This window comes from Vreelandella nigrificans, assembly GCF_002374315.1.
In the GTDB taxonomy this organism is placed as follows: domain Bacteria; phylum Pseudomonadota; class Gammaproteobacteria; order Pseudomonadales; family Halomonadaceae; genus Vreelandella; species Vreelandella nigrificans.
This window is the reverse complement of sequence record NZ_NWUX01000017.1, coordinates 57327-101001: the sequence shown is the minus strand read 5'-3', so window position 1 is coordinate 101001 and position 43675 is coordinate 57327. Positions and strand designations below refer to the sequence as shown.

The window sequence follows — 43675 nt, the reverse complement described above, 5'->3', positions numbered from 1 at the left end:
GCCCAAGCGACCCACTAGGTGAATAGGCGCGAAGTAGTCGGGGTAGTCTTGCACTAACAGCTGCCAGATGGTTTCTGGGGCTAGCTGTTCGTCGTCACCTTCTACGCCTTCTCGTGCTACTGCATAGCCTTGCTGGGTAAAGGCTTCGCTAAGGCTGTCGAGTAGGGGGGCTACTTCTTGGGCATAACGCTGGCCGGTACCGGAGGCATAGGCACTACTTAGCCCTGCCAAGCGGCTTAGCGCCTCGGCAGGTAGCGTCATGGTGGCAGCATTAAGCGGTGCGGGGGTTAGTTCCACATCCAAATAGCTGAAGTGCTGGTGGTGTGCACGGTTCAGGCGAATAGCCTTAAAGCGCGTTTCACTGAGCACTGCCACGGCGTTACCGGCGGCGTCGAATAGCTCGAAATCAGCGGTGAACGAGTGGGGCGCACGCTTGCCCATTACGGCACGCGCAAGCACGGGAGCTACTGCTTCAGTATTGACCTGAATACGGCCAACACGCACCGGCACAAAGGCTAGCTGGGCAGAAAAGTCGCTTTGCTTGGCCAGCAGCGGGATAAACAGCTGGAAAGCGCTATCTAGAATACCTGGGTGGACGTGGAGTGTGCTCAGTTGGGCTTGCACATCGTCAGACAGGCATATCTCACCAACGATACTGTCGCCTTCAATCCAGCCACGGCTAATGGCTTGGAACGCCGGCCCGTAATGCAGCCCAATGCGCTCTGCCATTTGCAGGTGCTCAGCCAGCGTGTAGTCAGGGGCACGGCTGGGCAGCACAGGGGCTTGGCGGTTGAGTAGGAATCCTCGGCTTTCGCGCATGCGGCGAGCCACGGTGTTTAGCTGCCACTCGCTGCCGCTGGCTGGCTCCCTGGAGAGAATAGTCAGGCGGCCATCATCCGGGCTTAGCGTAAGGCGCATGGTACGGCCATTGGGGCCATCAAGCAGCAGTGGGGCACGAATCTCTAGTTCTTCAATATCCAGCAGCGGTGTATCTTTTTGCTGCAGCGCGGCGGCTAGGGCGAGCTCTACAAACCCTGCGCCAGGAAAGACGGCGCCTTCGCCAACAACGTGGTCGGCAAGCCATGGCTGGCGTTTGGTATCTAGCTGGCTTTCCCAGGTGTTGTCTTGTTGCGCTATTGGATAGCCAAGCAGCGGGTGCTGGTAATTGCGCGATAGCAAGCCTTGGCCATCGTTAGTGCCTTGAACCCAGTGATGGGCGCGCTGCCACGCGTAGCGGGGTAGTAGCACGCGCTGTCCTTCCACCGGAAAGAAGCGACGGCTATCCATACTGAGACCGCTAAGCAGCAGTTGGCTTAGGCAGCGGTTAAGCCCTTCGCTACCGGGTTTGTGGCGCTCGATAGTACCTAATACTAACCCAGTACGCTCTTGCTGGCGTAGGGACTCATTTAGGTAGCGACGCAAAATAGGATGGGCGCCTACTTCCACAAAGACATTGAAGCCTTGCTCGATCAGCGCGGTTGCCGCGTTATCGAATAGCACCGGCTCGCGGATGTTGAGCCACCAGTAGTGGGCGCCTAGTGTGGTGCCTTCGCTGACTGCTCCGGTTACAGTAGATACATAGGGTATCTGAGTGGCCTGGGGAGTAATGTCCGCCAAAACAGCCACTATGTCAGCTTGGATGCTGTCCATGGCAGGGCTATGGAAAGCGTAATCCAGCGGTAGCCGCTTAGCGAAAATATCTTGGGTGCTGAGCGCAGCTTCAAGCTTGCCTAGCTGATCCCGGTCGCCCGCTAGGGTGATGCCCTTCGGGCTATTGATGCCAGCGAGACTCACCTTGTTGAATTCGGGTTTTTCAAGCCATGGTGCAACGTCTTCCGCGCTCATGGCAACTGCGCTCATTTCGCCCAGGCCACGGGTTTTACCCTGGTAGAAACTGCGGTAGTAGATGACTTTGACGGCATCTTCCAGGCTAAGGGCGCCAGACGCCCAGGCCGCTGCGACTTCACCGACACTGTGACCGAAAACCGCAGCAGGGGTGATACCTTGGGCTTTCAGCCACTCCGTTAGCGCAACCTGCAAGGCGAATAGCGTAGGCTGGGCGATTTCGGTGCGTACAAAACGCCCCTCAGCACCCTCTTGCTGATTTCGGCCTGCTAGCTCGGCGCGCAGGGAGAAATCACCGTATTGCTGGAAAAGAGCATCGACACGCTCAATTGCGTCGCTAAAAACAGCATCGCTCTCAAGCAGGTCGTGGCCCATTGTTTCCCATTGGCAACCATTGCCATCGTAAACAAAGACTGGCCCACGCGGGCTAGCTAACCGCTCAAGTGCTGTTACCTGACTCTCTTCGCCCTCTGCAAATTGGCTTAAGGCCTCTGCTGCTTCCGCTTGTGTTTTAGCAAAGCAGAGTGCGCCGTATGCATGTTGCTCCCGGTGATGAAACAGGGTGTGAGCGATGTCGTAAAAAGATTGCCCGCTGTCACGCAGGTGGGCAGCAAGCGCACGGGCATTTTCGGCCAGCGCTTCTTGGCTGCGGGCGCTAAACCGAATAGGTAGGGCTTCGGCAGGCGTATGGCTCGGTACTGCTGGTTTTTCTGGGGCGCTTTCTAAAATGACATGGGCGTTTGCGCCGCCAAAGCCAAAGGAGTTAACACCGATCACCAAACGACCCTGCGGCTTAAGCGCATGGGCTTTCGTCACAACGCTGATGTTCCACTCATCAAACTTGATGCGTGAGTTGAGCTTGCGGATGCCGATGGTGGCTGGCACTTCGCGGTGTTGCAGGCTATATAGCGCCTTGGCGAGCCCAGCGACGCCTGAGGCGGTCTCTAGGTGGCCTAGGTTGCTTTTTACCGAGCCAATGAGTAACGGTGTTTTGCGGTGCTTGCCGAGTGCTTCACCAATGGCGTGGGTCTCGATTGGGTCGCCAACCGCGGTGCCGGTGCCATGGGCTTCCAGGTAGTCAATTTCATCCGGTGAGATACCTGCCTGCTCGTAGGCCCGGCGCATTAAATCAACTTGAGCGCTGGGGTTGGGCACCGTTAAGCCAGATTTATGGCCGTCGGTATTGACGGCTGAGCCTGCTACCACCGCAAGGATATTGTCTCCATCGGCAACAGCTAGGTCGTAATCTTTGAGCAGAAATAACCCAGCACCTTCTGAGCGTACGTAGCCATTGCCAGCTTCATCAAATACCTGGCATCGCCCAGTGGGCGAAAGCATGCTGGCTTTGGAGAAAATAATAAAGCCGTAAGGGTGCAGGTGCAGGCTAATGCCTCCTGCCAGCGCCATGGTGGTTTCGCCGCTACGAATGGATTGGCAGGCTTGGTGAAACGCCACCATTGAGGACGAACAGGCGGTGTCCAGCGACATGCTGGGGCCGTGGAAATCGAATACGTAAGAGAGGCGGTTTGAGGCAATACTTGAGGTATTACCTGTGGCAGTGGAGGCGTCAATTGCCCCCATGTCGTCAGCTATGCGGTAGGAGTAATCAAGGCTGGCGATGCCCACAAAAACACCGCACTGGCTGCCGCGTAGGGTGCTGGGCACAATGCCCGCGCTTTCCATCGCTTCCCAGGCAAGCTCCAGCAACATACGTTGTTGCGGGTCCATATTGGCCGCTTCGCGGGGCGAAATCCCGAAAAACGCTGCGTCAAACCCGCTAATATCACCCAAGCTGCCAGCGGCAAAGGTTACGCTGGTACCTGGATGGCGTTTGTCAGGATGCAAGAATGCATCGTGACTCCAACGGTCAGGAGCCACTTGGGTGACGAGGTCTTTTTCGGCTTGCAGGTCCTGCCAGAACGTTTCAGGGGTGGTGCCGGGGAAACGATGGGCGGCGCCGATAATGGCAACGCGTTTAGTCATTCTTGCTCCTGAGGTTCTGGTTCTGCCTTGATCATATCGTTACTTATATCGCGTCCAAACACTTGTTTAAATAGCTGAACGCCAAGTTCGTTTGCTGCTAATCCTTGCGGCTTACGCTCGCTAGGCAATCGTTCAGTTGATCGCGTTTGCACGTCGGTTGACCATATCATGTACGGAGTGCTGCCAGCAGGGGGCGAATAATGCCTGTAGGCGTCGGGTAATATCGGCACATGGTCACCGTACCAACCTAAAAGCCCTTGCCTAGTTGCTGAGTTTAGCGCTGTTTTAACGCTGGCTAGCATTTGATCAGCCTCACCTAAATGGCGTAGGTAGACGGCTAGATCACGTAAATGTTCAGATAGCGGCCAAGTTGCGTTAGGCAGTGTAGCGGCTAAATGCCTCTGATCCGGGGTTTCCAGATGCAGTGGGCCGTGATTTTCCATGGTGATAACAAATACAAACAGTGGCCTATTATCTCCATCTTCAAGCAGGCGTCCAACCTTTCGTGCAACGGCGAGGTCACTAATGTATTGCCCATGCTTATCTTGATTGTCGAATTCGCTAATATCAATGAATAGATCAAAGCCAAGTTTTGGAATAACTCGGTCGCGTAAATAAAATGTAGCGGGGTAAGGGTGAATGCACACGGTGCGATAGCCTTGTGCTTTAAAAGCGCTGGCAACATTTGGCAACGGATGGTGCACAAGGGTGCGATAAGGATTGAATTGACGCGCTCCCCAGGCGGTTGGTGAAACCCCAGTGAGTACAGCACACTCGGTGCGTACCGTGTTAGCGCCCCAGGCGGGAACGTCTAAATCGCCGTATTGAATGGCCTCATCACGAGTGGCGTCAAAGTGGTGCAGCAGCGTTGGGGCGACCTCAGGGCACCATGGGCGCGGGTCGAAAAAGGATTCGCTCTGAACCAGGACAACGTTAGGCAGGGCAGTATTAGGCTGGGCATCATTAGACTGTTCAACTGCTGCCTCATGCGTCGTTTGCTTCTCCATCATGCCGTAAAAAGGGGAGTCGGTCGGTGCTGGAGGTGAAGAGCGCATCAGCGCAACACCGTACGCCCATAGGCTGGTAAACAGCCCTAAGTGATGTAAGTCGGCAGCCGGAATTAGGCTAACTGGCGGCGATTGGTGTAACCCAGCCCATATTAGCAGGGCACCTAGCGCTGCTATGGTCAGCGTTTTTAACAAAAACGTATGCCCTTCCCACAGGCTAAGAAGAGAGGCCTCGAAATAAACAAAGCTGCCAATCGCAATAGCACCGGCTGTGCTGGCGGCAATGGCCAGCCCGACACCAAAAAATGGCACGTAGAGACGTGGATGCAAAATAGCGTCCCAGAAGTACTCGAAGTCGTGGCAAATAAAAGGTTCGTTTAAAGTGCGCGACTTGGTATTACTGGACTGCACGACGACCAACTGCAGCGAAAGAATAAAGACAATGGCAAACCAGGGGCGCTGCAATAGCAGGGTGAACACGCCAAACAGTAGCAGCCAACTACCCAAGTGAATGGCGTTGGCAGCCATTGGCCGTTGCCAGAAAGGTTGTGGGCGCGGACTGAGCAGCGCTTCACAGAGCAAGCTGCCCAGCAGGCCTACCGTTAGAGGGGCCATTAGGGCAAGCGTAAGAGAAGCCTGCATGCTAGCCACCCCCTGACGGGTGAAAGCCCAAGCGCTTTACTAGCCATTGGGAAATACCTGCCGGCAAGACGGCAAGCCACCATGTGCCAAAATTCAGCGGGAACGGAAAGCTTACCCTGGCGCGATTCGCGCTGATGCCGCGGGCAATGGCTTTGGCAGCACGCTCTGGTGGCCACTCCCAGGGTTTGGGGCCTGGCATGGCATTGCACATGGGTGAGCTAACATAGCCCGGCATGACGACCGTGACGCCGATGTCATGGGGGGCCAGTAATCCGCGTAGCCCTTCGCCATAGGCTTTGATGCCGGCTTTGCTGGCGCTATAGCTTGGCGTGGCAGGCAAACCGTACCAGCCTGCTAAAGAGCTAATAAATACCAGTTGGCCGCTGCCCCGTACCTGCATGGCGGGCACCAGATGCTGAGCCATCGCGATAGGGGTTTTTAGATTGATATCCAACAGTGCTTGAACGTCATCCCATGGTTCTAGCACGGTATCGCTTGTGGGGTGTGCGTTTTTGCCAGCGTTAGCGATGACGATATCCGGCACTTGGTCGGCACAGAGCGTGGTTAGCCACTTTTTGAGTTCTACATCGTTAGTCAAATCGATGGACGATGGCGTAACCTGCGCGCCCCTAGCTCGGCACTCAGTGGCAATATTTTCCAGTGCTTGCGGTTGGCGGCCATGCAGTACAAGGTGTGTGTCCGGCGTGGCGTAAACCTTTGCCAGTGCGCCGCCAATAGCCCCCGTGGCGCCGGTAATCAATACGCAGCGCCGTTGGCTCGCACGGGCGGCGGCATGCGTAGCTGACGTGTTTGATGGTGTACCAGCGCTCAAAGCAGTTTCTCCAAGGGGGAGGGGCAGGCTTCAAGTATACGCGCTGCGTTGTCTACTGCTAAATCGATGCCAAGCTGGCAGTAGAAACCACCATTAATTTGTGCCGTATGCATGACGGTGTTGCGAAAATAGCCAAACAACGTTTGATTTGGTGGTGGGGGTTGCTGCCAAAACTCTTCCAGGGGCCCTTCATACGTCAGGCCTGCCAAATTATAGATTGGGTCGCTAAGTGCGTAAGTGGGGCACAGTTTCTCCAATGAGACAATGCCCACGGTACTGTTAACCGTCACTGTACCGGTTGCATGCTGAATGAGAGGATTCAGGTCGCCCGACTCTAAATATACGATTCGCCCTTCAAGGCCGTAAAAACTGGCCAGCCGCTGGATGATTTTTGGGTAGTTCACTAACCCCATATCCAGTGGGTGGTTTTTAATGCACAGCAGGGCATCGCTTGGGGCGTGTTGTGCAAAGGAGCCCATCACGTGATCCATCACTTCTTCCATATTGTCATAGGGAGAGTGGTCACGAATTTGTGCATCGGTATTGAGCTGTAGCGGCAGCATAAAATAGGATTTGCCACTCTCAATTAAGGACTGTATGCGCTTGGCATCACGCCTTTTCCACTGTTTGAGCAGCGTAAAGCGTTTGATGTAACCCGCGTACTCAGTGGGTGCGGTAATGGGGGCATGGTTACGGTAGTGGGGGCTCACCAGAGGGTTGGCGAGCCCCGCTAAATGATAGGCGACATCATGCATGGCGCGGATTTTAAACGATGACCTAAAGCGCACCGGCGGCGGAAGTTCAGGCAGATTTTTGCCAGTTTCATAAAACCAACTGGGGTCGCGGGGCAGCAGCGAGTGACCGTTAACGCCTTCGCGTTCTAGCGTTACCCAAAAGGGGCGAAAGTACCCTTCTTCAAAAACATGCGTGCGGATACCTGCGTTAGGCGCTTGCTCAATCGCTGGGCGATGCACTGGGCGCCGGTCACCAAAAGCGACTTGGTCGGTAATCTCGTAGCGTTGCCATAACGATTGAATATAGTCTGGAAGCTCGCCTAACGTGCCTCGAAATAGGTGGCTATGTCCATGCGTGCGCTGCCAGTAAGCAATATCACCGGTGTTGAAGTGGACCTTAATCACACGGTGACCGTCATCGGTAAGCCTGCGGGCTAAGCGCTGATAAAAGGGCGAACAAACGCCTTGTAGGAATAAAAATGCGCGCTTCTGCTTCAACTCAGTGGCTTCCAATCAATAAATTACGATAGCAGCGATACAGCCGCTGCCTCCATGTAAGTATATGTTTTTGCGACCCAGTTTTATGGGATCCTGGTTTCTGAGATCCTCGTTTCTGAGACTTAGATTGTTGTGATTTGGCCTGTTCCAACAGACTAACTACCGTTTCAGCGTTGCAGAGTTGCCGAGTGCGTGGGTCAACATAGTTTGGGTACAGCAGTAGCGTGCCCGCAATAAGCGCATCCAGCGATAACACACGATGGCGCCTAGGGCAGTGCATAGCATCCTCGGTTAGCCCCCAGCCCGCGTAGAACGGTAGGCCATACGTGCATACATGGCGATTGCGCAGTAGCGCTTCAAAGCCGGTGAGCGAGCTCATGGTATGCACGGCATCGACACGCTCTAAAAGCACCGTAATGTCGATATCGCTGGCGTCCAAATCATACAGACGTTTAGCGCTGTTATCGAGTGCGCCGATACGAGCACCGCTTATCACATCTGGATGTGCCTTATAAACGATGAAAGCGTTCGGGTGCGCTTCCCTTACTGCACTGAGTAACGCTTGGTTGGTGCGTATCAGGGGTGAGCCTGTTGCAATAGAGGCATCACTTTCCACTTGGCCTGGAACTAAAATAACTTGCCTGTCTGTGGGTAGCTCAATCTCTTCCTGACCAGGCACGTTATATTTCGAAAGTTTCAGTGCTACCAAGCGTTCGCGTAATTGAGCAGCCCGAGTTAGCAGGTCATCACTGAACTCAGCTTGGTTAAGCAGTGTTTCCAGGTCACTAGGCTGGCTGGGGTCGTAGTAAATTCCTTGGCGGTCGATTACCAAAGATAGCGGCTGAGTAAGGTCGACTCCCAGGCCAACTGAGCGAATAAAGCCATCTTCCATGCGCCATAACTGCGCTAGATGATGCTCATGGCGTGCCTTGAATTCATCGTTAATTCGACTGGACCACACCAGCAACTGGTCTGAGCCAGGGGCAGCTCTTTCAAGAGGTGTCGGGGGCATCTTCGGCTGATAGCGAACATCTGCAGCAGGGCCAAGAAAGCTACCGATAAAGCGCCGTTTCCAAAATGAAAACCCACAGGCAAGCCATGGACCGCGCAGCCGTTCTTGCTGGCGCTTTTGGTCAGCGATAAGCGCAATGGTTTCTTCTAATGTGGCTGCCTTGCCGGTATAGGGGTTGGCGTAGCGGGCATAGCGCAGGTAGGCTGCAGCAAAAACTTCTTCCAGGCTGCGCTTAACGCGCCGCCGCGTGCAGAGTAGCTGGTCTTTAGTCAGCCCCCAGCCAGCATAGAAGGGTAGGCCGAAGCAGTGGACCTGTTTGCCTGCTAACAGCGCTTCAAAACCTAGCTGGCTGGTAACTACATAGACCGTGTCGATTTGGTCAAATAGCGCCCAGGGATTAATGTCATGACTAATAACGCGGCAGCGCGGGTGAGTTTGTGCGTTGGCTAAGTGACCGCGCTTTTTGCCAGCAATGACGTCTGGGTGGACTTTGACTAATATCTCGGCGTTTGGATGGTCGCTTAATGCTTGTTGCAGCATCTGTTCAAAACTTGCAGCATTGGCTCCACCGTGGTGAATAGAAGCATCGCCTGCAGTTTGGTCTACCACTAACACCTTAGCGTTAGTCTCAAGCGGTTGGTCTACAGCGTGGTTATACTTGGATAGGCGATAGCGCTTGAGCAGGTCGATGCATTGTCTGGCTAGCTCAAGCTCGTCCATCTCAAACGTAGAGCTATTCAGCCAGTTCTCTAAATCGCTGGGCCGTGAGGCATCGTAGTAGATGCCAGTGTGATCAACTACCATGCTGTGAGGCTGATAGCCGTTTACCCCCAGCCCTAACGAGCGTAAAAAGCCATCTTCCAAGGCAATGTAAGGCAGTGCATGGCGCTTGGCATACTGGCGCGCACGAATGCTGGTGGGCTTTAGTCCCCAGCCAAGCACGGCATCCGGCTTTGTTTTAAGCCCACTAATACGTGAAAAGTGGTCAAATTCAGTTAAAAATGCTGCAAGGGCGGTAATCTTGCGGATGCCTGGAGATGTATAGCCTGCTGTACGTTTCGCCATAGGGCTGCAGCTTCATTAGGGTCAATGGAGTAGGCGGCGAACATACGTGAAATAGTGGCGCTTATCAATTAAGCCACTGCTGGTATTGCGCAGTAAATTTTGAATGATGGTAATGAGCTATCCGTCACGCAGTAAAAATGAACAATCTTTAAATCTAGCTCGGTACTCGCGCACTCCCTTGCTCTTTTTGGTACGTTCTTCTTATAACGTAATTAATGGGATCTTGACTCAATATAGCTAGGTTAGCTTGATGTCAAGGAAGGTTGATAAACAAAGGAATAATTGGTGCTTCTAGCCCACGTTTTTAACAAGCTTTTTACGCTTAGTTCCTTAAAGGGGCGGTTGTTACTGGGGCTTTCCTGCACGCTGCTGCTGCTGGCGGCGTTGGTGTTGGGTATGGCTTGGCAGGTAGGTAAGACCATGGTGCATGAAACCAATATGGCGCACCTGCGTTACGAGACACAGCTTCTAGCCGACGAGCTTACCCAGCAAATTGAACAGCGTATTCAGGCACTTGAACGGTTGAATGATTTGGTAGGCGTGAGTGAAGATCCTGATGTATTAGAGCGTGCTTTAATTAATAACGATACGTTATTGGCATGGTTTGATGGCATTGTAATCTCCGACAGGAGTGGGCTGATTCTCTCCGACTGGCCGACGGTGAGTGGCAGAAGAGGGCTTGAGAGCACTGAGTTTGAGTACTTTAAAATGCTAAGAGGGACACGTTTCCCTTATGTGAGCGAGCCCTTTGTTGGCCGCGCCAGTAATATGCCCATGATATTGATTGGAGTGCCGCGTAAAGACGCACAAGGAGAGTTCGTTGGGTTCATTGGCGGCATTGTCAGCCTGGACGCAGGAGGTTTATTTAATCGTTTATCAAAAGTACGGTTAGGTGAGCACGGCTTTGCCGCAGTCGCGACGGCATCAGGGAAAATTTTATATCACCCTGATAGGTCCTTGGTGAATATGCCGATTCCTCACTTGGCAACAAACCCTTTGATGGAGTTAGCAATTGACGGTTGGACGGGTGATGGGGTGGAAACGCTTCTGGATGGCCGGTCTAGCCTTCAATCTTATGCTCAAGTATGGCCGGCCAGCTGGGTGGTCGGTTTCTTTTTGCCGATTGAGCAGGCATACCAGCCCTTGGTTGGTTTCATTAAAAAGCTCTGGTGGGTTTGGGTAATGCTGGCGTTGTTGATGATGCCGTTTTTATGGTGGTTATTAGCACGTATTTTGACCCCGCTAAACCAGTTGGAAGAGCAGATCGGAGAAGTGGGGCAGGGCTGTCGAGCTCATGTCCGTCTCGCAACTTCCATGCAAGAGCTTCAGCAAGTAGCCATCACCTTTAATCGCGTCGAGGATGAGCGCCAACAATTGGTTGACAACCTTCAGGAGCGCGAGGCGTTCCTGGATTCTGTGCTGAATGCTTCTCCTCAAGGTATGTTTGTGGCGAATTTTGGTGGCTTCATTACTTATATGAACCCAGCGCTACTCGACATGCTGGGGGTTGCCGAGACGTTGCCTATGGAGGCTTGGTTGAAGCAAGTTCATGCTGATGACATTGAAGGTGCTGAGGATATGTGGCGCCATAGTCTTAAATCTGGCAGTGATTTTGTGCGCCAACTGCGGTTTATTCGCAGTGATAATGAAATGCTCTGGCTGGATATTCATGCACGGGTGGTAATGCTTTCTCAAGGAGGGCATTCACTAGGCTTAGTGGGGGTAGTAAAAGATATCACCGAGCGCCGTGAACAAGAGGCCCTTCAGCGCTGGGAAGCTGAGCATGATCCATTAACCGGCTTACTTAACCGACGTGGGTTTGAGCGTCGTCTCGAAGATGCTTTTGCAGATTTTCAGAAAACCAGCACACCTTCCGCGCTGCTCATGTTCGACCTTGACCACTTCAAGCCTATAAACGATGACGGCGGCCATGCGCTAGGGGATGAAATGCTACGCCGTATCGCTCAAGTTGTGGCTTGGGAGGTTCGCCGTAGTGATCATGTAGCCCGCCAGGGAGGTGACGAATTTGGCGTTCTCCTGCCAAGCTGCACCATTGGGCAAGCTGAGAGGATTGCTGAATCTTTGCGCCAAGCGGTAAGTGAAGTATCCGTTGTGCATGAAGGCAAACAGTACAACGTTACGTTGAGTGTTGGGGTTACCCGGTTTGATGAAGGGGATGGGTGCGTTGACGATGCCTTGAGTCGAGCCGACTCAGCAAGCTATGACGCTAAAAGAGAAGGGCGCAATAGCGTGGTTTTGAACGTACCTGACAAGCTAAATTCAACATCCCTATTTGAGTAGTATGGGTAGGAGGGCGTTTGTTTTTTCTCGCCTGGAGCATTTGTGTTGCGGTTGAGCGGGTCGACAAACCTTCGTTATCGGTAGAGTATAAGTAGTTGCTGATTCAATCGAGAGCGCCTCTGTGGAACTAATTGAGCTGTTTTCCCGCACATTAGACGTTACGTTGCCAGTGTTTGCCATGGTGTTTATCGGCATTGGCCTAAAGCGTTTACGATGGATTGATAGCGCTTTTATTTCTACGGCCTCTGCGTTGGTGTTCAAAGCGACGCTTCCCACGCTGATTTTTTTAAGCTTGATCAAGGCAGACCTGAGTGTCGCCCTGGATGTGCCATTACTGCTATTTTTTGCTGCCGCGACATTGGCGCAGTTTTGTTTTAGCTGGGGATGGGCGCACTATCGGGTTCCCCACGCTGAACGGGGCATTTATGTACAGGGCGCTTTTCGGGGTAACTGTGGTGTAGTTGGTTTGGCGTTAGCGGCAGGGATGTATGGGAATTATGGGCTTTCGGCAGGCAGCTTACTGCTTGGTGTTGTGATCGTCATGTACAACGCACTTTCTGTGATTGCGTTGGCGGCCTACCAGCCTGGGCAATCTACAGATTGGCGAAGTTTGTCGAAACATATTGCCACCAATCCGTTAATTATTTCTGTCTTCGCGGCCCTACCTTTTACCGCTTTTTCGATTCCGTTACCCAGTTGGGTGATCACCTCTGGTGATTACTTTGCCTCTCTCACCTTACCGCTTGCACTGATTTGTATTGGTGCAACGCTCTCGGTGGCCAGTATTCGCGTAGGCAGCCAAGTTGCCTTAAGTGCCAGCAGCATGAAGATGATCGTGCTGCCTTTTGCTTCCACCCTGGTTGCATGGCTAGTGGGATTCTCTGGGCCACAGTTAGGCCTACTCTTCCTGTTTTTTGCCAGCCCCACCGCAGCTGCTAGCTTCGTTATGGTAAAGGCGATTAACGGAAATGTGGCTCTAGCGGCCAATATCATCGCAATAACCACACTGATGGCGAGTGTTACCGTTACGGCAGGCGTCTTCTTGCTGCGCCTTCTCGGCTGGATTTAGTGATTAGATTCAATAACTTTGTTGAATAACGCCAACTCAGTTGGCCCTACCTAAGTCAACGCGTTATACTATGCGCCCGCTAGTTTAGACCGCGTTAGTCCCTGTAGCTCAGTAGGATAGAGCAGCCGCCTCCTAAGCGGCAGGTCGCAGGTTCGACTCCTGCCAGGGACGCCAACGGCCATTCTTGAGACGTCCTGAGAAGGCCTAAAAAAGAGTATAATACTCTGAAATACATGGTTTTTTAGCTCCTCGTTGTTCCTCGCAGTTCCTTCCAAATCCCGCTGCCAAATGGTATACAGTCCGGTATATGCCTTCATTCGGAAATACTCGGTATACCTCCATGGCGCTAACTATCCGACAAATAAACGCAACTAAGCCCGGCACGAAAATTATTACCCTCTCAGATGGCATGGGATTAGAACTTAGGATCTCAACCAATGGCAGTCGTGGATGGCGTTTGCGCTACACGCGTCCCAATGGCAAGCGCAACATGATCAGCCTTGGTCAGTACCCTGAAGTGAGCCTTGCCGAAGCAAGGGAGAAGCGGACGGATATGAGGCGTCTAATATCCCAAGGCATTGATCCTGTAGAGCAAAAGCAGAGCGACAAACGCCAACGACAGTACGCAACTGAAAACACGTTTGAAGTGCTGGCCATGGAGTGGCACGCCGCAATGGTGCCGCGCTGGAAAGAGAGTTCTAAGCGTGCCAATGACAGCAGGCGCGTGCTTGAAATGTATGTGTTCCCCAAAGTAGAGAATCGGCCGATAGAGAGTATTCTGCCCCTCGAATGGCTGGACATACTGCGTACGCTTGAAGAGTTAGGGAAATTCGAACAGAGACGCCGCCTGCACGCCTTTTGTCGTGACATCTACCGCTTTGCCATCATTACGGGTAGAGCCAGCTACAACCCCCTTACCGACCTTCAAACGGCGCTCAAGCCCTACAAGCGGGGCAGCTTCCACCATATCCCCCAAAGCGAGCTACCACAGCTTGTGCGCGATATTGAGGCGTACGATAAAAGCCCCATGGTGCGCATTGGGCTAAAGCTGTTGCTACTGACAGCCGTTCGCCCTGGAGAGCTACGCCGGGCTGAGTGGACTGAGTTCGACTTAGATGCAGCCGTTTGGAAGATCCCCGCCGAACGCATGAAGATGGGCAGGGCGCACCAAGTGCCCCTGCCTAACCAGGCATTGTGTGAGCTGCGTTATCTTCACAAGCTAACAGCCCCCTTCAAATTGCTATTTCCTGGCCGTAACGACCCACGAAAACCAATTTCCGATGCCGCTTTTGGCATGGCTCTAAAGCGTATGGGTTATGAGGGGAGGCACGTACCCCACGGCACCCGCCATGTGGTGGCCACCGGCTTAAAAGAGCTGGGCTACCCCAGGGAATGGATAGAGCTACAGCTATCGCACAAGCTGCCAGGGATCGAGGGCGTTTACACCCATGCCCAGCACATGGCACCGGATCAGCGGCCCGCCATGATGCAGTTTTGGGCGGACTACCTAGATAACATTAGTGCTGAGGTTTAAATGCGACTAAAGCTGCCAATCAATTGCCCTGAATGCGGAACGAAAACCCGGACTAGATCGAGCCGAAAAATGACAGAGGGGTATCATGTTTTATACCAAGAGTGCACTAATCAGGAGTGTGGCATTAAGTTTAAAGCTGACGAGACATTCAAAGATACGACAATCGATGCAGTGGCGGAAAACTTCGATTTAATGAGTTTAAACCCCGATGCATGTGCGTTAATGATCATCGATCAGCAGCAAGCGGATATGCATTATCCCTATTTTAGAAAGCGCAATAACGAGCGAGCAGAGTACAACATGTATCGGCTGCTGAGTGCATGGCGTGAGAACTCGCTGCACATCATCCATGTTCGCCATCTCTCTGGTGATCCAGAATCTCCCTATTCCCCCGGCCATCCTGGTGTGCGTTTTAAACTTGGTTTAGAGCCTCTCGCTAACGAGGAGATTTTCGATAAAAACATCACAGATGCCTTTTTACGCTCCAACATTGAGGATTGGCTGCTTAAGCGATCCATTCGCCAACTCGTGGTGGTGGGGTCGACCAGTGAGGGAGCGGTAGAGGCGACAGTAAGAAGCGCCTCTAACTTAGGGTTCACCGTATGGGTTCCCGATGACGCTTGCTACACCTTCGAGAAATTCAGTTACGACGCAGAGGATATTCTTCCTGAAACTATTCATTCCCTTGCAATGACGAATTTGCACCAAGGCAACTCTACGGTAGTGGATACTACGCTGGTGCTCCACGCGATCGAACACGCCATTGCTACCAAGGAAGGGGAGAGCAATGGCCAGCGCCGTCACTGAGTGACGAGCTAGGCATCTGCGTGTTGTAAATTTTCCGATTTCTACAACAGAAAAACATTGGCTGATTTTTTATAACCAATTGAATTTAAAATATAAAATAAATATGCCCATCGGGTGGCGCTTTATCAACGTGTTATAAAGAGGTCATTAAACACTTTCTGTTGTATATCCATACAGTTCTACAACAGCCCTTTCTGGTAGTCCTCCCCGTTCCTCGTCAAGCTAGTGGTGTCTCAAGCGTAAGGCTTGCAACGTCACCACTAGCTGAAGGAACCCACCTTATGGCTCATCAAAAACTAACCGCTCCTTTGTCATCCAAAGCCGCTTTGGATACTTGTCTAGCTGCCCAGAATCGTTCGCGTGGCATCCCGTTGTGCGGGAATCGTGGCACAACGCGCATCGATGGCGCGTCATTTCGTTAACCGTCAAGCTTCATAGGGCCACTAGGGCACTTGCCTGGAATGACACAGCGAGGACACAAATCAATGCCTGAACTCACCACTCACACACCGCCTTTCAGAATGGTGAACAAGATCCAGCTAGGTAACCGCCTGCTGCGTCGCAAGGAGGTCGAGCAGAAAACCGGTAAAAGCCGTTCTGCCATTTATGACGGTATTCGCCAGGGCACTTTCCCGGCCCCGGTGCCGATTGGCGGCAAAAGCGTTGCTTGGCTAGAGGAGGAGGTGGATAGCTGGATCGCCAACTGTTTGGAAGAGCGCAAACGCCAGCGCCTGGAAGGCATTCCCGCACCGCTACGCATGACCACACACCAGCAGGAGCGCCACGCATGAGCCAGTTTGAATTCACCATCAACGGAAAAACGCTAAAGCTCACCGCGGACGATGTGGTCAAGCTTGAGGCCGCCATGGTAGACGCCACCAAATCACCCAGCCGAAAGGCGTTCCGTAAAGGTTCGACCGGTGATATCAGCGCTAAATGGTTAGATGGCCAGGGCGATGGCTTGGAGCGCTTCAACCGCCACCAGTCGTCCACCGAGATCCTTACCGACTGCTAACCCCTAACCCTACCAAATAGGCATAACGCTGCTGGGCCAAGCCCAGCGGGTATGGGGAAGTTTTGCCCAAAGATCGCAAAAAAAGCCCCAGAGCGGGGAGCACTGGGGCCAAGCGAAGTTACATCAAAGGGAAGACATGAAGCCTATCAAATTGTGCGTAATTTGCTGCCTGAAAAGCTTGCGAGGAACACTAGGGAATGCTTATCATGGTGTAGCTGTAGCAAAATCTACAGCCGGGCGTGAGAACCCGAATTCACAAAGGCGCTACAGCGCCCCTACCATTGCAGGCGCTTTTTTCATGCCTGTAGTGCGTCGTTATGGCGGCTGTGCGTGGGCACGCTTCGGCGTGGCCGGTTTCCTTTGTGACCGGTTTCTCACCCTGCGTACAGTCGCCTCCAATCGTGTGAGAACGGTTGTTGGTGACTCCAAACACAAAGGAGTCTTACCCATGGCCAATCAAAGCCAAGGTGCGTACACGCACACCCAAATTTCCCCCTCGCATATTGCTACCGCGCTAATCGGTGCAAAACTGATTGCCTACCGTGTTAACCGTAAGCCTGAACAGCTTCACCAGTTGTTGGGCATGGCACGCATGGCCACCGCGCTAAAACTCCTCTCTTACCAAGAACATGACCAACTCCTGATCGAGCTAGAACGCCTATGCGTTGAAGGAGTGGATCATGCCTAGCACGAACCATAGCCCACGTCTGGAAGATGCCGTTTGTCTGACAGAGGCCGAATGCCTGTTGATCGACCCCCGTGCCTATTATGACGACCTGTTCGAGCAGTGCGAGATCCGCTTAGAAGCCGCCAGTAATCTCATGATGACGTTGAGTGTATTGGATGCCCCCAGCTCTTGTGCCGACACTCGCGACATCGCCCATGTAGCGCTCTCCTGCCGCTTATTGTTGGCGGACTCACACGATTTGCTCATGGCAGCCCGGCAAGCCTTCCGACGCCAAAACCCGCCTGCCAGGAAGGGGGGCGAAAATGGCTAGGACGATCGTTCAAAAAATCCAGCAAGTGGCTATTGCCGCGCTTAATGACGCCGAAACGCTAGTGGCTGAATGGCTGCCCGATGGTGCGCGCCAAGGCAGCGAATGGGTAGCACGCAACACGGCCCGCGACGACCAGGGGAAAGGTTCGTTTGGTGTGTCACTGGCCAGCGGTAAGTGGAACGATTTTGCTGATCCAGACGCCCACGGCGGCGACCTTGTGTCGCTGCTTAGTTACCTGCGCAGCTGTCGGCAGGTAGACGCTGCCATGATGATCGATCAACGGTTGGGGCTGGGTATTTTTCATCGTAACGGTGAGGCGCAAGCCTCACCCCCCATTGCAGTTACCCCCACCAAAAGCCAGCTACGCCAGCAGGCGGAAGCACAACGCCTTGCGGCTCAACACAAAGCCGCCCAACTGGCCAAAAAGCTTTGGCTCAATGGCCAGCCTGCTTGCCCTGGCCATACGTATTTGGTGAGCAAAGGGGTTAGCCCTTATCGACTGCGCCAAACGCCTAAAGGCCAGCTAATGGTGCCGCTTTACGCCGATGGTGAGCTGGTCAATGTGCAATTGATCGATGCCCAAGGGAATAAGCGTTTCTTGAAAGGCGGGCAGGTGCTAGGCGCTTACTCCCCGCTTGGCCGGGTAATGCCTGGAAAGACCCTTTATGTCTGTGAAGGCTGGGCCACCGGGGCCACGATTCACGCCCACACCCGCGAGCCAGTGGCGTGTGCCATGCACGCGGGAAATTTAGAGCCGGTTGCTTGTGGCCTATGTGAGCGCTATGGCCACCTTGAAATGGTCATTGCTGGCGACGACGACCGCGCTACCCCTGGAAACCCTGGCCGTACAGCCGCCAATGCCGCCGCGTTAGCGGTGGGGGCACTGGTGCTGTTCCCGGCTTGGCCGAAAGAAGCCCCGCATATCTTGACCGATTTTAACGACTTGGCGTGCTGGTATCGCCAACAAGGGGGCCACCATGAGTGAGAAAAAACGCGAGCAGCAAAGCCACCTTGCGCTTGTTGGCCAACCTACCGCGCCGGAGATCGACACTTTAGAGCGCCCAAGCTACGCCGTTTACGAAGGGCAAACCCTGGTGGATGGGAAGTTGTTTCGGGCGGGTACATGGTTCCACGGCATCAAGCAGGGACAAGGCGATGATATTGGCCAACCGTTTGACCTATGGATCTGTGCGCCGCTGCATGTGGATGCTGAAACGCTAAACAGCGATGACGGCAGCGTAGGCCGCTTACTGCGCTTCAAGCACCGGGGCAAGGTCATTGAATACGTCATGCCCATGGAAGCACTGGCCGGAAAGGGAGAAGAGATCCTAAAAGCCCTTTTCCGCCAAGGCTTAAAAGTGGAGTACCACCAGCGCCGCTATGTGCCTGCCTATATCGCCAGTCACCACGACTTAAACCGTGTGCTGGCCACCACGACCAAACCGGGCTGGCACGATGCAAGCGGGGCGTTTGTACTCCCCAGCAAAATCTTAGGCGGGCAAGACGTGCGCTTTCAGGATAGCGGCAAGGGTGCCCACCTATTTTCCGAACGAGGCACGCTGGAAAGCTGGCAAAGCGAACTGGCGCACTACTGCCAGGGAAACCCGGTGCTGATCCTGTCTGTTTGCTGCGCACTGGCAGGGCCACTGCTTTCAAAAGTAGGCGTAAACGGTGGCGGCGTGCATTTGGTGGGTGACTCCTCAAGCGGTAAGTCACTGGCTCAGGCTATCGCCGCCTCCGTTTGGGGCGACCCTAGCCGCTTTGCGGCTTCTTGGGATATGTCGCGGGGCGGTATCGAGATCGAGGCATCCTCACGCAATGACACGGTGTTGATTCTGGACGAGATCAAACGCGCCGATCCCAAGCGGGTACAAGAAATGGCCTACGCCATCGCCAACGGCACCGGCAAAGGCACCATGACGCGGGAGCGGGAAGGGCGGCCCAAGCTTTACTGGCGTGTTTTAGCGCTTTCCAGCGGGGAGCGGTCACTTTCTGAACATGCGGCCATTTCAGGCAATGCCGCCCACGCTGGGGCAGAGCTGCGAATGGTGGACGTAAACGCAGGCACCCGCACCTATCGCGCCTTTGATGATGTTCACGGCATGAATGGCGCTGCATTCCATAGAAAGCTAACAACAGCGACCGCGCACCACTACGGCATGGTGGGGCCTGCGTTCGTGGAGCGGTTGATTAAAGAGGCTGATCCCGACGTTTTCTATCAGCGTTTTGCCGAGGTACGTGATGGTTTTCAAGCGGAAGGGCCACAAGCGGGCAGGGTGGCGGATCGCTTCGCCATTATCGCCCTGGCGGGGGAGATAGCCATTAGTTACGGGCTTTTACCCTGGAAGGCCGACGATGCTGCTAGTGCTTGCCGCCAACTGTTTGAGGAGTGGCTGCTTACGGTCGGTGATGGTAACGCCGAAGACCGTCAAATACTTAGCGCGCTATCGGATTTTATCGCCATGCACGGAGACAGCCGCTTTTCTGACATCGCCGCACAGCTACCCAACTCCAATATCAAGCACCGTGCCGGTTACTACGAGATAGAGGGCATAAAACGCCTTTACCTGTTTAACCGTGCCTCTCTCTCAGAAGCCGCTGCGGGGTATGGCCGGGAGCGCGTGATACGCACGCTCGAAACCTATGGTGTGTTGGCCAAGATGGATAGCGGCCGCAACCAGAAAAACTACCGCCTGCCAGGAGGAGGGAGCACGCGCTTTTTCGTCATTGATCCCGACAAGTTGGATGCTGAAAGGCTGGGAGCAAGATGAAAAACCTAATTACGCGTGAACCTATTTTCCATGGCAACAGTGGCAACAAGGCAACGGCCAGTAACCACGCGGGTTTTAGCGTTGCCTCAGTAATAAGAGAGGTGGCAACAATGGCAACACATATCTTTATGTACCTATGTGGTTGTGTGTCTGTTGCCATTTCAAAAAACCTTGGCAACGGTGTTGCCACTAAAAACACTTTTAAAATCAGTGGAATAGCCTCTGTTGCCTTGTTGCCACGATTTTTGCGACCTAGAGGGTGGAAACACACAGGGGAAAGGATTTTGTTCGTCTTGCGAATAATTTTAACCAGCCTAGTTAAGTCGACCCCTTTCCTTTCCCGGCAGGCGTTTTTCACTCAGCTACACATTTCCCGTTGGTGGGGCATTGGCTCCACCGTTTCACCCGCGCACCCATGCCAACCGTGAGGCCACTATGACCCAGCAGTCACCTGAAGCCACGCCAGCCGCTAAACCGGAGAGCCATGAAATGAAAATATCCCATATGCGTTACTTTAAAGTTCCCAACATTGTTTCTACCGAGGTCACTGAGGCAGAACTAGCAGCACAACTGGAGAGGGAGAGAGCCAAATACTTAATACGCCGTGAGAAACTCGAAGATGTGTCTAATGAGCTAGCAAAATTACGGAAAACGCTGACTGCTTTAGGTCAGCAAGAGAAAGTAGTCGATACCGAATGGCGGCAAGAGTTCGTTAAGGGCTTTGGAAAGCAGAGCAAGGAAGTACGTGAGAAGCTCAAGCAAAAGGGGCAGTGGGCCTCTGAGGCTAGCCAGATCAAGGAAATGATAGCTCTACTGGAGCCACAAGCGGAATGGCTCAAAATGCAGACCCTTTCTGCGCGCATATCGCTACGGATAGCCGCGCGCCGCTTTGATGATCTTTCATCGCACAATCAGCTAGTGAATAGCCTGAGAGAAATGAGTGAAAGCGAGAGCATGGCAAAGTTTAGCGCCGCTGTGCCACAGCTTTTTGAGCGTATCGAGGTGGATACCTATAACGATCCAGTCTTTATGATTAAACTTGGCATTGATGTCTCGTCTCAGCCAGGAAAAAGCATCGCCACCCGCTTAAATAAAGAGGACACCCGGCAGGTTAATGATGAGATCCGCGCCCGCAATCACCAAGCGCTGGGTGAGCTGTTGGTTCGTTACATGCCTTCACTTGATAGCCAAGAATGCATGCCAGTAACCCAGCTACCGTCGCTCCTTACATGCGAAGCGGAAGCCAGAGACTACCCATCAAATATTGGCTTTGCGCGACGTTTGAAAGAGCTTGAACTGCAAATGGAGTATGTACCGAGCCTGGACGATTTGGATAGCGCCCAAGCCTAACCTCAGCCATTCGCGAGCATATGACCAACGCCCCGCCTTTGTGCGGGGCGTTGTTGTGTTAGGCAGGGCGGAAGGGCGGCCAGCCTTAAACAAGCGCCTACGGCCATTCATGCGGTGATGTTGCCAACCAACCGGCCCAGCACCGGCTGCGACCCACGGCGCGTTGTCATCACCCCGCCCCGCCCGCGCGCTAAATGTAGTGGTTTTTATGCACTCCCGCGCCCGCCGCCAAGCCGCGCCACTGCTGGGCTGGCTGGTAAAAAATGGGCGCATGAAAATCATGCGAATTCATGCGGGGTTATGCACTTCAGCACGGTATGTGTGACTAATCAGGCTTGAAAACTCGCTTATACCTTGCTGGCAGCGAAAAAGAGCGTGCTTGAGTAGTCCTAGCAAGGCCTCCGTGTACAGATCATGGGAAATGCTAGTAATTAAGCGTGAGGTTTTTCGCATCTGGGGGGCTTTGCTTTTTCGTTATGGGGTAGGGCAAACAGAGTACAGGGCTTATAACGGCACTCAGCGGCTTTACGTGACGGTTCCAATACGGCGCGTTGTCCCTCACCCGCCTGCGGTGTTCGCTTGTTGGGCAGTTCTTCATGCATCCTGAAAAATGGGCTTAGGCACGCTATTACTGGGCTGTAGGCGAGTTTTGGCTGCATGGGAGTCATGCGAAATTCTGCGTTTTGGGAATTGGTATAGGTAAAAACATTGAAGGTGGATAGAATCTTATTCATAGTAAAATATGGCCTTCCTGAGTATGCTTAGGAGAGCCTGAGTAATCGTCTTATACCATATATTAATATAAAGGCTGTGCTCGATCTCGTACCCATAACTAGATTAGGTATGCCTTTAAACGACAATCGTTGTCCAGATCTTAATTAATTTCAGGGGGTTGGGATGTTTGAAACTATCGATGCACTAGATATATATAATAAAAATGTAAATATTCTTATTGGTGCTGGTGCATCAGCAGATTTGTTCCCAACACTGTCATTAAAGGTTAAAGATGCGCAAGGAAGACGAGAGACTGTTGAGACCTTATCCCATAGATTTGAAAGTTTTAAAAGCATGCGCACGGCTTTGTTTATGCATTATTATAATAAATGCATTTATCCTGTGCAGAATTTTAGCCCTGAATTTGTTTTCGCGGGTGAAGAAGATCTGAATATAAAAAATTATGAGTGCTTTATTAAAACCTTAATTGGTTTAATGGAGAGGCGGAAAGATTTGAATCGCAAAATAAATATATTTACGACCAATTATGATGGATGTTTGGCGCATTGTAGCGACTCACTGTTACAAGAGGATGTGTATGATTTTATTATTAATGATGGGGCGTCTGGATTTTTTAAAAAATATTTAAATGCTAAAAACTTCAACACTTTTCAGTGTCAGACAGGCGTGTTTGAAAGATCCAGCTACGGTATACCTCAAATAAATATCATTCATGTGCATGGCTCAATTTATTGGTTAAGAAATAATGATAAAATTGAGGTGGATTACTCTAAAGATTTTAAAAGTTTTTTGAGTTCGAATGATATTGAGAGAATTAAAGAATTTTCTGACTATATATGTACTGAGGGTGGCTATACGGAAAATATACCAGCCGTAGAATTTTCACAACAAGAGATTGATAGCTTTTGGTGCAAATACAATCAGTTGCCTATTGTTAACCCCACTAAATGGAAGTTTCACGAAACTGTTTTTGAGGAGCATTATTATCAAATGCTTAGGCTGCTCAGCTATGAACTTGAAAAGCCTAATTCAATCCTCATTACTTTTGGCTTCTCTTTTGCTGATGAACATATTTTAAGATTGGTTCAACGGTCTTTATCTAATCCATCATTACAGACATACATATGTTGTTATGATTCTAATGCTGCAGTGAAGTTAAAGAGAGAGTTTGGTTCGTGGAGAAATATACAAATTATTGCGCCACCAGAGGGGGAGGTTTTAGATTTTACTAATTTTAATAAATATGTTTTTTCTTTAAAACCTGAGAAGTATGAAAGCACTGAAAACCTGGGTGATCTATGAGTATTATAGTAGGCGAGGTTATAGCTGTTACTGGCACTAAGATATCTCTTCGAATATTCGAGGACTCTAGCCAAGAAACAATTTTCTATGAAGGTGTAAAGTACAGAGGTGTTTCTTTAAGAGAGCATATATCTATTCAGCGAGGGTTTATCGATATCGTATGTATGGTTGAAGGGGAGTATCTTGATGAGCGAAAATTTTTAGAAGAAAGTGATAAAACATTTTATATTCGTAAGGTAGATGTAAAGCCGATAGGTTTCATTCTAAATAATAAGTTTCATGAGGGTGTGAAATACATGCCCATGATTAGAGATAAGGCCTCGTTGTTAAGTGAGGCAGTGGTGGGAAGTATTTATGGGGCGAGTAAAACCTCAAATTTTTCAATTGGATCTATGCTTAAAGAGGATGTCTCGATTAATTTACCTTGGACAAAATTGTTTAATAGCCATCTGGGGATATTTGGAAATACTGGTAGCGGGAAATCAAATACATTAGCGAAGTTGTATACCACTTTGTTTAAAGAGAAGCATGTCTTTTTAAAAGATAAAAGCCGTTTTTTAATTATGGATTTTAATGGAGAGTATACTGAGAATCAGATTTTAAAAAGTGATGAGAAAAGAGTGACTAGACTTAATCAAAGAGGTGAGATGGATAGGTTTATGATTGAGTCCTCTCACTTTTGGGATGCAGAAACTCTTAGCTTGCTATTCCAGGCAACCAATAATACTCAACAGCCTTTTATTAGAAGAGTGCTCAACGGGAGAGCACTATATAAAAATGTACCTGACTCGTTGAATACTTATGTTGAAAAGACCTTTGAGAAAGCATTTAGCTCTGGTGAGCCGAAACCTGATGCTTTAGAACTATGTCGTGAAATTGCAAAAATTGTTAACAACGAACCTTTGCAGTATCTTTTAAGAGGTATGATTTACAATCATCAGCAGAAATATTTTAAAGATTCATCTGGGAGATATTATAATTCAAATGGAGACGGATTTAATGCTAATATGAAGCCCGTTGTGAGTAGTATCGATCTAAATTTTTTGGATGATTTTAGTGAGCTAATATTAAGGTTTTATTTACAGTTGTGTTCGGATGTTGTGTTAGGATATGCCCAGTATGAACATATCCAACCAGTACTTTCAAGAGCTAAGTCTTCAATTGCTGGGCTGCGTAGTGTTCTGAAAGTCGTAGAGGTTCCACCTCCTCCCGCATTGTTAGAAGTAATATCATTAAAAAACTGTAGTAGTGATATTAAAAAAATATTACCACTGCTAATTGCTAAGAATCATTACGCTAGCCACAAAAAGTCTGACAGCTTAGGAAGCCCCCCCACGCGTACGCTCCATATAATTATTGATGAAGCACACAATATTCTTTCTGAGCAATCTACACGAGAGCATGAAGTCTGGAAAGATTATCGACTTGAACTATTTGAGGAGATCGTCAAAGAAGGTAGAAAGTATGGGGTGTTTCTAACTCTGGCTAGCCAGCGCCCTGCTGATATCTCGCCTACTATTATCTCACAAATACATAATTTTTTTATACATCGGTTGGTAAACGAGAGAGATCTTAAGTTGATTGATAATACAATTAGCACTTTAGACTTGTCTTCAAAGTCTCTAATACCAACGTTAGCGAAAGGTTGTTGTGTTGTGACTGGAACGGCTTTTGAATTGCCGATGATATTGAAGGTTGATCCCCTCCTTAAAGAGCATCGCCCAAGCAGTGATGATGTTGATCTTGAAAAGCTATGGGCACATCATCCATTGCTTTGAGAGGAAGTTATGACTCAACGAAACTTAATTTTAATGAATTCTCATGAATAAATTTTGGTTGGTTTTGTTTATGGTAATAGGTGTTGTTATTAATTGCGACTGGGTTGCATATATGAAGCGTAATAGTGGATCTTTAATGTCATGCTTTTTTATTGATAGAAAGACATGGGATGAAGCGAAATGAATGACATCTTGCAAGTAATCGGCTCTTTTGCATCAATACTTGGTGTCCCTTTAGCTGTTTATCTCTATTTAAAGAGTCAGGTTCAAAAGTATGCCCAAGTTAGGAGAGAAATTGTCAAGAGGCTATCTCATCAAATTGGTGAAGGGAGGACTGTGGGGTTGTTTGAGCTAAACGCTGTTATTGATTCACTTGTAAGAGAAAACAGATTAAGAAAAGAATCTATTACTGGTAATTCAATAATAGAAGATTTAATAGCTGAAACGGTATCATCTCCTCTTCTGGATAGTGGTCGAAAGGAACAGCTTATATCGGAGTTGTCACAGGTACATTCAATTGGAAAGATTTTTTATACTATACAAAGTGATGATTCTACCTTTGAGAAATTTATAGCGTATCTAAAAGCTGAAAATGGGGATACGGAAGAAGTAGAAAGGGTGCATAATAAAATATTAAGTGCATCAAGGAGGACGCGCGAATCAACAAAAACACCAGAAATGTTTGCAGTGATCTCTGCAACAATTTCATTAACACTTGCCTTCCTGGCTTCTACAGCTTCACTCACAGATTTAACTAGCAATTTTCGTAACATGTCTGAATTTTTAGGGAATGATATTTTTATTAACGTCTCGTTGGGAGTTGGTGCATCATTATTGGGTGTTGTAGTTGTTGCGTTAATTGCGAAACTTTCGGCTAAAAAATAAGATAAGCCGAGTCGTTATGAAGTCGTGGGGGTATATGGACACTGAGGATGTTAAGTTGAAATTTTAAAAATGTGATTGAATTCTCAATTTGTTTGAGCAGCGCTAGAGTTTAAAGTGTGATTGATAATATAAAGTAAGAAAAATACATTAGTGAAGAGTAGACTATTGATTTCCTGGGCTAAATTTAATCGGTGATTACTGCCAGGAGCGATGCCAAGAGAAAGGTTTCTCGGAATGAGGTTATTGCTTTAGGTGTAAAAATTTTGGTGAAACGAACGTGCCTGACGGCAAGCGACTTACATATCCTATAGCCGAAAATACCCATTGAAGGAGGATTTTTGGACCACTATTGGGGATGGAGATCACTCCCGAGGCAGTAGTGAGCGCTACTGCATGCCTTGCTGTTTTACTTTTCAAGGTGTTGTGTAGCCTAATCTAATTGTTACAACGCATCGATATCGTCTCTATGGCCCTGTAAGGGTGGATATTAATTATTGGTATACAGACTGGTATACTTAACTGAATGGTTTATGGATGAATTATTTAAAATTCAATGAGTTATTTTCTATCTATGGCTCCTGCCAGGGACGCCAACGGCCATTCTTGAGACGTCCTGAGAAGGCCTAAAAAAGAGTACAATACTCTGAAATACATGGTTTTTTAGCTCCTCGTTGTTCCTTCCAAAACACACCGGCCGCGACCCACGCCGCGCCATTGTTACCCCACACCGCCCGCGCGCTAAATGTAGTGGTTTTTATGTACCCCAGAGACCTCTGCCAAGCCGCGCCACTGCTAGTCTGGCTAGACAAAAATGGGTGCATGAAAATCATGCGAATTCATGCGGAGTTATGCACTTTCAATAAGTGAGAGGGAGAGCAAAACCCTGGAGCTAATCCACCGGGTTTGAGGGTCGCTTAAAGCTACTCTTAAGCGAGATAGCTCGTCTTCCCTCTGCTTTGTGGGAGTGCTCCTTAGATGAGTCGGTATGCAGTTTGGTGCGCACGCTAGGTGCGCAGTCAGAAATATGCGCCGGGTGCATGATGACGTATTCAGGCTAAATATGTAGCCGTAATTTGACTTGTTGAGCAGGTGGATTCAACATGTTGTTGAACTTTATTTCAGTTGTTTTTCTATTTCATTTTTTTAAGATCATGTTTTTTAATATTTTTTGTTAATTTTTTTGAGATAATGTTTTGAGGGATTTGAGATAATGAGTGACCCTGCTTCATTTCATCATTATGACCTGGTGCTTCTAAATCCATCCTTCGACTCACCTCTTGTCGATGTACTGACTGAGCTTGAGTATCTGAGGAGGCTCCGGCTTGGCGGGAGCACGCCAGCACCTACATTTTTCCAACTTAAAAATATTTTCCATATACTGGAAAGCTTAGGATCGGCAAGAATTGAAGGTAACCACACTACGCTGGCTGATTATGTCGAAAGCACGTTAGAGGGCACACAACGCTCGAGTGATCATTTGAGTGAGATAGCTAACATCGAAAGAGCTATGTCATACATTGAGGAAGAGTTGGAGCCTGATGATCCCATATCAGAACATTTTATAAGAGAGTTGCATCAGCTTGCAGTAGATGGCCTTGAGCGAGAAGGCGATGAAACTCCAGGTGCTTATAGAGCAGGGCAGGTGAAAATAGCCAAGTCTAGCCATCTTCCTCCAGAGCCATTTCGGGTCGGAGAGTACATGCACGAGCTGGTTAATTTTATAAATAATAGCGATCAGCAAAAATACGATCTCATGAAAGTGGCTTTAGCCCATCATCGATTTGGGTGGATACATCCATTCACCAATGGAAATGGGAGAGTAGTTCGCTTATTAACTTATGCATTAATGATCAAGTACGGCTTTAACGTTTCGTTGGGCAAGACGGTCACTGGGCGTGTGCTCAACCCGACTGCTGTTTTTTGCAATGATCGAGAACGCTACTATGAAATGTTATCGCTTGCTGATTCAGGCTCCCCAGAAGCACTGCATGACTGGTGTGTATACGTTTTGCAAGGGATTCTAGATGAGCTGAAAAAGCTGGATAAGCTTTCAGACTATACGTTTTTGAAAGAGAATATTTTGTGGCCAGCGCTAGAACATGCCCGAGAAAGAAAGCTGATAACGACACAAGAGAAAGATATTCTAAATTTGGCTATTGAAAGGCAAGTTGTTAAAGCAAGCGATCTTGCTTCTGTAATGAAGGGCTCAAAACCCCCTCAAAGAACATACCAAGTACGGAAGCTTGTTGAAGCTGGAATGCTTAGGCCTATAGCTGAAGGGGCTCGACAATATACGATTGGTTTTGATAATAGCTTTCTAGTTAGAGGTGTCATAAAAGCCTTATCTAATAATGGATTTATTCCACCTCAAGTTGAAGGGCTTTAAAGCGTAAAGTACAGTACCATAGTATTCTGGCGGCCTTATTTAAATGCCTATGAGTGCACTGTACTTATTGCTTGAATTCAGGATCTAGGGGCTCAACGTTGCCTGCGAATCTACTCTTCGCAGCCTTGTTGGTAGTTGGATGACATGCACATACTTGCACGCTGTTCAGCTTCAGCGATGGCTTCTGGGGGCATTTTGGCTTCGAGATCTCTTCTGTTTTCCATTGTCATGTCGCTGTTGGCTTCAAAAAGGGTGTACCACATGTACGCTGTGGTATCGTCTTGACTCACGCCACGCCCAAATTCGTATCGGGATCCAAGAGCCGACTGGGCTTCTGGATATCCTTGCGCAGCGGCGAGACGAAACCACCTTACCGCTTCTACATCGTCTTCTAGTACGCCCCAGCCATGCTGGTACCTGCGCCCAAGTTTGAATTGAGCTTCTGCATTGTTTGCTTCAGCAGCAATGCGTACCCATTTTTCACCCTCTGGCCCAAAGGGGTCCATGTTACCAAGTTTGATCTGTGCATCTGTATAACCCTGTTCAGCGGCCATAAGGTACCACTTTCTCGCTTCTTCCCTGCTTCGCTCAATGCCCCAGAACGAATCATTCATGCTGTTTTCGTACACATCCCCAATTTTATACTGTGCCGGTAAATGGCCCTGCTCGGCGGCCAAGTGCCACCACTTCAGTGCTTCGACACCGTTACTCCTAATGCCCCAGCCCCGGTTGTACATATACCCAAGTCGGTACTGCGCTTCTGCATCACCTTGCTCTGCGAGCGGTCTTAATTCCTGCATTGCTGTTTCATGCTCACCTGCATGATAGGCGGCTAGTCCAGCCTCCAGGTTGTTTGCTGCTCCGACGGTGGGAATGAGTATTAACGCTGCAGCAGTGTGCTGAATGACTTTTCTCATGGGCTTCCTTTCGTATTCGTATCTTTGAGAACTAGCCGATAAATGGGCAGTTTTACTTTTCAGGATCAAAAATGAAAGATTGATCGCTGCTTGAGTGAGCACCTACGGGGCTATATGCGACGATGCCGCAGCCGAGAGGGCATGCATGTGACGGGTAAAGTAATTGGCCAAGAAATTGGGAAGCCTCGTCCGTCACGTCAGGGCGAAGCACAGTTGTCAACTTCTACTCAGAAAGTCTTGGTGTGCAGTTCCCGCGGTAGTCCCACTGTTCTTGTGTAGTGCCTGGAAGACGGTCACTGGAAACGTACCGCGTGCCGTGCTCCTCAACTTCTATTGTCACCATATAACGTAGCCTACAGCCTGTGGCGTCTTCTACAACAGGGCCAATATCCAGCACCTTATATTGCAAATTCTTGGCATATGCTGAGGTGCAGTCGCCGTTCTCTAACGCCTCATTGTAGGTATCCAGTTCTTCCTGGGTTACATCTTGCCAGATCTTTCTGCGGATCTCGTAAAGCTCAACGGAGTTGCACATGCGCGATGCGCTAGATATGACTCCTTCATCGCCTACTTTCAGCGACATATCTGGCTGTGGCGGTCCTTCATCACCACATCCAGCGAGTAGTAAAGCCGTCGCTATGCCCATCAGTAGCCTCATCCTGCCCCCTAAGTCTGTTTTGCGCAGGGTAGCATAGGGTAGTGGGGGAGTATCAGGCGCGTTTTAACTGCTGCATTGAAGCGACCAAATCCGTAAAACGCTCTCCTTGTATCGTGACGTGATCACGTAAGAGTGCTTCTGCCTGAAGGGCCTCGCCAGCTTCTATCGCGGCTATAATCGCGTCATGTTCCTGAAAAGAGGTCTCCAAGCGCATACGTACTTGTAGTTGCATGCGCCTGTAGGGCTGCAATACGGCATGTAAGCGGGCTGACTCTTGGGCCAGGAATTCATTATGGCTCGCTTCATAAATTCGTTGGTGAAATAAGCTATTTTCGTAGTAGTAACCGTTACTATCTCCTTCTGCTACTTTTGCACGACATGCGTTATGAGCCTCTTTGAGCAGTGCCAACTCATCTGCTGTTATTCGCCGTGCAGCCAACCTTCCACAGACACCCTCAAATTCAGCCATGACTTCGAAGCGCTCGACTAATTCTGAAATACTTAGCTTCGTTACGAAGGTTCCACGTTTAGGCAACACTTGAACCATTCCTGACATTGCAAGCTGTTGAATAGCTTCACGAATGGGTGTACGCGAGCACTGGTACTCTAGCGCTAATGCATCTGGGTCTAGCTTGTCTCCTGGCAGAAAGCGCCCCCCCACAATGGCATCTTCCAGTAAGTCACGCAGCCGTTGTGTCTGCGATATCTTAGCCATAAGTCGTATCCTCTTTAGCTTGACTGAAATATATAACAGGCCTAGTTTGTTAAATATAACATGGCTTGTTGTTAAATCCTTGCCTTTGTAATCTTATGACAATGACGTGCGGGGCTCAGCTGTATGCATATGAATATGACCTTCCTCCAAGGTTTACTCACGAATATAAGCGAGCGCACTCGCGCACTAAGCCATCAGCAGGGGTTGCTCAAAGATAATAAACAACACCTTAGCGTTCTTACCGAGATGTGTGAACGACTAATGCAACGTGATGGTGAGGCCTCACAGATTCTGACAGCCCAACAAGCGTTAGAACAGTACAGCCAGCTGGATGAGGAGGAGCAAGAGGCTTTTTTCTCTCTGCTGGCAGATAGCTATGCAGCAGAACCTGATGCTATCCATGCTGCATACCAAGTCTATTGCGAAAAATATGATAATGCTGCGCTTGCAAAGCTGTTTGATGCTTGTGAACCACGTAGACAAGACTTATTGCGTAGGCTAAATCTTTGCCCTGGCGGTACGTATGAGTTAGTCAAAATGCGGGCCGACCTTCTCAAGCGATTAAAAAAATCTCCCGCTCTTGCTGCGCTAGATGCTGACTTTTCTCACCTTTTTAATTCCTGGTTTAACCGTGGTTTTCTTGTGCTGGAAAGCATTGATTGGAACACCCCGGCAGCTGTACTTGAAAAGCTCATTCGCTATGAAGCGGTACATGAAATCAAGGACTGGGACAGCCTGCGCCGTCGACTCGATCCCGACGACCGCCGGTGCTACGCATTTTTTCATCCAGCAACGGGGGACGAGCCGCTTATCTTTGTTGAGGTGGCTTTATGTAAGGGGATTCCAGATAACGTCCAAAGCATTCTGGAAAATACTGAAGAAACTCCCTTAAGCACGGCTGATACCGCTGTTTTCTACAGTATTAGCAACTGTCAAAGCGGGCTGAAAGGCGTGTCGTTTGGTAACTTTTTAATCAAACAGGTCGTTCAGGAACTCAGCCGAGAATTCCCTCAAATAAAGAGTTTTGTCACATTGTCGCCAGTCCCAGGCTTCGCAACCTGGCTCGCTGAACAGCGTGCCACTGAAAGCATTGTGTTATCAAAGGAGCTTGAAGCATTGCTTGCATCGGAGTCTTTTGACACATCCCAGGTATCGGCCAGTAATCAGAAGGAGTTGATGCGTATTGTGGCGTATTACCTTGTGGAGGCTAAGAGCTCAGCAGGACTGCCCCTTAATCCTGTTGCACGTTTTCATCTGGGTAATGGGGCCAGCCTTTATCGTATTAATTGGCCCGCTGACACTTCCTTTAAGGGCATGCAACAAGCCCATGGCGTTATGGTGAACTACCTCTATCGACTCAGTCATATCGAGCAAAACCATGAGGCATTTAGCCAGCACCAAAGTGTGGTGTGCGCAAATGATATCCGCCGTCTTGCTAGCCAGGCATCTCAATATTTTACTGCTGATGCTAAAGCTTAGCCGTGCTTTACAGACAGTTCCGCGTAGTGACTAACCGGTAAACCCAGCATAGTGATTAGGTACAATAACAAGGAGCACAAGATGAATAACAATCTTTACATGCAGTTTTATCCTCACTTTGAACGCCAGCCTGACAAGGTGCTAATTGATACACCTAGTGGGAAGCAGTATCGCTATAAAGACGTTATTGCCACCAGCCGAAAGATTGCCAGTCATTTACTAGCGTTAGGCATTGAGCCGGGCGATAGGGTGGTTGTTCAGGTTGATAAAAGTCCCGAAATGTTAATGCTCTATTTGGCTAGCTTGCAGGTTGGTGCTGTCTATCTGCCACTAAATACTGCTTATACGGAGAGTGAGGTTCGCTACTTTTTGCAAGACGCCGAGCCTAAACTCTATATTTGCCGACCGGAAGAGATGACGCTTGCCACTCAACAGGCAGCTATATGCGGTGTACAGCATATTGAAAGTTTAGGCACGCGGGCTGATGGCAGCTTGATGGAAAAACTAGGCGACGTTGAGGAAACGACGTGGGTCTGTGAGCTGGGTCCTGATGACTTAGCCGCTATTCTCTATACCTCTGGTACTACTGGTCGCTCTAAAGGTGCCATGCTGACGCATGCCAATTTAGCCTCTAACTGCTTGGCCCTCAGCGAGGCATGGCACTACAGCGAAAATGATCACTTACTGCATGCTTTACCTATTTTCCATACTCATGGGCTGTTCGTTGCATGCAACGTAACGCTCGTTAACGGCGCTTCGATGACCTTTTTGCCGAAGCTGGATGTAGACGAGCTAATTGACCGTATGCCTAAAGCGACCGTTTTGATGGGAGTCCCTACTTTCTATACTAGGCTCCTTCAGTCACCTCGCCTCACCCGAGACGCTGTCGCTAATATGCGGCTATTTATATCCGGCTCTGCTCCTTTACTTGCTGAAACCCATGAAGCCTTCGAAGCGCGCACAGGCCACGCCATACTTGAACGGTATGGTATGACTGAAAGCAATATGAACACCTCTAATCCCTACATCGGCAAGCGTCGCCCAGGTACGGTTGGTATTCCCTTACCGGGTGTTGAGGTGCGTATTACCGACCGTGAAACGGGCTGCACCATTCCCCAAGGTGAGACAGGCATGGTGGAGCTAAAAGGGCCTAATGTCTTTAAAGGCTATTGGCGGATGCCGGAAAAAACTGCGTCGGAGTTCCGTGATGATGGCTTTTTTATCACTGGTGACCTTGGTTGTATCGATGAACTTGGTTATCTAAATATCGTGGGCCGTGACAAGGATCTGGTGATTTCAGGTGGCTATAACGTTTATCCCAAAGAAATCGAACAGCTCATTGATGACCTGCCTGGAGTGGCAGAATCTGCGGTTATTGGCGTGCAGCATACTGATCTGGGGGAGGGTGTCGTCGCGGTAGTTGTTCCTAAAGAGCAAAACTGTTCAATCACCGCGTCAGAAATTCAGGAGGCGCTGAAGGATCAGCTGGCGCGTTATAAGCAACCCAAGCGGGTCTTTTTTACACAGGCGCTACCACGGAATGTAATGGGTAAAGTGCAGAAAAATCAGTTACGCGACACCTATGCCGATACCTTTCAAACACAAAATACGGCCGCTGAAATTTGACGTGGTTTTCTACGCCGCAGGGGAGAAGTACATCACTGCTGCGGCTTAAGATTTAACGCATGATCCTCACAATAATGACAATGAAGGAATACTACTATGGTGATTTACGGAGTTGCCCTTTTGGCAGGCTGCATGCTGGTCGGTCTTTGGGCGGGTGACGTATTGGGCATGATGCTTGGTGTGACCTCTAATGTTGGCGGCGTCGGTATTGCTATGCTGCTGCTGATTTTTTTAGGCGGCTATCTGATGGATAAGAACAAGATGCCCGCCAGCACCGAAAGCGGTATTAAGTTCTGGAATGGCATGTATATACCCATCGTCGTGGCGATGGCGGCTAGTCAGGATGTGGCAGCGGCACTTGATGGTGGATTAATTGCCATCTTAGCGGGATTCGTGGCGGTAACGGCTAGTTTCCTGGTGATTCCTCTATTTGGGCGCTCTCAACGTCCAACCCCCTTGGAAGAGCAACCACCACAAACGAAGTCTTCTCCTTCCTCTCCGGCCCCCATTCGCTAACCCGAGGTTGATGCCATGATTGAATCATTAATTGCCCAGTTAGAACGCCAGCATCTAGTGGCTGCTTTCGCCCTTGTTGGGGCAGCGATGTATATTTCCTACCTTGTTAGCGACAAGTTAACCAATGGCCGGGTTCATGGGTCCGCTATCGCGATTATGGTAGGACTTGCACTCGCCTATTATGGAGGCATTCACACCGGTGGCAGCAAGGGACTCGCGGATATCAGTTTATTCGCAGGGCTGGGATTGATGGGTGGCGGTATGTTGCGCGATTTAGCGATTATTGCGACAGCCTATGGCGTGCGTTTTCATGAAATTCGTGAAGCAGGCATGAGTGGCATTATTGCTCTTTTTCTAGGCGTGGTGCTTTCGTTTGTTGCTGGTGTCGCGGTTGCGTTTGCTTTCGGGTATCGAGACCCCGTTTCACTCACCACTATCGGTGCTGGCACCGTGACGTATATCGTTGGCCCCATTGCGGGTGCGTCCATTGGCGCTTCTTCAGATATTATCGCGTTGTCTATCGCCGCGGGTTTAATCAAATCAATACTGGTGATGATCATGACGCCCATTATGGCGCGCCATATTGGCTTGGATAACCCTCGCTCGGCAATGATATTTGGTGGCCTGATGGGAACCACCAGTGGTGTTGCGGCAGGCCTTGCTGCAACCAATCCCAAGCTTGTCCCTTACGGTGCAATGACCGCTACCTTCTACACGGGGTTGGGGGCTCTCTTAGCGCCTTCTGTTTTATATCTGGCAGTACGGGCTATCTTCTAGCTATTGGGTTCAGGACCTTTGGAAGCGCCCAGGTTGAGTCGGTGTAGGCATGGCCTTCGCCGGCTCATTTGCTTTGCTAGGACGCAGTAAGCGAATCCAGCTCTCTCAGCCAGCTCTCTCAGCTAACTCGGCTTGAATCTATCGTTGTTGTGTCAAAGCGCTGCTTTGTTTAAGAAAAACGGCATGCTCTATCGTTACTTATTGCTAAATTCGGTTAGTGTCAGTAGGGGGAAATCACTACAACGAAAATGTTCAAGGATTCAACAATGAAATACCCGCTTACTCTGTTAGCCGCTGCGGTTGCTGCTGCTGTTACTAGCACAAGCTATGCAGCTCCATTACTTAGCGACCAGGCTCTGTTGGTTGATAGTCCAGAGCATATTAGTGCCAATGCGTGGGTGGAGATCTCTCAATCCGCTTTTGAGGGTAATGTTCTTGGTGTCCAGGAGCTATTGGGGGAAGAGACTGCTCTGTGCGCCATTATGAAAGCCGATGCTTATGGTCATGGGATTGCTAACTTAATGCCTTCTGTCATTGCGTTAGGTATTCCCTGCATCGGTGTGGCGAGCAATGAGGAAGCTCGCGTGGTTAGGGCAAGCGGCTTTGAGGGACGATTAATGCGGGTACGCAGTGCCACACCTGCAGAGATTCGTGGTGCATTTGATTACGAGATGGAAGAGCTATTCGGTGATATCACCGCTGCGCGACAGGCTTCTGAGGATGCGGCTGAAGCGGGTGTTACGCTGCGCTATCATTTGGGCCTCAACTCAGGGGGTATGGGGCGTAACGGCATGGCGCTTGAGAGCGAAGCCGGGCGACAGGAGGCATTAGAGCTGCAAGGCTTAGCGTCTATGGAACTGGTGGGTATCATGACCCACTTTGCCTTTGAAGAGGAGGAGTTTGTTCGCCAAGGGCTGGAGCTTTTCCATGAGCAGAGTGCTTGGCTAATCGAGGCCGCTGATCTGGATCGTGATGGATTAATTCTTCATGCGGCTAACTCGTTTGCCACAATGGAAGTGCCAGAGGCACGGCTGGATATGGTAAGGCCGGGTGGCCTGTTGTACGGTGATTTGCCGCATTATGAGCAATTTAAGCCAGTGATGTCTTTCCGAACGCGTGTTGCATCGGTGAATGATTATGCTCAGGGCAGTGGAGTGGGGTATGACCATGTAAGGGTGTTAGAGCGTGATAGCCTGCTGGCAAATTTACCCGTTGGCTACTCTGATGGTTACCGGCGTGTGTTTACCGATGCTGCCTTTGTGCTGATTAACGGTGAGCGGGTGCCGGTATTAGGCAAAGTGTCAATGAACACGACCATGGTGGACGTTACCGATTTAGAAGGCGTGTCTCCTGGTGATGAGGTGGTGCTCTACGGACTTCAAGGTGAGGAGCGTATTACCATTGAAGAGCTTGAGGAGCTCAACGACGCACTATTAGCTGATCTTTATACGGTGTGGGGGAATTCTAACCCGAAGGTGCTGAGACCGAGTGACCGTGATAGCGAGTGATTGTCCAGACATAGTTATTTGTTGAGTAGTTGCTTGCTGAGTAGTTGCTTGCTGAGTAGTTGCTTGCTGAGTAGTTACTGGCTGAGTAGTTACTGGCTGATCAGTTGCTGAGCCGCGATGTTAAAGCCCCCACTCACCCGAGAGGGGGCTTTGGCTTGGGTAACTCATCAGCTTCATTAGAGGGTATCTAGTTTTTGAACCACTACTGGTTGTGTTAGCCGTCGGCATTGAGACAGATGGTGATATCCATACATGACAGGGCCTTAGAAAAAGATGGCAAAAACGCAGACGTTAGAGATAGGCTTGGTGCTTTATCCGGGGGCACAGCAGGCGGCTGTACTGGGGTTGACCGACCTGTTCTGTGTCGCAAATCGTATCGCCTCGACACATTTGCAGCAAACCGAGCCGCCATTGCGAATAACGCACTGGCAACAGCAGGACGAGGCTGGTGTTACTCCGGTACGTATATTTGATAGTGGCTCAGGCGAACCTGCCGTGCTATCGGCATTGATTCTGCCGCCTACACTGGGCGAACCGATTAGAGCGGATGACACCTTGTCGCTGACGGCGTGGCTGTGTGAGCGGCATGCGGAAGGAGTCACTTTGGGTTCGGTCTGCGCTGGCGCTTTTCCATTGGCGGCTACCGGCCTGGTTGCAGGTCGCAAGATGACTACCCATTGGGCGTATGCCGAGTTATTGCAACAGCGCTACCCTGATGTTCATGTAGATGCAGATCAACTAATTATCGATGATGGTGATGTGATTACGGCCGGAGGGCTTATGTCCTGGACGGACCTGGGGCTAAAGCTTGTGGATCGGCTGCTGGGTCCAACGGTTATGATCGAGACGGCGCGTATGCTACTGGTTGATCCTCCTGGCCGTGAACAACGCTATTACAGTGTATTTTCTCCCCGCTTAACACATGGGGACACCGCGGTACTCAAAGTGCAGCACTGGCTACAGGCGACCCAGGCCAAGGAGGTGGCATTATCCACTCTGGCCGCGCAGGCCGGGCTGGAAGAGCGCACTCTATTACGTCGCTTCCAGAAGGCGACTGGCATGACGACGACCGAATACTGTCAGCGGCTGCGTGTTGGTCGGGCCCGTGAGTTGCTGCAGTTCGAAAAGACCTCCATTGAGCGCGTTGCATGGGAGGTGGGCTATAGTGATCCCGGTGCCTTCCGTAAAGTATTTACACGCCTTGTCGGCTTGTCACCTAGTGCATACCGCCGTCGCTTTAGTGCACTTGGCTAGGGCGCACACTTCTAAATACCGAGTCCAGATTTTATCAAGCTCTTATCAAGCTCTTATCAAGGCTTTATAAGATGGTAGTGAATAGATGTCGATATTGGCACTGAAAATGTCTTTGACGCCACTTCTCGCTGTGCCATATAGGGGGGAACATAGCGGCTATCAATCCAACGGATTATCAACCCACTTAATTCTCAATCTACCTAAGGGGCTACATCATGAAAAAGCTTGGTTTGATCGTCGTCGATCTGCAAAACGAATATCTACCTACAGGTAAGCTACCCCTATCTGGCATTGAAGCCGCTGCTGCTAATGCTGCCAAGATAATCGCTGATGCCCGGGCTAAGAATATCCCTATCTTCCACATCCGCCACGAGTTCGCCAATGGTGAGGCGCCGGTGTTCGTGCCAGGCTCCGATGGGGTCAAAATTCAACCTGCCGTGGCCCCGACTGGAGATGAGCCGGTTATCGTTAAGAACTACGTCAACTCATTTCGCGACACTGACCTCAAGCAACAACTTGATAATTGTGGGGTAGAGGAAGTAGTGGTTATCGGTGCGATGAGCCATATGTGTGTCGATGCCTGCGTGCGGGCGGCCGTTGATATGGGTTACGCGGCCACGATAGTACACGACGCTTGTGCCACACTTGATCTTGAGTTCAACGGCGTGACCGTGCCTGCAGCCCAGGTTCATGCAGCTATGATGGCGGCCTTCGAGTTCGGCTACGGTACCGTTACATCGACGCAGGCGTATCTGGCGGCGAAGTAAACAACAGCGCACCAATCCAAGATAAGCCCGTGCTCTCGAGGTCTGGTCAACTTGGACGCAGGGTGGGCGTCGCATTTGGTTACTTGTCCGGTTAACGGCTGACGTTTCGGCCACGGTCGGCCATGGCGAAGTCAAGGATGGAATCGCGCTGCACTTACATTTACATAGGACTCATTGGAGAAACTTATGGCTCTGAAAAAAATTTCCAGTTCGCTGGCCGTGGCGCTGAGCTTTACTGTTGGTGCCGCTGCAGCTCAGGCAGCTACCAGTACTGTGCAGTTGCAGCAGATCCGTAATGCAACGGTGAAGATCGGTTATGGTGAGACCACCTTTTTGATTGACCCGATGTTATCGGAAAAGGGCACCTATCCAGGGTTTGAGGGTACCTACCGCAGCACACTGCGTAACCCCCTGGTAGATCTTCCGATGTCTGTTGAGAAGATCATCGATGGGGTGGATGCGGTGATCATCACCCACACCCACTTGGATCATTGGGATGACGCCGCTCAGGAATTTCTACCGAAAGATATTCCGCTTTTCACGCAGCACGAGGCTGATGCGCTCATGATCCGTGAACAGGGTTTCACTGACGTGCGGATCCTTTCCGATAAGGCTGAGTTCGGTGGCGTAACCCTGAGCAAGACGGGAGGGCAGCACGGCACTGATGAAATGTATGCTGTGCCAGAACTAGCGGAGGTCCTCGGCGAAGCCATGGGTGTTGTATTCCAGGCGCCGGACCAGAAGACGATTTACTTGGTGGGCGACACTATTTGGCGAGATGAGGTCAATCTGGCCATCGAGGAGTACAGCCCAGAGGTCATCATAGTCAATGCGGGCGAAGCACTGTTGAGCGACTTTGAAGAGTCCATCATCATGGGCAAGGAAGATGTGCTGCGAGCTGTCCAGGCGGCTCCGAATGCCACGATCGTTGCCTCGCACATGGATGCCGTCAACCATATGGCGCTGACCCGTGAAGAGCTGAGAGAGTATGTGCGGGAGCAGGGTATCGAGGATCGCGTTGAAATCCCTGAAGATGGTGAAACAATCAACTTTTAAGTTTCTCAAGGCTGCCTATCATCACAGGTAACCGCCATTAACCACCCCGCTAGAATGAGCTTCACCCCGAAAATTGGACAACCAGTCCAACCTTCGGGGTGGTTTTGTTTTGGGGAAAGGCCTGGGGGAGTGTTAGAGCATCATGGCGGCCACCCATCCAAAGACAATCAGCGGGATGTTGTAGTGCAGGAAGGTTGGCACAACGCTGTCCCAGATATGGTCATGCTGGCCATCAGCATTGAGACCGGCGGTGGGGCCAAGTGTCGAATCAGAAGCCGGCGAGCCAGCATCGCCCAAGGCGGCGGCGGTACCTACCAGTGCCACTGTGGCGAGTGGCGAAAAGCCAAAGTTAAGCGCGAGTGGAACGTAAAGCGAGGCGATGATGGGTATCGTTGAGAACGAAGAGCCGATGCCCATAGTAATAAAGAGACCGACGAGCAGCATAATCAGTGCTGCCAGGCCTTTGTTATCACCAATTATTTCCGTGGAACTACTCACTAACGCTTCAACTTCACCACTGGCCTGCATCACGCTGGCGAAGCCAGCCGCGGTAATCATAATGAACCCGACCAGGGCCATCATACGCATGCCTTCAGTAAAGATGCCGTCCTGCTCGTGCCAGCGGAAGACGCCACTCAGTGATAGCAGGGCAAAACCAAAGATGCCCCCCAGCACCATTGAGCCGGTGTAGAGCTGAACTGCAACAGTTCCAATGAGTGCAATTGCCAGCACAGCTTTTTGCCAGCCTTTTAGATGCTGGGCCGCTTCTGCGGGCGTCTCGTCGCCTTTGGCGAGGTCGCGGTCCTGGTAGTGGCGGCTTTTGCGGTAGCTAAATAGCGCTGCCACTGCAAGGCCAAGCGCCATCCCGCCGATAGGGATCACCATCGCCATAGGCACCATTCCTCGGGTGACCTCTAACCCCAGTGCGGCGCCACTCTCATTGAGGTTGGTAAGTAGGATGTCATTTAGGAAGATGGCACCAAAGCCTACCGGCAACAGCATATAAGGGGCGGTAATGCCAAAGGTAATTACACATGCAACCAGACGGCGGTCGAGCTGCAAGTGGTTCATCAGCTTGAGTAATGGCGGTACTAGTACCGGAATAAACGCAATATGCACCGGAATTAGGTTTTGAGAACTGACCGCCGCTGCCAGCAGGGCCGCCAGTAGTGTATAGGTCACCATTCGGCGACTGCCGCCTGAATCATCGACCTGAAAGCGCACAATGGCGCGGTTCGCCATTACTTCTGTTATGCCTGAACGTGAGAGGGCAACAGCAAAGGCGCCCAGCACCGCATACGCCAGTGCTACGGTAGCACCGTTACCAAGGCCGTCGTTAAAGGCATCGAGAATGGCGTTGATGGGCATACCCGCATAAAGCCCGCCCACCAACGTCGCGACGATTAAGGCAAAGACAACGGAAACCCGAGCAAGACTGAGGCTGACCATCACTAAAATGGCCAAAACAATAGCATTCATGGAAGCTACTCTTGTCGTTGGAATTAGATTTAGTTGGAAGTGAATACAATGAAACCCCGCAGCCTGTGGCTGCGGGGCAGGCTAAGTCGCTTAGTGCTGACTTGGCAGGGTGCCAGGACGAAGTAGAGGACTCAGCGTTCTTGATGCAATCAGGTTGCTGGCTGCTTCAATGTCTGGTGCAAAGAAGCGATCTTGCTCATAGTGGGTGACACGGTCACGCAGTAATTGCTTGGCTTGCTCTAGTTGTTGCGTGGTCTTTAAGCCATGGCGCATATCAAGCCCTTGGCAGGCACAGAGCCACTCAATGGCAAGGATGTCACGTACATTATCGGCCATTTCCCATAGCCGCTTACCAGCTGCCGGTGCCATGGAAACGTGGTCTTCCTGGTTGGCTGAGGTAGGTAGGCTGTCAACGCTATGGGGGTGCGCCAATGCTTTGTTCTCGCTGGCAAGCGCTGCCGCGGTCACTTGCGCGATCATAAACCCAGAGTTAACGCCGCCTTTTTCGACCAAGAAGGGCGGCAGCTGGGACATATGCTTGTCCATCATTAGCGAGATGCGGCGTTCCGCCAGTGCACCCATTTCGGCAATTGCCAACGCTAAGTTGTCAGCAGCCATTGCCACTGGCTCAGCGTGGAAGTTGCCGCCGGAGATAATGTCGTCACTGTCAGCAAACCCTGTGTTAGTAAAAACCAGGGGGTTGTCGGAAACCGCGTTGACTTCTACCGCCAGCACCTCGGCGACTTGGCGGATTTGAGTAAGCGCAGCCCCCATTACCTGTGGCTGGCAGCGTAGCGAATAAGGGTCTTGAACCTTTTCGCAGTTGGCGTGGGAGTCGCCGATGTCGCTGTTTTCGCCGAGCAGCTGCCTATAAGCCGCCGCTGCGTCGATTTGGCCGCGCTGACCACGCACCTCATGGATACGCGCATCAAATGGTGAGCGTGATCCCAAGGTGGCTTCTACCGTTAGAGAGCCACAAACAGTAGCGGCAGCATAGAGGTCTTCGGCATCAAATAGACCGCGCAGGGCGTAGGCAGTGGAAACCTGTGTGCCGTTGAGTAGTGCTAAGCCTTCTTTGGGAGCAAGCGCGATGGGGCTAAGCCCCGCGATCTTGAGCGCCTCTTCAGCAGAGAGCCATTCGCCCTTGTAGCGTGCTTTACCCACACCGATAAGCACTACGCTCATGTGGGCCAATGGCGCTAGGTCACCGGAGGCACCCACCGAGCCTTTGAGCGGAATATGCGGATACACCTCCGCGTTGATAAGGGCGATCAGCGCGTCGAGTACTTCGCGACGAATGCCAGAGAAGCCCCGTGCCAGGCTGTTAACCTTAAGCACCATGATGAGCCGTACCAGGTTATCGTCCATGGCAGCGCCTACGCCGGTAGCGTGGGAAAGCACTAGCGAACGTTGCAGCGCTTCCAGGTCCTCATCGGCAATACGCGTTTGTGCGAGTAGCCCAAACCCGGTGTTAATGCCATAGACCGTGCGATTTTCTTCAACCACGCGGTTGACGCAATCAACACTTTTTTGAATTGCATCGTTGGCGCTGGCGGGCAGACTAACGGTGACCGGAGATTGAAACACCTGGCGCGCTTGCGCCAGGGTCATTTTGCCGGGCTGAATGTCGAGATGGGTCATGATTACCTCTTTCCAGGGTTTAGGTGGGGGGCTAGTGTGATGAAGGGGGACTGTCGTGACTCATCGCGCAGCAGGTTGTAAGCTGCGTACATATCCAGGTGGAGGGCATGTTCCTCCTCATAGAAAGGGATCGTTTCCCTTAGCGTTTTCCACGCCAGTTCAGTTCCTGGAGCAAAAGCCTGCTCATCGATCAAGTCGAAGGCCTGAGAGGCCAACAGGTATTCAATAGCGAGTATTTGAAACGCATTGTCGAGAGCTTGGTCCAGCTTCAGCGCGGCGCTTTCTCCCAGGCTCAGGTGGTCTTCCTGAAGTCCCGAGGTCATAAAATTGTCGGTGACAGCAGGTTGGGCTAGGCGCTTGTTGTCAGCTACCAGCGAAGCAGCCGAATATTGTGCAATCATCATTCCTGACTTAACCCCAGCCTCAGCTGTCAGGAAAGGAGGTAAGTGGTTGGTTTGAGGCGTTACAAGACGGTAGGTACGGCGTTCGGATATTGAACTCCACTCGCACACGGCGATCGCCAACAGGTCGCATGCCATGGCTACAGAAGCGCCATGGGGGTTAGCCTGTGACACAACTCTATAGCCATCCTTTCCCGTAAACACCAGGGGGTTGTCAGTTGCAGAATGAAGCTCGTTGTCTATCTGTCTAGCGGCGTGGTCGAACTGGTCACGGCAGGCACCGTGTACCTGGGGCATAGAGCGCAGGCTGAGTGCATCCTGTAGGTGTTGCC

34 protein-coding genes and 1 tRNA gene (1 of these 35 running past the window's edge) are annotated in these 43675 nt (G+C 50.7%); 24 read left to right on the top strand and 11 right to left on the bottom strand.

Annotation, left to right across the window (positions count from 1 at the left end):
• From CPA45_RS16525 to CPA45_RS16505, 5 genes are all read right to left on the bottom strand, one after another.
• The coding region (locus CPA45_RS16525; protein ID WP_133066792.1) for a type I polyketide synthase at positions 1-3828 on the bottom strand (3828 nt) is incomplete at its 3' end.
• Positions 3825-5477: an LTA synthase family protein gene (locus CPA45_RS16520; RefSeq protein ID WP_096653394.1), complete on the bottom strand. Its 1653-nt coding sequence runs from the start codon at positions 5475-5477 to the stop codon at positions 3825-3827. The genes CPA45_RS16525 and CPA45_RS16520, both read right to left, overlap by 4 nt.
• Position 5478: 1 nt before the next feature.
• Positions 5479-6309: an SDR family NAD(P)-dependent oxidoreductase gene (locus CPA45_RS16515; RefSeq protein WP_096653392.1), complete on the bottom strand. Its 831-nt coding sequence runs from the start codon at positions 6307-6309 to the stop codon at positions 5479-5481.
• Entirely contained in the window at positions 6306-7541 is a 1236-nt protein-coding gene (locus CPA45_RS16510) for a capsule biosynthesis protein (protein ID WP_096653390.1), read from the bottom strand. The genes CPA45_RS16515 and CPA45_RS16510 overlap by 4 nt, the downstream gene beginning before the upstream one ends.
• Before the next feature lies 1 nt (position 7542).
• Positions 7543-9618 (bottom strand): capsular polysaccharide biosynthesis protein, encoded by a 2076-nt coding sequence (locus CPA45_RS16505; RefSeq protein ID WP_096653388.1) that lies wholly within the window; start codon positions 9616-9618, stop codon positions 7543-7545.
• 396 nt (positions 9619-10014) lie between these two features.
• Here CPA45_RS16505 and CPA45_RS16500 point away from each other — a divergent pair, with 396 nt between their 5' ends.
• From CPA45_RS16500 to CPA45_RS16425, 16 genes are all read left to right on the top strand, one after another.
• On the top strand, positions 10015-11919 hold the full coding sequence (locus tag CPA45_RS16500) for a sensor domain-containing diguanylate cyclase (RefSeq protein WP_165771573.1): 1905 nt from the start codon (positions 10015-10017) through the stop codon (positions 11917-11919).
• A gap of 121 nt (positions 11920-12040) precedes the next feature.
• Positions 12041-12988 carry an AEC family transporter gene (locus CPA45_RS16495; protein WP_096653384.1) on the top strand — a complete coding sequence of 316 codons (948 nt, stop codon included), beginning with the start codon at positions 12041-12043 and terminating at the stop codon, positions 12986-12988.
• A 97-nt stretch (positions 12989-13085) separates the two neighbouring features.
• A tRNA-Arg gene (locus CPA45_RS16490) sits at positions 13086-13162 on the top strand.
• A gap of 166 nt (positions 13163-13328) precedes the next feature.
• Positions 13329-14522: a tyrosine-type recombinase/integrase gene (locus CPA45_RS16485; protein ID WP_165771571.1), complete on the top strand. Its 1194-nt coding sequence runs from the start codon at positions 13329-13331 to the stop codon at positions 14520-14522.
• Positions 14523-15329 carry an isochorismatase family protein gene (locus tag CPA45_RS16480; RefSeq protein WP_096653380.1) on the top strand — a complete coding sequence of 269 codons (807 nt, stop codon included), beginning with the start codon at positions 14523-14525 and terminating at the stop codon, positions 15327-15329. It begins immediately after the preceding gene.
• A 485-nt stretch (positions 15330-15814) separates the two neighbouring features.
• Positions 15815-16120, top strand: a complete 306-nt coding sequence (locus CPA45_RS16475) for a helix-turn-helix transcriptional regulator (RefSeq protein ID WP_096653378.1) — start codon at positions 15815-15817, stop codon at positions 16118-16120.
• Positions 16117-16344 (top strand): hypothetical protein, encoded by a 228-nt coding sequence (locus CPA45_RS16470; protein ID WP_096653376.1) that lies wholly within the window; start codon positions 16117-16119, stop codon positions 16342-16344. Before CPA45_RS16475 ends, CPA45_RS16470 begins: the two co-directional genes overlap by 4 nt.
• Before the next feature lie 448 nt (positions 16345-16792).
• On the top strand, positions 16793-17032 hold the full coding sequence (locus CPA45_RS16465; RefSeq protein ID WP_096653374.1) for a hypothetical protein: 240 nt from the start codon (positions 16793-16795) through the stop codon (positions 17030-17032).
• The gene (locus tag CPA45_RS16460; protein ID WP_096653372.1) at positions 17025-17342 is read left to right on the top strand and encodes a hypothetical protein; all 318 of its coding nucleotides are present in this window, start codon (positions 17025-17027) and stop codon (positions 17340-17342) included. Before CPA45_RS16465 ends, CPA45_RS16460 begins: the two co-directional genes overlap by 8 nt.
• On the top strand, positions 17335-18327 hold the full coding sequence (locus CPA45_RS16455) for a toprim domain-containing protein (RefSeq protein ID WP_096653370.1): 993 nt from the start codon (positions 17335-17337) through the stop codon (positions 18325-18327). Before CPA45_RS16460 ends, CPA45_RS16455 begins: the two co-directional genes overlap by 8 nt.
• Positions 18320-20113, top strand: coding sequence for a DUF927 domain-containing protein (locus tag CPA45_RS16450; RefSeq protein ID WP_096653368.1), 1794 nt, complete (start codon positions 18320-18322; stop codon positions 20111-20113). The genes CPA45_RS16455 and CPA45_RS16450 overlap by 8 nt, the downstream gene beginning before the upstream one ends.
• Before the next feature lie 387 nt (positions 20114-20500).
• Positions 20501-21463, top strand: a complete 963-nt coding sequence (locus CPA45_RS16445; RefSeq protein WP_096653366.1) for a hypothetical protein — start codon at positions 20501-20503, stop codon at positions 21461-21463.
• Positions 21464-22360: 897 nt separating this feature from the next.
• The gene (locus CPA45_RS16440) at positions 22361-23500 is read left to right on the top strand and encodes an SIR2 family protein (RefSeq protein WP_096653364.1); all 1140 of its coding nucleotides are present in this window, start codon (positions 22361-22363) and stop codon (positions 23498-23500) included.
• Positions 23497-25278 (top strand): ATP-binding protein, encoded by a 1782-nt coding sequence (locus tag CPA45_RS16435; RefSeq protein ID WP_096653362.1) that lies wholly within the window; start codon positions 23497-23499, stop codon positions 25276-25278. Before CPA45_RS16440 ends, CPA45_RS16435 begins: the two co-directional genes overlap by 4 nt.
• Positions 25279-25458: 180 nt before the next feature.
• Positions 25459-26163 (top strand): hypothetical protein, encoded by a 705-nt coding sequence (locus CPA45_RS16430; protein ID WP_096653360.1) that lies wholly within the window; start codon positions 25459-25461, stop codon positions 26161-26163.
• Positions 26164-27373: 1210 nt separating this feature from the next.
• Entirely contained in the window at positions 27374-28549 is a 1176-nt protein-coding gene (locus tag CPA45_RS16425) for a Fic family protein (protein WP_096653358.1), read from the top strand.
• Between the two features lie 110 nt (positions 28550-28659).
• Here CPA45_RS16425 and CPA45_RS16420 read toward each other — a convergent pair whose 3' ends face one another.
• The 3 genes from CPA45_RS16420 to CPA45_RS16410 form a co-directional block, all read right to left on the bottom strand.
• A complete protein-coding gene (locus CPA45_RS16420) occupies positions 28660-29466 on the bottom strand; it encodes a tetratricopeptide repeat protein (protein WP_096653356.1) in 807 nt (268 codons plus the stop codon).
• Positions 29467-29689: 223 nt separating this feature from the next.
• Positions 29690-30124, bottom strand: a complete 435-nt coding sequence (locus tag CPA45_RS16415) for a hypothetical protein (RefSeq protein ID WP_096653354.1) — start codon at positions 30122-30124, stop codon at positions 29690-29692.
• Between the two features lie 52 nt (positions 30125-30176).
• On the bottom strand, positions 30177-30839 hold the full coding sequence (locus CPA45_RS16410; protein WP_078087076.1) for a GntR family transcriptional regulator: 663 nt from the start codon (positions 30837-30839) through the stop codon (positions 30177-30179).
• 261 nt (positions 30840-31100) lie between these two features.
• Between CPA45_RS16410 and CPA45_RS16405 the strand changes: the two genes are divergently transcribed.
• From CPA45_RS16405 to CPA45_RS16370, 8 genes are all read left to right on the top strand, one after another.
• Positions 31101-32318 carry a malonyl-CoA decarboxylase gene (locus CPA45_RS16405; RefSeq protein ID WP_340640458.1) on the top strand — a complete coding sequence of 406 codons (1218 nt, stop codon included), beginning with the start codon at positions 31101-31103 and terminating at the stop codon, positions 32316-32318.
• Between the two features lie 81 nt (positions 32319-32399).
• Positions 32400-33944 carry a malonate--CoA ligase gene (locus CPA45_RS16400; RefSeq protein ID WP_096653352.1) on the top strand — a complete coding sequence of 515 codons (1545 nt, stop codon included), beginning with the start codon at positions 32400-32402 and terminating at the stop codon, positions 33942-33944.
• Positions 33945-34040: 96 nt separating this feature from the next.
• Positions 34041-34460 (top strand): malonate transporter subunit MadL, encoded by a 420-nt coding sequence (gene madL, locus CPA45_RS16395; RefSeq protein WP_096653350.1) that lies wholly within the window; start codon positions 34041-34043, stop codon positions 34458-34460.
• 15 nt (positions 34461-34475) lie between these two features.
• Positions 34476-35237 (top strand): malonate transporter subunit MadM, encoded by a 762-nt coding sequence (madM, locus tag CPA45_RS16390; RefSeq protein WP_096653348.1) that lies wholly within the window; start codon positions 34476-34478, stop codon positions 35235-35237.
• Positions 35238-35503: 266 nt separating this feature from the next.
• Positions 35504-36745: an alanine racemase gene (gene alr, locus CPA45_RS16385; RefSeq protein ID WP_096653346.1), complete on the top strand. Its 1242-nt coding sequence runs from the start codon at positions 35504-35506 to the stop codon at positions 36743-36745.
• Positions 36746-37018: 273 nt separating this feature from the next.
• The gene (locus CPA45_RS16380; protein ID WP_096653344.1) at positions 37019-37999 is read left to right on the top strand and encodes a GlxA family transcriptional regulator; all 981 of its coding nucleotides are present in this window, start codon (positions 37019-37021) and stop codon (positions 37997-37999) included.
• Positions 38000-38214: 215 nt separating this feature from the next.
• A complete protein-coding gene (locus tag CPA45_RS16375; protein ID WP_096653342.1) occupies positions 38215-38766 on the top strand; it encodes a cysteine hydrolase family protein in 552 nt (183 codons plus the stop codon).
• Between the two features lie 186 nt (positions 38767-38952).
• Positions 38953-39822 (top strand): MBL fold metallo-hydrolase, encoded by an 870-nt coding sequence (locus tag CPA45_RS16370; RefSeq protein WP_096653340.1) that lies wholly within the window; start codon positions 38953-38955, stop codon positions 39820-39822.
• A 132-nt stretch (positions 39823-39954) separates the two neighbouring features.
• On the opposite strand, the gene CPA45_RS16365 is transcribed toward CPA45_RS16370, so the two are convergent.
• From CPA45_RS16365 to CPA45_RS16355, 3 genes are all read right to left on the bottom strand, one after another.
• Positions 39955-41301 carry a Na+/H+ antiporter family protein gene (locus tag CPA45_RS16365; protein ID WP_096653338.1) on the bottom strand — a complete coding sequence of 449 codons (1347 nt, stop codon included), beginning with the start codon at positions 41299-41301 and terminating at the stop codon, positions 39955-39957.
• Between the two features lie 90 nt (positions 41302-41391).
• On the bottom strand, positions 41392-42942 hold the full coding sequence (gene hutH, locus CPA45_RS16360; RefSeq protein WP_096653336.1) for a histidine ammonia-lyase: 1551 nt from the start codon (positions 42940-42942) through the stop codon (positions 41392-41394).
• A 2-nt stretch (positions 42943-42944) separates the two neighbouring features.
• A protein-coding gene (locus tag CPA45_RS16355; protein ID WP_096653334.1) for an HAL/PAL/TAL family ammonia-lyase crosses the window boundary here: on the bottom strand, positions 42945-43675 show its 3' end. 817 nt of this gene lie beyond the right edge of the window; the window shows 731 of its 1548 coding nt (coding positions 818-1548); its start codon lies off the right edge, out of view; its stop codon occupies positions 42945-42947.

Coding starts and splice junctions, on each gene's coding strand:
- CPA45_RS16520 (WP_096653394.1), bottom strand. CDS start 5,477: ATGCAGGCTTCTCTTACGCTTGCCCTAATGGCCCCTCTAACGGTAGGC.
- CPA45_RS16505 (WP_096653388.1), bottom strand. CDS start 9,618: ATGGCGAAACGTACAGCAGGCTATACATCTCCAGGCATCCGCAAGATT.
- CPA45_RS16500 (WP_165771573.1), top strand. CDS start 10,015: ATGGCTTGGCAGGTAGGTAAGACCATGGTGCATGAAACCAATATGGCG.
- CPA45_RS16485 (WP_165771571.1), top strand. CDS start 13,329: ATGGCGCTAACTATCCGACAAATAAACGCAACTAAGCCCGGCACGAAA.
- CPA45_RS16480 (WP_096653380.1), top strand. CDS start 14,523: ATGCGACTAAAGCTGCCAATCAATTGCCCTGAATGCGGAACGAAAACC.
- CPA45_RS16475 (WP_096653378.1), top strand. CDS start 15,815: ATGCCTGAACTCACCACTCACACACCGCCTTTCAGAATGGTGAACAAG.
- CPA45_RS16470 (WP_096653376.1), top strand. CDS start 16,117: ATGAGCCAGTTTGAATTCACCATCAACGGAAAAACGCTAAAGCTCACC.
- CPA45_RS16465 (WP_096653374.1), top strand. CDS start 16,793: ATGGCCAATCAAAGCCAAGGTGCGTACACGCACACCCAAATTTCCCCC.
- CPA45_RS16460 (WP_096653372.1), top strand. CDS start 17,025: ATGCCTAGCACGAACCATAGCCCACGTCTGGAAGATGCCGTTTGTCTG.
- CPA45_RS16455 (WP_096653370.1), top strand. CDS start 17,335: ATGGCTAGGACGATCGTTCAAAAAATCCAGCAAGTGGCTATTGCCGCG.
- CPA45_RS16450 (WP_096653368.1), top strand. CDS start 18,320: ATGAGTGAGAAAAAACGCGAGCAGCAAAGCCACCTTGCGCTTGTTGGC.
- CPA45_RS16440 (WP_096653364.1), top strand. CDS start 22,361: ATGTTTGAAACTATCGATGCACTAGATATATATAATAAAAATGTAAAT.
- CPA45_RS16435 (WP_096653362.1), top strand. CDS start 23,497: ATGAGTATTATAGTAGGCGAGGTTATAGCTGTTACTGGCACTAAGATA.
- CPA45_RS16430 (WP_096653360.1), top strand. CDS start 25,459: ATGAATGACATCTTGCAAGTAATCGGCTCTTTTGCATCAATACTTGGT.
- CPA45_RS16425 (WP_096653358.1), top strand. CDS start 27,374: ATGAGTGACCCTGCTTCATTTCATCATTATGACCTGGTGCTTCTAAAT.
- CPA45_RS16420 (WP_096653356.1), bottom strand. CDS start 29,466: ATGAGAAAAGTCATTCAGCACACTGCTGCAGCGTTAATACTCATTCCC.
- CPA45_RS16415 (WP_096653354.1), bottom strand. CDS start 30,124: ATGAGGCTACTGATGGGCATAGCGACGGCTTTACTACTCGCTGGATGT.
- CPA45_RS16410 (WP_078087076.1), bottom strand. CDS start 30,839: ATGGCTAAGATATCGCAGACACAACGGCTGCGTGACTTACTGGAAGAT.
- CPA45_RS16405 (WP_340640458.1), top strand. CDS start 31,101: ATGCAACGTGATGGTGAGGCCTCACAGATTCTGACAGCCCAACAAGCG.
- CPA45_RS16400 (WP_096653352.1), top strand. CDS start 32,400: ATGAATAACAATCTTTACATGCAGTTTTATCCTCACTTTGAACGCCAG.
- madL (WP_096653350.1), top strand. CDS start 34,041: ATGGTGATTTACGGAGTTGCCCTTTTGGCAGGCTGCATGCTGGTCGGT.
- madM (WP_096653348.1), top strand. CDS start 34,476: ATGATTGAATCATTAATTGCCCAGTTAGAACGCCAGCATCTAGTGGCT.
- alr (WP_096653346.1), top strand. CDS start 35,504: ATGAAATACCCGCTTACTCTGTTAGCCGCTGCGGTTGCTGCTGCTGTT.
- CPA45_RS16380 (WP_096653344.1), top strand. CDS start 37,019: ATGGCAAAAACGCAGACGTTAGAGATAGGCTTGGTGCTTTATCCGGGG.
- CPA45_RS16375 (WP_096653342.1), top strand. CDS start 38,215: ATGAAAAAGCTTGGTTTGATCGTCGTCGATCTGCAAAACGAATATCTA.
- CPA45_RS16370 (WP_096653340.1), top strand. CDS start 38,953: ATGGCTCTGAAAAAAATTTCCAGTTCGCTGGCCGTGGCGCTGAGCTTT.
- CPA45_RS16365 (WP_096653338.1), bottom strand. CDS start 41,301: ATGAATGCTATTGTTTTGGCCATTTTAGTGATGGTCAGCCTCAGTCTT.
- hutH (WP_096653336.1), bottom strand. CDS start 42,942: ATGACCCATCTCGACATTCAGCCCGGCAAAATGACCCTGGCGCAAGCG.